This is a genomic window from Modestobacter sp. URMC 112 (assembly GCF_053502575.1).
The window spans coordinates 1,987,386-2,044,340 of the sequence record NZ_CP199957.1 but is presented as its reverse complement, the minus strand read 5'-3'; the positions used below and the strand labels follow the sequence as shown (position 1 = coordinate 2,044,340).

The window sequence follows — 56,955 nt, the reverse complement described above, 5'->3', positions numbered from 1 at the left end:
CCTACGTCAACACCGGGGCGGACTACTCCCGCTACCTGCCGGTGCGCACCTCGGCGCGCACCATCACCGCCGTCACGGCGCTGGGCAGCTTCATCCCGGCCACGGTGATCGGGGGCATCGGCGTGCTCGCGGCGACGGTGACCGACATGACCGACCCGATCGCCGGGCTGCAGAGCATCGTCCCGCAGGCGCTGCTGGTGGTGTACCTCGCCGTCGTGGTGGGCGGCACGGTCACCAACAACTTCCTCAACACCTACTCCTCCGGGATGAGCCTGCTCGCCGTCGGCGTGTCCACCACCCGGACCCGGGCCACCACGCTGAACATCGCCCTCGCCCTGGCGGTGACGGTCTACGTGGTCTTCTTCCGCGACTTCTCCGAGTTCCTGATCGCCTTCCTGACGCTCATGATCGTCTGGAGCTCGGCCTGGTGCGGGGTCTTCCTGGCCGACATGCTGCTCCGCCGCGGCGAGTACGACATCCGGGCCCTGCAGCAGCCCACCGGCGGCCGGTACTGGTACCGCGGCGGCTGGAACGTCGCCGCCGTGGGCTGGTTCCTGGCCGGCGTCCTGGCCTCCGCGCTCTTCGCGACCAGCACCATCTGGACCGGTCCGCTGACCAGCTGGGTGGACGGCGGCGACCTGTCCGTCCCCGCGGGGTTGCTGGTCGCGGGGGTCGGGTACTTCGTGCACGCCCGCGCCACCGGGGTGACCGCGGCGTCGACCCCGTCCGCCGAGGGCGCACCGGCGGCCTCGCCTTCCTGACGAGGAGCCGTCCACCCGATGCCCGTCGAGCAGGTGGTCCAGGTGACCGCCTCGCTGCTGATCCTGATCCCCTTCGTCCTGGTCCAGGCCGGCCGGCTCACCGCCTCCGCCCGGTCCTACCTGGTGTCGAACCTGGTCGGCTCCGCGACGCTAGCCGTCGACGCGGCACTGGGGCGGGACTGGGGCTTCCTGCTCCTGGAGGGCGTGTGGGCCGTGGTCTCCCTCGCCGGGCTGGTCTCGGCCCTGAGACCGCGGCCGGAGCCGCCGGCCTAGGTCGTCACCTCGGCCCCGTCCAGGGCACCGCCCCGAGCGCGCGAGCGGCGGGGTCCTCGATCAGGCGCCGGTGGCCACCGGGCGGGCCGGGTCGGCGGACCACTGGGACCACGAACCGGGCCATAGCGCGGCCTCCACGCCGGCCACGGCCAGGGCGGCGACCTCGTGCGCCGCGGTGATGCCCGACCCGCAGTAGACGCCGACCGCCGTCCCGGGCCGTACGCCCAGCGCGGCGAACCGCTCGGTCAGTACAGCCGCTGTACCGAAGCGGCCGTAGGCGTCCAGGTTGTCCGCGGTCGGCGCGCTGAGCGCGCCCGGCACGTGCCCGGGCCGCGGGTCGACCGGCTCGACCTCGCCGCGGAAGCGCTCGCCGGCGCGCGCGTCCAGCAGCACCCCACCCGCGGCCGGGAGGGCCGCTGCCGCGTCGGCGTCCAGTACCGGCATGCCCCCGCCGGACAGCTCCACGTCCCCGGGCCGGGGCACCACCTCCCCGGTCTCCAGCGGCCCGCCGGCGGCGGTCCAGGCGGCGAGACCGCCGTCGAGCAGGCTGACCTGCTCGACACCGCCCCAGCGGAGCAGCCACCAGGCGCGCGCGGCCGCCAGCCCGCCGGTGTCGTCGTAGACGACCACCCGGCTCCCCGCGGACACGCCCCAGCGGCGCGCCGCCGACTGCAGTGACTGCACCGACGGCAGCGGATGCCGGCCGGCCGCCGCCGACGGTGGGGCGGACAGCTCGGTGGGCAGGTCGACGAAGACCGCGCCGGGCAGGTGCCCGGCCCGGTACCGCTCCCGCCCGCGGTCGTCCCCCAGCGCCCAGCGGACGTCGAGCAGGACGTCCGCGGGCCGGGCCAGCAGGTCCGCGGCGGAGGTCAGCACCGTCACCGGGCGGCCTCGAGCTCGGCGGTGAGCGCGGAGAGCGTCTCGGCCCGGCCGCCGTAGCGGGCGGGGGTGCTCTGCAGGACGGCGATCTTCCACCGGCCGTCCTCCTCGACGGCGACGAGGGAGTGCACCGTGTGCAGCGACGGGTCCAGCGCCTCGGCGCCGGGCGGGACCATGCCGGCCACGGCGTGCAGGACGGCGACGCCCTCGGTGAGCCGGCGCACCGACCGGACGACGCCCACGAAGGTCGGGGTGGCGTACTCGGTGAACATCCGGCGCATGTCGGCCGCGATGGTCAGCCGGCCGCTGCGCAGGGTGCCGTCGAGGTCGATGATCTCCCCGTCGTCGGCGAAGACCGAGGACACCGTGACGCCGCTGCGCTGATTCCAGCCGGCCAGGTACCGCGCGTACAGCGCGCGGATCTGGGTCTCGTGCGGATGGCCTGCGCTCAACGAGTGCTCCTGGCGGTGGTGCGGGAGGGACGCCGCAACGCTAGTGGCACCGGAGCACCGGCCGTCGTGCCGGTGTCCACCAGGCGCCCTCCCCGGAGCCGGCCTCAGAACGCGGCGAGCGCCTCGGCCGAGTACTCGTCGCCGTGCTGGGCGACGTTCCACACCCGGACGTCCTTGCCGCCGATGTGGTCCTTCTCGTGGAACCGCACGACGCCGTCCACCAGGGCGCCGCGGCCGCGGACCAGGTGCGGGTCGCCGCCCAGGTCCACGGTGAACTCCGCGTCCCCGAGGAACAGCTCGAGGCCGGTCGCCCCGCCCACCGGTGGGCGGGTCACGGGGTACGGCTTGCCGGAGATGACGGTCTGCCGGATGTCGCCGGTCATGACGGGGGCCCCTCTTCTCGGGTGGTGCGGTGGGCGGGAGCGGAACAGTGGTCAAGGTGCCATGAGGGCGGTGCTGCGTCCATCGCCGACGGGCCGGACGCGGTCAACCGACCTCGACGGCCCGCCCAGCCTCGTCCACGGTGGCGTCGCCGTCGGTGAACTGGGTGCGGTACAGGTCGGCGTAGGTGCCACCGGCGGCGAGCAGCTCGACGTGCGTGCCGCGCTCGACGATCCGGCCGCCCTCGACGACCAGGATCTGGTCGGCGTTCCGGATGGTGGACAGCCGGTGCGCGATCACCAGGGACGTCCGGCCGGCCAGCGCGGTGTCCAGCGCGTGCTGGACGGCGACCTCGGACTCGCTGTCCAGGTGGGCGGTGGCCTCGTCGAGGATCACGACGCCCGGGCCCTTGAGCAGCACCCGGGCGATCGCCAGCCGCTGCTTCTCCCCGCCGGACATCCGGTAGCCGCGGTCCCCGACGACGGTGTCCAGCCCGTCGGGCAGCGAGGCCACCAGCGCGGCGATCCGGGCACCCGTCAGCGCGGCCCAGAGCTCGTCGTCGGTGGCGTCGGGCCGGGCGTAGCGCAGGTTGGCGCGGATGGTGTCGTGGAAGAGGTGGGCGTCCTGGCTGACCACCCCGATGGCGGCGCGCAGCGAGTCGCTGGTGGCCTGCCGGACGTCGACACCGCCCACCCGGACCGCGCCGCCGGTGACGTCGTACAGCCGCGGGACGAGGTTGGCGATGGTCGACTTCCCGGCGCCGGAGTGGCCGACCAGGGCCACCAGCTCGCCGGGCTCGGCGCGGAAGGTGACGTCGTCCAGCACCGTCGTCGGGGGCCCGCCGTGCTCGGGGAGGGACACGTCCTCCAGCGAGGCCAGCGACACGTCCCTGGCGGCGGGGTAGGCGAAGGACACGTGGTCGAACTCGACCGACCGGTCGTCATCGGGCACGTCGACGGCGTCGGGCGCCTCGGCGATCATCGGCGCCAGGTCGAGCACCTCGAACACCCGGTCGAAGCTGACCATCGCGCTCATCACGTCCACCCGGACGTTGGCCAGCGCGGTCAGCGGCCCGTACAGCCGGGACAGCAGGAGCGCCAGGGCCACGACGTCTCCGGGGCTGAGCTCCCCGGCGAAGGCCAGCGAGCCGCCCAGGCCGTAGACGAGGGCGGTGGCCAGCGCAGCCACCAGGGTCAGCGCGGTGAAGAAGGTGCGCCCGTACATCGCCGACAGCACGCCGATGTCGCGGACCCGGGCGGCCCGGTCCCGGAACGCCGCCGCCTCGGCCTCCGGCCGGCCGAACAGCTTGACCAGCAGCGCGCCGGAGACGTTGAACCGCTCGGTCATCGAGGCGTTCATCGAGGCGTTGAGGCCGTAGGCCTCCCGGGTGATCTCCTGCAGACGCTTGCCGATCCGGCGGGCCGGCAGCACGAACAGCGGCACCAGCACGATCGACAGCAGGGTGATCTGCCAGGACAGCGTGAGCATCACCGTGGCGGTGAGCACCAGGCCGATGACGTTGGAGACCACGCCGGACAGCGTCGAGGTGAACGCCTGCTGCGCCCCGATGACGTCGTTGTTCAGCCGGCTGACCAAGGCACCGGTCTGGGTGCGGGTGAAGAAGGCCACCGGCATCCGCTGCACGTGCTCGAACACCCGGCTGCGCAGGTCGTAGATGACCCCCTCGCCGATCCGCGAGGAGTACCACCGCTGGGTCAGCGAGGCGGCTGCGTCGACCAAGGCCAGGCCGGCGATGAACAGCGCGATCCGCACGATGTCCCCGGCGGTGCCCGACAGCCGGGCGACCCGGTTGACGATGTCGCCGGCGAGCAGCGGGGTGAGCACGCCGATCAGCGCGGAGAGCACGACCAGTGACAGGAACGCGATCAGCTCGCGCCGGTAGGGGCGGGCGACACCGAGGACCCGCCGCACGGTGCCCTTCGGGATCTCCCGGGCGGTCACCGAGGGGTCGCGGCGGAAGGACCGCATCGCGGCCATCGACGTCATGCCTTCCACGGCCGCCTCCTCACCGCTCCGCCGTCACTGCTGCGCAGGCGTCAGGTGAACCCCGCGGAGAGGACGGGTGTTCCGCTCAGCGGGCGACGGCCGCGAGCGCGTGCAGTCGGCGCACCTGGGCGGCGCGCTCGGCGGCGTCCTGGGCGTCGGGCTGGTTGCGGACGGCGGTGCGCAGCAGCGCGAGGGTCTCCCGGCCGGCGCCGGCGTCCACCGCCAGCAGCGCGTCGACCAGGTCGCGGACGGTGCCGGCGAGCTGATCGGCCGGGACGGCGAGGTTCGCCAGCCCGGTGGCGACCGCCTCGACGGCGCCCACCGGCCGCCCGGTCAGGCAGATCTCCACCGCCCGGCTGTAGCCGACCAGCTCGACCAGGGTGCTGGTCCCGGTGAGGTCGGGCACCAGGCCCAGGGTCGCCTCGGGCAGCCGCAGCTGCAGGTCCTCGGCGACCACCCGCAGGTCGCAGGCCAGCGCCAGCTGGGCGCCGGCCCCGATGGCGTGGCCCTGGACGGCGGCGATCGACACGACGCCGGGTGAGCGCAGCCAGCGGAACGCGGCCTGGTAGCCGCGGATCCGCTCCTCGGCCAGGTCCGGCGGGAGGGTGGCCAGCTCGCTGAGCGCGCCGGGGGTCTCCGGCGGGGCGCTGAACAGGCTGCGGTCCAGGCCGGCGGAGAACGAGCGCCCGGCACCCTGGACGAGGACCACCCGCACCTCGTCGTCCAGGCTGTCCCCGACCGCCCGCAGCGCCTCCCAGGTCGCCGGCGTCTGCGCGTTGAGCTGCTCGGGCCGGTCCAGGGTGACGGTCAGGACGGCGCCCTCCCGGGCGGTGCGGACCCAGCCGCGGGGCTCCCCCTGCGGGGAGGTGCTCACCCGGCCTTCTTGGCGTTCCGGTTGGCCCCGCCCCGGCCGCGCAGCGTCGCGCCGGACTCCGACAGCAACCGGTGCACGAAGCCGTAGGACCGGTTCGTCGAGGTGGCGAGGGAGCGGATGCTCTCCCCGCCGTCGTAGCGCTGGCGCAGCTCGTCGGCCAGCGTCGTCCGGTCGCCGCCGGTGATCCGCTTGCCCTTGCCCAGGTCCGCAGTGCTCGAGTCGGCCATGACTCCCCTCCGTACCAACGGGGGCACCGGCTCTCGCCGTCCGCTGCCCGCTGATCGCCGTGCGCCGCCGCCCCGCTGACGTCGGCGTCCCGACGCCATGATCACCCGCCGGTGCGGCTCCGGCCACTTCGAGTTGATCGCGCCGCGGGGTCCGCCCGCTAGGCCAGCGAGACCAGGTCGGCGAAGTCCTCGCTCCAGGTGTCCTCCGTGCCGTCGGGCAGGATGATCACCTTGTCCGGCTGCAGGGCGTGCACGGCACCCTCGTCGTGGGTGACCAGCACGATGGCGCCGGTGTAGGTGCGCAGCGCCTCCAGCACCTGCTCCCGGCTGGCCGGGTCCAGGTTGTTGGTCGGCTCGTCCAGCAGCAGGACGTTGGCCGCCGAGCAGACCAGGGCGGCCATCGCCAGCCGGGTCCGCTCGCCGCCGGACAGCGTGCCGGCCCGCTGGTCGACGGTCTCCCCGGAGAACAGGAAGGCGCCCAGGATCCGGCGCAGCTCGGTGTCGGTCGACTCCGGTGCCGCCGACCGCATCACCTCCAGCAGCGTGCGGTCCATGTCGATCGTCTCGTGCTCCTGGGCGTAGTAGCCGACCCGCAGCCCGTGGCCGGCCTTCACCTCGCCGGTGTCCGGGGTCTCGGTGCCGGCCAGCATCCGCAGCAGCGTCGTCTTGCCCGCGCCGTTGAAGCCGAGCACGACGACCCGGGTGCCCCGGTCGATGGCCAGGTCCACGCCCGTGAAGATCTCGAGCGAGCCGTAGCTCTTGCTCAGGTGCTCGGCGGTGAGCGGCGTCCGGCCGCAGGGCGCCGGGGTCGGGAAGCGCAGCTTGGCGACCTTGTCCTGGACCCGGACGTCCGAGAGCCCCGCGGCCAGCCGCTGGGCGCGCTTGTCCATGCTCTGCGCGGCCTTGGCCTTGGTCGCCTTGGCGCGCATCTTGTCCGCCTGCGCGGTCAGCGCGTCGATCTTCTTCTCCGCGTTGGCGCGCTCGGACCGGCGGCGGCGCTCGTCGGTCTCCCGGGCGTCCAGGTAGCGCTTCCAGCCGAGGTTGTAGACGTCGACGGTGGCCCGGTTGGCGTCCAGGTGCCACACCTTGTTGACGACGGCCTCCAGCAGCTCGACGTCGTGGCTGATGACCACCAGGCCGCTGCGGTGCCCGGCCAGGAAGCCCTTGAGCCAGACGATGGAGTCGGCGTCCAGGTGGTTGGTGGGCTCGTCCAGCAGCAGCGTGTCCGCGTCGGAGAACAGGATGCGGGCGAGCTCCACCCGTCGCCGCTGCCCGCCGGAGAGGGTGCGCAGCGGCTGGGCGAGCACCCGGTCGGGCAGCCCCAGGTTGGAGCAGATCCGGGCCGCGTCGCTCTCCGCGGCGTAGCCGCCCATGGCGGCGAACTGGTCCTCCAGCCGGCCGTAGCGGCGGACCGCCCGGTCGCGCTCGGCGTCGTCGGCCGGCTCGGCCATCGCGACCTGGGCCTTGGTCAGCTGGTGCTTGAGGACGTCGAGGCCCCGGCCGGAGAGCACCCGGTCGCTGGCGGTGGTGTCCAGGTCGCCGCTGCGGGGGTCCTGAGGGAGGTAGCCCAGCTCCCCGCTGACGTCGACGTGACCGGCGTGCGGCACGCGCTCACCGGCCAGCGTGGTCAGCGTGGTGGTCTTGCCCGCGCCGTTGCGCCCGACCAGGCCGATCCGGTCGCCGGGCTGCACCCGCAGGTCCGCGCCGCTGATGAGGATGCGGGAACCGGCACGCAGCTCGAGTCCGGTCGTCGTGATCACTGACCCCAGGGTAGGCGCTCCCGGCCGGGATGCCGACCGGGTTCCGCGGTGATGTGGACGGCACCACCCAGCCGGGGCGGTTTGGGGAAAACCCCGATCCCCCTGTCGGCCGGGGGCGTCACGATCCCCTGCATGTACCCGTTGCCCCTCTGCCCGGTCTGCGGCTCCCCGGTGACCGGCGCCCCCGACGCGGGCTGCCCGACGTGCGGGCTGCCCGCCGCAGGCCGGTCCGCGACCGTGCTGGCCCGGATCGGCGCGGTGCTGGCCGACCTGGCCCGCGACCGCGACGACCTGCTCCTGACGTTGCAGGCGGCGGCCGCCGGTCAGCGGACCGCGGCAGCCGCCGGTCAGCGGACCGCGGCGGCCACCGGCACCGGGCCGACGTCGGCCGCCGGGCACGGTGCCGGCGTGCCGGGCGTCCCCCCGGCGCCGGGGCGTCCCTGGGGTCCGCCGGTGGGCACCCTGCCTGCGCGGCTGCCGTCCCCACCGGGCCCGCCGGAGGGCCTGCCGCAGGGCCCCCCGCCGAACCCGTCGTGGCCGGGCGGGCCGGCCGGGCCACCGCCGCCCCGGCCGCCGCGGCGCCGGCTCAGCCCGCAGCAGGTGCTGCTCGGGCTGGGCGCGCTGCTGGTGGTGGCCGGCGCGCTGGCCTTCGTCGCCGTCGGCTGGACCCGGCTGGGTCTGGTGTTCCAGTCGCTGGTGATGGTGGCGGTCACCGGCGCGGCCTGCGCGGCGTCGGCCTGGGCCGCCCGCCGGGGCCTGCGCGCCACCGAGGAGGCGCTCGCCGCCGCCGGCGCGGCGCTGCTGGCAATCGACCTGGGCGCCGCCCACGCGCGGGGACTGCTCGGGCTCGACTCGGTGCCGCCGCGGGAGTGGACGGCGCTGTCCTGCCTCGTGCTGGTCGGGGCGGCCCTGTGTCTCGGCGGGCTGACCCGCAGCACGACGACGTGGCCGCTGACGGCACTGCTCGCCGCCCAGCCGGTGGCGGTGCTCGCCCTCCCGCCGGAGCTGCTGGACGGCCCGGCGGGCGTGGCCGTCGTCCTGGCGATCGCGGGGGCGGACGTGGCCGCGGCGGCGGCGCTGCGGCGCGGCCTGGTCCCGGTCGCGCTGGCGCTGGCCGGGCTCTGGGCCGCCCTGGGCGTCATGGCCGGTCTGCTGCTGGCCACCGGCGGGGACGGAGCGGACTCGTGGCCCGCCACCGGGGTGCTGACGGCGGCCGGCGCAGTGGCCGTGGCCTCACGCCGCGTCCCCCGGCTGGCCGCCCGGCTGCCCGGCACCGTCGCGCTGACGGCCGGGGCGGCGGGCATCGGGGGCCTGGCCCTCGCCGGGTCGCTGCAGACACTGGGGGCTCCCGGGCCGGTGCTGGCCGCGGCACTGGGGCTGACCGCGCTGACCGGCGCCGCCGCCTCGCTGCTGCCCGCGCGGACCGTGGGCACCGGGCTGCTGCTGGCCGGGACGGCACTCGCCGCGGCCGGCGGCGCGCACCTGGCCGACGCCGAGCGGTGGCGGCCGCTGTCGCTGGTGGTCCTGGCCGCGGCCGTGCCCGCGGCGACGGCGGCGGTCCGGCTGCCCGCCGTCCGCGAGTGGGCCACCGGTGCGGTCGTCCTCGCGCCGGTGGGTGCGGTGCTGCTGGCCCGGGAGGGCGGCTGGCTGCCGGCCGTCGTCGCCGGCCTGCTGCTGGCCCTGGTGGGCGCGTCCGGCTTCGCCCTGGGCGCGGCGCGGGGCGGGCGGCCCGAGGAGTGGGCCGGCCCCGCGGCCGGGTCGCTGGCCGGCCTGGCGGCCGCGGTCACCTCCGCCGACGTGCTGGCCTGGGGCCAGGTGGGCCTGCAGCTGGCGGTCGTCGGCGCCGCCGCCGGCTGCTACGCCCTGGTCAGCGGCCGCCGCTGGGTCGGCGCCGCGGCGGTCGCCGACCTGGTGGGAGCCGGCTGGATCGCGCTGGCCGGCGCGGACGTGCAGACGCCGGAGGCCTACACGCTGCCGGCCGCGGCCGGGCTCCTCGTGGTCGCGCTGCCCCGGCTGCGGTCGGCGGCGCCCTCCTGGGCCGCCGAGGGCGCCGCCACCGCGGTGGCGCTGCTCCCCTCGGCGTTCGTGGTCGTGGCCGAGCCGACCGCCCTGCGTCTGGTGCTGGTGGTCGCCGGTGCCGCCGTCGTCACCGCCGGCGGCGCCGTGCTGCACCGGCAGGCCCCGTTCGTGCTGGGTGCCGCGGCGCTGGCCTTCGTCGTCCTTGCCCGGCTCGGGCCCTACGCGCCGCTGCTCCCCCGCTGGACCGTGCTGGCCGGCGCCGGGCTGCTGCTGCTCGGGGTCGGGGCGACGTACGAGCGGCGCCGGCAGCAGGCCCGGGAGGCCGTCGCGTGGGTGGCCCAGATGGGCTGATCCCGGGCGCGGGAGCCCCGACCGCGCCTAGGGTCGCCGGTGAGGACCGAGAGCGGACGGGGGGTGCGCGATGACCCAGCGGCCGACGACCGGCTACCCCCCGCCGCTGGACCGGCCGGTCCCGCTGCCGCCCGCGCCGCCGGAGGCGGAGACGGGCGCCGGTCGGGTGAGCCCGCAGTCGGTCCTGCTGGGCGCCGGCGCGGTGGCGGTGGTCGCGGCCGGCGGGGCGTCGCTGATCGCCGGCGAGGCGGTCGGGCGCGGCCTGGTCGCGGTGCTCGCCTGCGTCGTGGCCGCCGCCTCGGTGGGCGCCGGCCGCCGCGAGCTGCGCACCACCGAGGAGGTGCTGTCCGGCTCTGCGACGGTGCTGGCCGTCACTGCCGCCCTGGGTCCGGAGCGCGACCTGCAGCCCGCGGTGCTCGCCGTCCTGGCCGCCGTCGTGCTGGCCGTGGGCCGGCTGAGCGGGCTGGGCCGGGAAGGGCCCTCGGCGGCCGCCTGGCCGATCGGTTCGTGGACGACGGCGCAGCTGGCCGTCCTCGGCCTGCTCGGCGACCTCACGCCCTGGCGGCTGCCGCACGTGGCCGCCGTCGCCGGGACCGCCGCGGTCGGGTTGCTCGTCGCCGGGGTGGGACGGCGGACGGTGGCGCTGGTCGCGCTGGCGACCGCGGCCGCGTGGTGGGCAGCCGGGGTGGTCGAGGGGCTGCGCCTGGCGTGGGCGGTGGGACCCGACGCGCACGGCCAGCGGGCCGGTGCCGCGGCGTCGGTGGTGGCGGTCGCCGTGGCCCTGCTTGCCGTGCGGACCCGCCGGCTGCTCCAGCCGCTGCTCGGGCCGCGCCCGGCCGTCCCGGTGCTCTGCGGCGTGGTGGCCGCCGCGGCCGTCGCCGGGGCGCTGTCCTCGGCCGGCCCGGTCGGGGTGCCCGCGACCGGCTACCTCGGTCTCGGGCTCGCCGCGCTGGTCGCCGCGACGGCCTCGCCCGAGCCGACGTCGGTGTTGCGCCCGGCCGGCCTGACCACGGCGAGCACGTTGACCGTGCTGGCCGTCGGGCAGCTGCTGGACGACCGGCGCTGGCCGGCGCTGGCCCTGCTGCTGCTCGCGGCTGCCCTGCCGGCGTTGCTGGTGGCGGCGCGGCAGCCGGTGGACCGGCCGGGCGCGCTGCCGGTCGCGGTGGGCTGCCTCGCAGGCTCCGCGCTGCTCGCCGACGTCGGGGACGTGCTGGGCCCCGGCACGGCCGGGACGCTGCTCCTCGGCCTCGCCGTCGGCGCGCTGGTGCTGGCGACCCTGCTCCGCCGGCACCGCTCGGAGTCCCCCCTGGCCGCGACCGGTGCCGTAGTGGGGCTGGTGGCCCTCGCCGTCCCCGGGCACTGGGAGTCCGCGTCGCCGCAGCTGGCCGTCCTGGGGGTCGCGCTGACCGGCTACGGCACGCTGGCCGCCCGCAACGGCGCCCGAGCCGCCGGCTGCGCCGCCCTGGTGGGGGCGGCGTGGCTGACCGCCGGGGGCGCCGAGGTCGCCGTCCCGGAGGCGTGGACGCTGCCGGCCGCCGCCGGGCTGCTGCTGTACGCCGGTCCGCGGCTGGCCGACGCGCCGTCCTGGTCCAGCTGGGGCCCGGGCCTGCTGACCGCCTTCGGCCCCTCGGTGGCCCTCACGGTGCTCGAGCCCGACGTGCGGCGGGTCCTGCTGGTGGTGGCCGCGGCGACGGTGACGACGGTGCTGGCCACCCGCCGCCAGGTGCAGGCGCCCTTCGTGGTGGGCGCCGGCTCGCTGGCCGTGGTGGCGGTCGGCCGGCTGGTGGAGGCGTTGCCGTGGTCCGGGCTGGCCGCCGTGGTGGGCGCTGGCGCCCTGCTGCTGGCGGTGGGCGCGCGCTACGAGAGCCGACGCCGGCAGGCCGCCAACGCGGTCGCCCGCGTCGCCGACATGCGCTAATGCCCGGTCGCTACAGCGACTGCACCCCTACAGTCACCGGACTTGCTGTGCTCTTTGGCTCACGTACGCGTGCTCGAGCCTGAAAGAGCCCGCGGCCGGGCCCTCCTGCAGGGTCCGGCCGCGAGCTCTGGTGTGGTGAGGGGTTCGGCCCCCTTGCAGGGTCCCGCGCCGAGCTTGCGAGGCGCGGGGGGCAAGGGGGTCCTTCCTCAGACGCGGAAGCCGAGGGCGCGCAGCTGCTCGCGGCCGTCGTCGGTAATCTTGTCCGGGCCCCACGGCGGCATCCAGACCCAGTTGATCCGGATGTCGTCGACCAGGCCGGGGCCGGGGCCGCCGGTGAGGGCCTGGCGGGCCTGGTCCTCGATGACGTCGGTCAGCGGGCAGGCCGCCGAGGTCAGCGTCATGTCGATGATCGCCACGTTGGCCTCGGCGTCGACGTCCAGGCCGTAGACCAGCCCCAGGTCGACGACGTTGACCCCGAGCTCGGGGTCGACGACGTCCCGCATGGCCTCCTCGAGATCCTCCAGCAGCGCGGACTTGCCGCCGACCAGGGCCGGGCCGGCCTCGTCGACAGGGGTGCTCTCGGTCATGACTGTGCTCCTTCTGTCGGGGCGGCCGACATCGCCCGGACGCTCGCGTCCTTGAGGGCCATCCAGCTCATCAGCGCGCACTTGATGCGCGCGGGGTACTTCGAGACGCCGGCGAAGGCGACGGCGTCCTCGAGCTCGTCCTCGAGCTTCTCGGCCACCGAGGCGTCGCCCTTGCTCTGCATCAGCGTCATGAAGTGCTCGCCGGTCGCCAGCGCCTCGGAGACGGACCTGCCGATCACCAGGTCGTACATGGTCGAGACCGACGCCTGGCTGATCGAGCAGCCCATCCCCTCGTAGGAGACGTCGGCGATGGTCTCGCCGTCCAGGTGCACCCGCAGGGTCACCTCGTCGCCGCAAGTCGGGTTGACGTGGTGCACCTCGGCCTCGAACGGCTCCCGGAGCCCGCGGCCGTGCGGGTTCCGGTAGTGGTCCAGGATGATGTCCTGGTACATCGACTGCAGCTGCATCAGCTCACCTCGCCAGGTACAACGCCGAAGAAGCGCTGGGCTTCCCGGACCCCGTCGACGAGGGCGTCGACGTCGTCGTAGCCGGTGTGCACGTAGAAGGTGGCCCGGGTGGTCGCCGGGACGCCGTAGCGCCGGACGACCGGCCACGCGCAGTGGTGCCCGACCCGGACGGCGATGCCCAGGTCGTCGAGCACCTGGCCGACGTCGTGCGGGTGGATGCCCTCGACGGTGAAGCTGATCGCTCCCCCGCGGGCGACGGTGTCCGGCGGGCCGATCACCGTGACGCCCGGGATCGCCTGCAGCTGCTCCAGCGCGTAGGCGGTGAGCGCCTCCTCGTGCGCCAGCACGTTGTCCATGCCCAGCCGCTGCAGGTACTCGACGGCGGCGCCGAGCCCGATCACCTGGGCGGTCATCGGCACGCCGGCCTCGAAGCGCTGCGGCGGGGGCATGAAGGTGCTGCCCTCCATCCGCACGACCTCGATCATCGAGCCGCCGGTGAGGAACGGCGGCAGTGCGTCGAGCACCTCGTAGCGGCCCCACAGCACGCCGACGCCGGTGGGCCCCAGCATCTTGTGGCCGGAGAAGACGAGGAAGTCCGCGCCGAGCTCGGTGACGTCCACCGGCTGGTGCGGCACCGACTGGGCGCCGTCGACCAGCACCAGGGCGCCGACCTCGCGCGCCCGGGCGACGATGTCGCCCAGCGGGTTGATGGTCCCCAGGATGTTGGACTGCTGGGTCACCGCGACGAGCTTGGTGCGCTCGTTGACCACCGAGTGCAGGTCGGACAAGTCCAGCCGGCCGTCGTCGGTGAGGCCGAGCCAGCGCAGGGTCGCGCCGGTCCGCTCGCACAGCTGCTGCCAGGGCACCAGGTTGGCGTGGTGCTCCATCTCGGTGACGACGATCTCGTCGCCCTGGCCGACGGCGTACCGGCGGAACGCCGGCTCCTTGGCCGTCGCCGCGTTGGACAGCGCGTAGGCCACGGTGTTGATCGCGTCGGTGGTGTTGCGGGTGAACACGACCTCGTTCTCCGGCGCGCCGATGAACGCGCCGACCGTGCAGCGGGCCGCCTCGTAGAGGCCGGTGGCCTCCTCGGCGAGCTGGTGCGCGCCGCGGTGCGGGGCGGCGTTGTGGTTCTCGTAGAAGTCGCGCTCGGCGTCCAGGACGCTGCGCGGCTTCTGCGAGGTGGCCCCGGAGTCCAGGTACACCAGGCGGCGCCCGTCCCGGACGGTGCGGCGCAGGATGGGGAAGTCCGCCCGGATCGCCTCGACGTCCAGCGGCAGCGGCGCCCGCCGCGCCTCGTCCGAGGACGCCGCGGGACGGGAGACGGTCTGGGTCATGCGTTCCCCTCCAGGCGGGCCTGCTCGGCGGAGTCCTTCACGTAGGCGGCGTAGCCCTCGTTCTCCAGCTTCTCGGCGAGCTCGGGGCCACCCTCCTCGACGATCCGGCCGGCGACGAAGACGTGCACGAAGTCCGGCTTGATGTAGCGCAGGATCCGCGTGTAGTGGGTGATCAGCAGGACCCCGACCGGGCTGTCGGCCTTGGCCCGGTTGACGCCCTCGGAGACGACCCGCAGCGCGTCGACGTCCAGGCCGGAGTCGGTCTCGTCCAGGACGGCGACCTTCGGCTTGAGCAGCCGCATCTGCAGGATCTCGTGGCGCTTCTTCTCACCGCCGGAGAAGCCCTCGTTGACGTTGCGCTCGGCGAAGGCCGGGTCCATCTCCAGGGCGTCCATCTCGCTCTTGACGTCCTTGACCCAGGTGCGCAGCTTCGGCGCCTGACCGGTGACGGCGGTGGCCGCGGTGCGCAGGAAGTTCGACACCGAGACGCCGGGGACCTCGACCGGGTACTGCATGGCCAGGAACAGGCCGGCCCGGGCGCGCTCGTCGACGGTCATCGCGAGGACGTCCTCGCCGTCGAGGGTCACCGTGCCGCCGGTGATCGTGTACTTGGGGTGGCCGGCGATGGAGTACGCCAGCGTGGACTTGCCCGAGCCGTTGGGGCCCATGATCGCGTGCGTCTCGCCGCCGCGGACGGTCAGGTCGACGCCGCGGAGGATCTCCTTGGCGTCGTCGCCCTCGCCGACGGTGACGTGCAGGTCGCGGATCTCCAGGACGCTGCCGGTCGGGGTGGCGGTGGCGGTCGGGCTGGCGGTGGTGCTGGTCACGGGTTCTCGCTCCTCAGTGGGTGGCCGCGGCGAGGGGGGCGGCGACGTCGACGTAGACGTCGTCGCCCTCCACCCGGACCGGGTAGACGGGGACCGGCTCGGTGGCCGGGAGGTTGGTGGGCTCGCCGGTGCGCAGGTCGAAGCACGACCCGTGCAGCGCGCACTCGATGGTGGGGACGCCGTCGCGGTCCTCGACCTCGCCGTCGCTCAGCGCGACCTCGGCGTGGCTGCAGAGGTCCTCGAGGGCGTGGACCTCGCCGTCGAACCGGACGACGGCGACCTCCAGGCGCGGCAGCTCGATCCGCAGCGCGCCGTCCTCGGGCACGTCGGACAGCGCGCAGAGCCGCTCGAACGCCATGGGTCAGGCCACCTCGACCGGCTGCTCGTCCAGGTCGGGCAGGGCGCCGAGGCGGGCCTCGATGCTGCGCATCAGCCGGTCCTGCAGCGCGGGCAGCCCGATGTGCTGGACGACGTCGGCGAAGAAGCCGCGGACCACCAGGCGGCGCGCGGTCTCGGCGTTGATGCCGCGGGAGCACAGGTAGAACAGCTGCTCGTCGTCGAACCGGCCGGTGGCGCTGGCGTGGCCGGCGCCGACGATCTCGCCGGTCTCGATCTCCAGGTTCGGCACCGAGTCGGCGCGGGCGCCGTCGGTGAGCACCAGGTTCCGGTTCAGCTCGTAGGTGTCGGTTCCGGTGGCGGCCGGGCGGATCCGCACGTCGCCGACCCACACCGTGTGCGCCTGCTCGCCCTGCAGCGCGCCCTTGTAGACGACGTTGCTGCGGCAGTTCGGCGTGCCGTGGTCGACCCAGAGCCGGTGCTCCTGGTGCTGGGTCTCGTCGGCGAAGTAGACGCCGTACAGGTCGGCCGACCCGCCGGCGCCGGTGTACTGCACGTTGCTGACCAGCCGGACCAGGTCGCCGCCCAGGGTGACCACGACCTGCTTGAGGCTGGCGTCCCGGCCGACGACGGCGTCGTACTGGCCGCCGTGCACCGAGCCGGGCGCCCACTCCTGCACGGAGACGACGGTGAGCTGGGCACCGTCACCGAGCAGGAAGGCCACGCCACCGGAGTAGCGGGCCAGGCCGCTGTGGTCCAGGACGACGGTGGCCTGCGCGAACTGGCCGACCTCGACGACGAGCTGGTCCCAGACGACGTCCTCGCTGCCGGTGCCGGCCAGGCCCAGGGTGACCGGGCGGTCGAGCACGGCCTCCTTGGCGATCCGGACGACGGCGGCGCCGCCGCTGCGCTGCCGGGTGAGCGCGGCGAGCCGGTCGACCGGCTCGGGCAGGCTCTTGAGCAGCGGGTCGCCGGCCTCGACGGAGGTCAGCTCGGCGCCCTCGGGCAGGTCGGTCTCCCACTGCAGGTGCGCGTCGGACGGCGCGCCGTCCAGCAGCGCGCGGACGCGGCGCATCGGGGTGAAGCGCCACTCCTCCTCGCGGCCGGTGGGCGCGCCGAAGGCGTCCGGGTCGGTGGAGGTGAACCGCTCGGCGGGCGAGCCGGTCGGCGTCGGGCCGCCGTGCGAGTGCGCCCCGGGGGGCGTGTCGCCGGCGGTCCCGGTGCCCGACGCGGGGGTGGTGGGCGGCCCGGCCTGGGCGCCGACGCCGGGGGCGAACAGCTCCCCGGCGAGGACGGCGGAGTCGGTGGTCAGGGTGGTCTGGTCGTCAGTGGCCGACATCAGCCGACGGCACCTTCCATCTGCAGCTCGATCAGGCGGTTGAGCTCGAGGGCGTACTCCATCGGCAGCTCCCGGGCGATCGGCTCGACGAAGCCGCGCACGACCATCGCCATCGCCTCGTCCTCGGACATGCCGCGGCTCATCAGGTAGAAGAGCTGGTCCTCGCTGACCCGCGACACGGTCGCCTCGTGGCCCATGGACACGTCGTCCTCGCGGACGTCGACGTAGGGGTAGGTGTCCGAGCGGCTGATGGTGTCCACCAGCAGCGCGTCGCACTTCACCGTGGACCTCGAGCCGTGGGCGCCCTCGTCGATCTGCACCAGCCCGCGGTAGGAGGTGCGGCCACCGCCGCGCGCCACCGACTTGCTGATGATGTTCGAGGAGGTGTGCGGCGCGGCGTGCACCATCTTGGCGCCGGCGTCCTGGTGCTGGCCCTCGCCGGCGAAGGCGATGGACAGCACCTCGCCCTTGGCGTGCTCACCGGTCATCCACACGGCCGGGTACTTCATCGTCACCTTGGAGCCGATGTTGCCGTCGACCCACTCCATGGTCGCGCCCTCGTGGGCCACGGCCCGCTTGGTGACCAGGTTGTAGACGTTGTTCGACCAGTTCTGGATGGTCGTGTACCGGCAGCGGGCGTTCTTCTTGACGATGATCTCGACGACCGCGGAGTGCAGCGAGTCGGACTTGTAGATCGGCGCGGTGCAGCCCTCGACGTAGTGCACGTAGGCGCCCTCGTCGATGATCATGAGGGTCCGCTCGAACTGGCCCATGTTCTCGGTGTTGATCCGGAAGTAGGCCTGCAGCGGGATCTCCACGTGCACGCCCTTCGGCACGTAGATGAACGAGCCGCCGGACCACACCGCGGTGTTGAGCGCGGCGAACTTGTTGTCCCCGGAGGGGATGACCGAGCCGAAGTACTCCCGGAACAGGTCCTCGTGCTCGCGCAGCGCGGTGTCGGTGTCGAGGAAGAGGACGCCCTGCTCCTCGAGGTCCTCACGGATCTTGTGGTAGACGACCTCGGACTCGTACTGGGCCGCGACACCGGAGACAAGGCGCTGCTTCTCCGCCTCGGGGATGCCGAGCTTGTCGTAGGTGTTCTTGATGTCCGCGGGGAGGTCGTCCCACGTGGCGGCCTGTGCCTCGGTCGACTTCACGAAGTACTTGATGTTCTGGAAGTCGATCCCGGACAGGTCCGAACCCCAGTCGGGCATCGGCTTCTTGCCGAAGAGCTTGAGGGCCTTGAGGCGGCGCTCGAGCATCCACTCCGGCTCGCCCTTGCGCGCGGAGATGTCCCGGACGACGTCCTCGTCGATCCCGCGGCGGGCAGAGGCGCCGGCGACGTCGGCGTCCGCCCAGCCGTACTTGTAGCGGCCGAGCGCGTCGATCTGCTCGTCCTGCGTCATCGGCGTGCTGGCCACCGGCTGCTGGGTGCTGGTCATGCGGGGGTCCTCTCCCGGTCGATCGAGGGGGTCGCTGCAGTGCTGGCGCCGGCGTGCCCCCGCGAGGGGCGATGTGCGGCGCGACCAGCAGGTACAGGGCGTGCGGGGGCGGCTTTGTTCCCTCCGCGGAGGGTGAGCTGCCCCGGTATGTGGGTGGTGCAGATGCCGTCGCCGTGGGCGATGGTCGCCAGGCGCTGGACGTGGGTGCCGACCAGGCGGCCGATGACGGCGGTCTCAGCCTCGCACAGCTGCGGGAACTCGGCCGCGACGTGGGCGACCGGGCAGTGCAGCTGGCAGAGCTGGCCGCCGCTGGAGATCGCCGACGCGCTGGCGGCGTAGCCCTCGGCGCTCAGCGCGACGGCCAGCACCTGCGCCCGGTCGACCGGCTCCCCGCCCTCGGTGGCGGCCTGGGCGTCCGCCACCGCGGCGGAGCAGCGCTCCTCCAGCCCGGCGAGCTGCTGCTCGGCGACCCGGCGGACGGCGTCGGGCCCGCCGGCGGCGGCGACGTACCGCAGGGCGGTGAGCGCCAGGTCGTCGTAGGCGTGCGGGAAGGCCTCGCGCCCGCTGTCGGTGAGGGTGAACCGCCGGGCCGGGCGGCCCCGGCCGCGGTGCCCGGCGCCGGCCGGCAGCGAGCCCTCGGCCACCCGGCCCGCGGCCAGCAGGGCGTCCAGGTGCCGGCGGACCGCCGCCGGGGACACCCCCAGCCGGGCGGCCAGCTCGGCTGCGGTCTGCGGTCCGTGCTCGAGGAGCAGGGCGCTCACCCGGTCGCGGGTGCGCCCGTCGTCGCCCGGAGCAGGGCTCCGGACGTCGGCTGCAGCGGTTTCCACAACACGAGTGTGTGCTATTTCCGGGAGCCCGCAAGCAAGGTCGCCCTTACCTGCGCGCGGCCCGAGACAGCGGTCACACCGGAGGCGCGGGCACCTGCGGTCAGTAGCATCGGGAGCGTGTCGGTCCTCCCCGCGACGGTGCGCGACTCCACGGTGTCCCGCCTCGCACTGGCCAGCGCGGTCGCCAACGGCCTGGTCGTGCTGACCGGCGGCATCGTCCGGCTCACCGGCTCCGGGCTGGGGTGCCCCACCTGGCCGCGGTGCACCGAGGAGAGCTTCGTGAGCACCCCGGAGCTCGCCGTCCACGGGGTGATCGAGTTCGGCAACCGATTGCTCACCTTCGTGCTGGTCGCCGTGGCCGCGGCCACCCTGGTGGCGGTGTTCCGGTCCGCCCGGAACGACCTCCGCCGGCTGGCCGTGCTGGCGTTCCTCGGCATCCCGGCGCAGGGGGTCGTGGGCGGGATCACGGTGCTCACCGGGCTGAACCCCTACACCGTGGCGGCGCACTTCCTGGTGTCGATCGTCCTGGTGGCCCTCACGACCACCATGTGGCTGCGCTCGCGGGAGCCCGGGGTCGGGCAGTTCGTCGTCCGCCGTCCGCTGGCCCGGCTGGCCCAGGGGGTCGCCGCCACCACCGCGCTGGTGCTGGTGCTCGGCACGCTGGTGACAGGGAGCGGGCCGCACAGCGGCGACCCGGACGCCGGGCGGACCGGCTGGGACCCGGAGCTGGTCAGCCAGCTGCACGCCGACGCCGTCTTCCTGCTCGTCGGCCTGACCGTCGCGCTGCTGGTGGCGCTGCACGCCACCGACGCCCCCGCCCGGGTCCGCCGGGCGGCGCGGGACCTGCTGGTCGTGGAACTGGCCCAGGGCGTCGTCGGCTACGTGCAGTACTTCACTCAGCTGCCCGTCGTGCTGGTGCTGGTGCACATGGCCGGCGCGGTGCTCATCACCGGCTTCGCCGCGCGGCTGCTCTGGGCGGTGCGCGGCCCGGCGTCCGAGCTGCCGGTCGACGTCGCCGCGCCGCTCACCTCCGCCACCCGCTGAGGAAGGACCCCGCTGCCCCCCACCGCTCGCGGGCTCGCGGCGGAACCCTGCAGCGGGGCCGTCCTGGGACCCTGAACGGGGCCGACGAGCTAGACCAGGACGTCGGCCACGATCGCCAGTGACAGCAGCGTCATGTACGTGATCGACACGTGGAACAACTTCATCGGCCGCTCGTCGCCACCGGCCCGGATGCGGGCCAGCCACTGGTGGGCCTCCCACACGAACCACGCGCCCAGCGCCGCGGCCGGCGCCGTGTAGACCCAGCCCATCCCGGGCGTCACCGGCGCCAGGAGCAGCGAGACGGCCAGCGTCCCCCAGGCCCACGCCACCGACTGGCGGCCGACCGCGGCCGGGCTCGCCACCACCGACAGCATGGGCACCCCGGCCCGGAAGTAGTCGTAGCGGAAGCGGCTGGCCAGGGCCCAGAAGTGCGGCATCTGCCAACAGAAGACGATGCCGAAGAAGACGAGCGCCGGCCAGTCCAGCGACCCGGTGACCGCGGCCCAGCCGATCAGCACCGGAGCGGCGCCCGGCAGCCCGCCGAAGACGGTGTTGTGCCGGGTCCGGCGCTTGAGCACCATCGTGTAGACGACCGAGTAGGCCAGCACCGCGGCCGCCGCGAGGAACGTGGCCAGCGGCGTGGTGAACAGCCCGAGCAGGACCAGCGAGGCCCACGCCAGGAGCACGCCGAAGAGCAGCGCGGCCCGGGGCTCGATCACCCCGCTGGGGATCGGCCGGTCCCGGGTGCGGTCCATCAGCCGGTCGATGTCCCGGTCGTACCAGCAGTTGATCGTGTTGGCCGCCCCCGCCGCGAGCGTCCCACCGACCAGGGTGGCCACGACCAGGCCCGTCCCGGGCCAGCCCCCCGCGGCGATCATCATCGCCGGCAGGGTGGTGACCAGCAGCAGCTCGACCAGCTTGGGCTTGGTCAGCGAGACGTAGGCGGCGACCGTCGTCCGGGCCGGCGAGTGCGGCCGGGCGACGGGGCGCTCGGCGATCGCCGTCACCGGGTCCCCGGGAGGCCGGCGTCGCGCGGGCAGCAGGGCACCACGAGGTCCTTCTCTGCCGGAGGTGGGTTGCCCACCCACTCTAGCCCCGGCCTCCCGTCGGGAACCTGCGGGCATGACTAGGGTCGGTCACGTTGATGCTGCGCGCGCAGCGGGTAGGACGGTCGTCGATGGCGACGACGAGTCCTGCGCCACCGGACCGGAACCGACCCGGCCGGTCGGCCGTGGCGCGCACCGTCGTCCGCCCGGGGTGGGTGGAGCTCCGCGCCCCCCGGGCGGTCCGACACCGACCGACCCCAGAGGGAGCACCGAGCGCCACATGACCGCTGACAGTGGGACCAAGAGCACCGAGGCCGAGGCCCCGGCGGAGGCCGCCAGCGACAGCCCCACCGGCTCGCCCCGGCAGCCCCGGCCGACGCTGCCCGAGGGCTTCGGTGAGCTGGACCGCAGGGCCGTCGACACCGCCCGGGTGCTGGCGATGGACGCCGTCCAGAAGGTCGGCAACGGCCACCCCGGCACCGCGATGAGCATGGCGCCGGTCGCGTACCTGCTGTTCCAGAAGTGGCTCAGGCACGACCCCAGCGACCCGAACTGGCCGGCCCGCGACCGGTTCGTGCTGTCCATGGGCCACTCCAGCCTCACGCTGTACGTGCAGCTCTACCTCGCCGGCTACGGCCTGGAGCTGGAGGACCTGCAGGCACTGCGCACCTGGGGCTCGAGGACGCCGGGTCACCCCGAGGTCGGCCACACCAAGGGCGTGGAGACCACCACCGGGCCGCTCGGTCAGGGCGTCGGCAACGCGGTCGGCATGGCCATGGCCGCCCGCCGCGAGCGCGGCCTGCTCGACCCGGACGCCCCCCAGGGCGAGGGCCTGTTCGACCACACCATCTGGGCCTTCGCCTCAGACGGCGACCTGGAGGAGGGCGTCAGCGGCGAGGCCTCCTCGCTGGCCGGCACCCAGGAGCTCGGCAACCTGGTGCTCGTCTACGACGACAACAGGATCTCCATCGAGGACGACACCACCGTCGCATTCACCGAGGACGTCGGCAAGCGCTACGAGGCCTACGGCTGGCACGTGCAGCACGTGGACGACGGCGAGGACCTCGCCGCCGTCGACGCCGCGTTCGCCGCCGCGAAGGCCGAGACCACCCGCCCGTCGATCATCGTGCTCCGCACGGTGATCGGCTGGCCGTCGCCGAACAAGCAGAACACCGGCGCCGTGCACGGCTCGGCCCTCGGGGACGACGAGGTGAAGGCGACCAAGGGGGTCCTGGGCTTCGACCCGGAGAAGACCTTCGACATCGCCCCCGAGGTCATCGAGCACACCCGCCGGGCCCTGACCCGAGGCCAGGAGGCGCAGGCGGCCTGGCAGACGGACTTCGACGCCTGGCGGCAGGCCAATCCCGAGGGCGCCGCCCTGCTGGAGCGGATGACCAGCCGGACCCTGCCCGAGGGCTGGGCGGCGGCCCTGCCGACCTGGGACGCCGACCCCAAGGGCGTGGCCACCCGCAAGGCCTCCGGCGAGGTGCTCGCCGCCCTCTACCCCGAGCTCCCCGAGCTGTGGGGCGGGTCGGCCGACCTGGCCGAGAGCAACAACACCGCGGTCAAGGGCGAGCCGTCGTTCCTGCCGGCCAGCCGCCAGACCAAGATGTGGTCCGGTGGGCCCTACGGCCGCACGCTGCACTTCGGCGTCCGCGAGCACGCCATGGGCGCGATCATGAACGGGATCGCGCTGCACGGCGGCACCCGCGTCTACGGCGGCACGTTCCTCACCTTCTCCGACTACATGCGCGGGGCGGTGCGGCTGGCCGCCCTCATGCAGCTGCCGGTGACCTACGTGTGGACCCACGACTCGATCGGCCTGGGCGAGGACGGCCCGACCCACCAGCCCATCGAGCACTACGCGGCGCTGCGCGCGATCCCCGGCCTGGACTTCGTCCGCCCGGCCGACGCCAACGAGACCGCCGTCGCGTGGCGCACGATCCTCGAGCACAACGACCGGCCCGCCGGTCTGGCGCTGTCCCGGCAGAACCTGCCGGTCTTCGACCGGACGGAGTTCGCCTCGGCGGAGGGCGTGGCCCGGGGCGGCTACGTGCTGGCCGAGGCCTCGAACGGGACCCCGGAGGTGGTGCTGATGGGCACCGGCTCCGAGGTGCAGATCGCCGTCGCCGCCCGCGAGCAGCTCGAGGCCGCGGGCGTGCCGACCCGGGTGGTGTCGCTCCCCTGCTGGGAGTGGTTCGCCGAGCAGGACGAGGCCTACCGGCTCGAGGTGCTGCCGCCGTCGGTCCGGGCGCGGGTCAGCGTCGAGGCCGGCGTGCCGATGGGCTGGCGCGAGTTCGTCGGCGACGCCGGCCGGATCGTCGGCCTGGACCACTACGGCGCCAGCGCCTCCTACTCGAAGCTCTACGAGGAGTTCGGGCTGACCGCGGAGGCCGTCGTGGCCGCCGCCAGGGAGAGCATCGAGGCCGCGGCCAACGGCGCCACTCCCCCCTCGGGCGCCGGCGTCTCGCGCGGCGGCGTCTTCACCTCCACCGCGACCGGCGACCTCTGAGTAAGGACCTCCCTTCCCCCCTCGCCTCGCAGGCTCGGCGCGGGACCCTGAAGGGAGGCCACACCCCACGAAGGGAACTTGAGATGACCCAGAACGAGAACATGGCGCAGCTGTCCAAGGCGGGGGTCGCCGTCTGGCTGGACGACTTGTCGCGGGACCGCATCCGCAGCGGGAACCTGCAGTCGCTGGTCGACGAGCGCAGCGTCGTCGGGGTCACCACGAACCCGTCGATCTTCGCCGCGGCGATCAGCGGCTCGGAGTCCTACGACGACCAGCTGCACGCGATGGCGGTCCGGAAGGTCAGCGTCGAGGAGGCGCTGCGGACCATCACCGCCGCCGACGTCCGGGACGCCTGCGACCTGCTGTCCCCCGTCGCGGCCCGCACCGGCCGGGACGGCCGGGTGTCCCTGGAGGTGGCTCCCGGGCTGGCCCGGGACACCGACGCCACGGCCGCCGAGGCCGCCCACCTGTGGTGGCTGGTCGACCGGCCGAACCTGTTCATCAAGATCCCGGCCACGGTGGAGGGGCTGCCGGCGATCAGCACCTCGATCGCCAAGGGGATCAGCGTCAACGTCACGCTGATCTTCAGCCCGGACCGCTACCGCCAGGTGATGGACGCCTACCTCTCCGGCCTCGAGCAGCGGCTGGCCGACGACGCGGACGCGTCCTTCGAGGGCATCGAGTCCGTGGCGTCGTTCTTCGTGTCCCGGGTGGACACCGAGATCGACAAGCGGCTGGACGACGCCGGTGCGGACGCCTCGCTCAAGGGCAGGGCGGGCGTGGCCAACGCGGTGCTGGCCTACCGGGCCTACGAGGAGGTGTTCTCCTCCGACCGCTGGAAGGCGCTGGAGTCCCACGGTGCCCGGCCGCAGCGCCCGCTCTGGGCCTCCACCGGGGTCAAGAACCCCGACTACTCCGACACGCTCTACATCTCCGAGCTCATCGCCCCGGACACGGTCAACACCATGCCGGAGAAGACCCTGCAGGCCTACGCCGACCACGGCACCCCGGGCGTCCCGGTCCAGGAGGCCTACGCGGACGCCGAGAAGGTGATGCAGGCCGTCGTCGACGCCGGGATCGACCTCGACGACGTCTTCCGGGTGCTCGAGGAGGAGGCCGTGCAGAAGTTCGTCGACGCCTGGGACGACCTGACCGCGTCGGTGAAGGAGCAACTGGAGGACAAGGCCTGAGACAGACGACCCCTGCCCCGGCCCCGTCCCGAGGCTCGTCCCGAGCCTGCGAGGGATGAGGAGGACGCGGTCCTCCCACTCGCGGCGGGACCCTCCAGGGGGGCCTCACCCGCCGCCCGGCGTAGCGCAGCACCCGGGCGGCGGGTGGCCGCACCACACCCCGATCACCCTCCGGCGACACCGAGGACGGACACCATGACCACCAACCCGCTGCGCGATCCGCGGGACCGGCGGCTCCCACGCGTTCCCGAGCCCTGCGCCCTGGTGGTCTTCGGGATCACCGGGGACCTCGCGCGCAAGAAGCTGCTGCCCGCCGTCTACGACCTGGCCAACCGGGGCCTGCTGCCCACCAACTTCGCGCTGCTCGGCTTCGCCCGCCGCGACTGGGGTGACACCGAGTTCGCCGAGCTGGCCCGTGCCGCCGCCCGGGAGCACGCCCGCACGGCCTGGCGCGAGGAGGTCTGGGAGCGGCTGGCCAACAGCGTCCGCTTCGTCCAGGGCTCCTTCGACGACGACAACGCCTTCGACGAGCTGGCCGGCGCCCTGGCCGAGCTGGAGGGCAGCCACGGCATCGGCGGCAACGCCGCGTTCTACCTGTCCATCCCGCCGGCGATGTTCCCGACGGTCCTCAAGCAGATGCAGCGCACCGGGATGGCCGACAGCACCCCGGAGCGGTGGCGGCGGGTGGTCGTGGAGAAGCCGTTCGGCACCGACCTGGCCTCCAGCCGCGAGCTCAACGAGCTGGTCGACTCGGTGTTCAGCGCCGAGGACGTCTTCCGGATCGACCACTACCTGGGCAAGGAGACCGTCCAGAACCTGCTGGCGCTGCGGTTCGCCAACTCCCTGTTCGAGCCGGTCTGGAACGGCCACCACGTCGACTCGGTGCAGATCACCATGGCCGAGGACGTCGGCATCGGCGGCCGGGCCGGCTTCTACGAGAAGACCGGCGCCGCCCGTGACGTGCTGCAGAACCACCTACTGCAGCTGCTGGCGCTGACCGCCATGGAGGAGCCGGTCGAGTTCTCCGCCGAGGAGATCCGCACCGAGAAGCTCAAGGTGCTGCGCGCGGTGTCGGTGCCCACCGACATGGCCACCTTCGCCGTGCGGGGGCAGTACGAGCAGGGCTGGCTCGCCGGCCAGCGGGCCCGGGGGTACCGGCAGGAGGACGGCGTCGACGAGGAGTCGACCACCGAGACCTTCGCCGCCGTGCGGTTCGGCGTGGAGACCCGCCGCTGGGCCGGGGTGCCGTTCTACCTGCGGACCGGCAAGCGGCTGCCGCGCCGGGTCACCGAGATCGCGCTGGTCTTCAAGCGGGCACCCCACCTGCCCTTCGCGCCCACCGACACCGAGGAGCTGGGCCACAACCAGCTGGTGGTCCGGGTGCAGCCCGACGAGGGGGTGACCCTCAAGTTCGGCTCCAAGGTCCCCGGCAGCGTGATGGAGGTCCGCGACGTCGCGATGGACTTCCTCTACGGCGAGCAGTTCACCGAGGCGAGCCCCGAGGCCTACGAGCGGCTGCTGCTCGACGTGCTGCTGGGCGACGCCACGCTGTTCCCGCGCAACGCCGAGGTCGAGGCGTCCTGGGCGGTCATCGACCCGCTGGAGAAGTTCTGGGCGGGCACCGAGCCGCACCCGTACCGCGCCGGTGAGTGGGGTCCGCGGGCGGCCGAGGAGATGCTCGCCGCCGAGGGCCGCCGGTGGCGTCGGCCGTGACCGCGCACCCGACCACCACCGTCCGCACCCCGATCGGAGAGACCTCGTGACGACCTTGTGGGACACCACCGGCTCGGCCGTGGTCAAGGAGCTCGCCGCCCAGCGGCGCACCGGTGGCGCGGTGATGAGCGGGGTCGCCCTCACCCTGGTCGTCGTGGCCGACGAGAGCCGCGTCGCCGAGGCCGAGGAGGCCGCTACCGCCGCCGCCGAGGTGCACCCGTGCCGGCTGCTCATCGTGGTGCGCCGGCAGATCGACGCCCCGGTGCCGCGGCTGGACGCCGAGGTGCTGATCGGCGGGCGACTGGGCCCCGGTGAGGCCGTCGTGATGCGGATGTACGGCCGGCTCGGGCTGCACGCCGAGTCCGTCGTGCTGCCGCTGCTGGCCGCGGACGCCCCGGTGGTGACGTGGTGGCACGAGCGGCCGCCGACCCGGATCGCCACCGACGCCCTCGGCGTCATCGCCTCCCGCCGGATCACCGACGCCTCGATGGCCGAGGACCCGCTGGAGGCGCTGCGCGTGCGCGCCGAGGACTTCGCCCCGGGCGACACCGACCTGGCCTGGACCCGGAGCACCCCGTGGCGGGCCACCCTGGCGTCCACCCTGGACTCCGTGGCCGGCCGGCGTGGTGAGGCGGTGCGGGTGGTCGGCGGCACGGTCGAGGGCGACCCGGCCAACGCCACCGCCCAACTGCTCGCCGGCTGGCTGTCCTCCCGCTGCGGGTGCCAGGTGTCGGTCGTGCCGGCCGCCCGGGCGCCGGGCAGCTCCGGCGTGGACGGCGTGGTGCTGCAACTCGACCAGGACGAGGAACTGCGGCTGCAGGACGGCCGCAAGGGGAACGCGATCATCACCCAGCCGTACCGGCCGGACGCGATCGTGGCCCTCCCGGACCGGTCCCTGGGCGACCTGATCGGCGAGGAGCTGCGCCGGCTGGACTCCGACGAGCCGTACAGCGAGGCGCTCGAGGCGGCGACGGGGATGTCCGGCCTGGCCGGCCGGCCGGCGGACCGGGAGTACGTCTGGCACGACCCGATGCGCCCGTCCGCCCAGCCGGCCGACCCGGGGACGCCGGCACCCACGGTGCCCGACGACTCCGCGGACACCGACGACGTGGCCGTGGACGGGGAGCACGACGCGGACGAGCCCGCTCCCGAGGTGGCAGCGGCCGACCGGGCGGTGGCGGGGTGAAGAAGGACCCTCCTGCCCCCCTAGAAGGACCCCGTCCCCCCCATCCTTCGCAAGCTCAGGGCGGTGCCCTGGACGGGGCCATCCGCGCTCGCGGCGGGCCCCTGCAGAAGGGCCACACGCCGGACGTGGTGGTCGAGCCGGACGCCGACCGGCTCGCCCGGTCCGTCGCCTCGGCGCTGGTCGCCCGGCTGGCGGCCGCCCAGGCGGTGCACGGGACGGCGTCCGTGGTGCTCACCGGCGGCGGGATCGGCACGGCCGTGCTCGAGCGCGTCGCCGACCTGGCCGCCGAGCCGGAGCACGCCGTCGTCGACTGGCGGCTCGTGGACGTCTGGTGGGGCGACGAGCGGTTCGTGCCGGTGGACGACCCGGAGCGCAACGAGCTCGGCGCCCAGCGGGCGCTGCTCGACCGGGTGGTGGTCGACCCCGAGCGGGTCCACCCGATGCCGTCCTCGGACGCCGGCTTCGACGAGCCGGAGGAGGCCGCGGCCTGGTACGCCGAGCAGCTCGCGGCCGCGGCCGGCGACGGCGCCGCCGTCCCCCGGATCGACGTGCTGCTGCTCGGGATGGGGCCGGAGGGGCACGTCGCCTCGATCTTCCCGGACTCCCCGGCCGTGGACGACGAGCGGCCGGTGACCGCCGTCCGGGACTGTCCCAAGCCGCCGCCGACCCGGGTGAGCCTGACCTTCCCGGCGATCTGCTCGGCGGAGGAGGTCTGGCTGCTGGTGACCGGTGAGGCCAAGGCCCCTGCCGTCGCCGACGCCCTGGCCGGAGCCGACCGGCGACAGCTGCCGGCGGCCGGGGCCCACGGCACGCGGGCCACCCGCTGGATCCTCGACGCGGCGGCCGCGAGCCGGTTGCCCAGCACCGACCCGGCCGCAGACAGCAGCTGACCCGGCACCGCGGAGCGGTGCCGGGTCAGTGGCCCCGCTGCAGGGGCCCGCCGCGAGCCTGCGAGTGGCGGGGGCCAGCGGGGTCCTTACGCCCCGCGGCGGGCGCGCAGCCGGGTCAGCGCCTCCTCGAGGAGTGCGTCCCCGTCGGCGTCGCTGCGCCGCTCGCGGACGTAGGCCAGGTGGGTCTTGTACGGCTCCGTCCGCGGTGCCGGCGGCGGGTGCTGCTGGTCGGTGCCGGCCGGCAGCCCGCACCGCGGGCAGTCCCAGCTGTCGGGCACCTCCACCTCGGCCGCGAATGCGATGCGGGACTCGTGCCCGTTCGCGCACCAGAAGCCCACCCGCCGTCGTGGCGCGGACTCACCCCGTTCTGCTTCGCCCATCGGACCCGCACCGACCCGGCTCCCCCGGATCGCGTTGCCACCAGCCACGATCACTCCCCTGACGGCCGCGTGCTACGGCCACGTCCTGCGGCACCGGAGTGGATCACCGCTCGGGCAGTCTAGGGGCAATCGGGGCGAGCTCAGGTCACGATGCGGACACCCTGGGTACCGGCTCGCTACGGACCGGCCGATCTCGTCTCGGAAGAGGGGTCAGCTCGCCTTGATGAGGATGCCCAGGGCGACGATGCAGACGGTCCAGACCATCCCGGCGAAGATCGTCAGCCGGTTCAGGTTCTTCTCCACGACCGACGAGCCGGACAGCTGCGAGGCGACCGCGCCGCCGAACATCGACGACAGACCCCCGCCCTTGCCGCGGTGCAGCAGGATCAGCACGATCAGCAGCACGCTGGTCAGCACCAGCAGGACGTTGAGCACCAGCTCGATCATCGGTCTTCGGATCTCCTGTCCCGTGGACCACGGGGGTGTGGGCGCGCACCCGGACGGTCGCGGGCTCTCGACAGACCAGCGTAACGGACGCGGTTCCTCGTCCTTGCCTGACGGACCCGGCCGGCCGACCTGGTCGAGCGGGGCTGTCAGCCGACGCCGGCGGTGGCGACGTCGTAGCTGCCGTAGGGCTGCATGACGACCCCGTTGCGGAGCCGCTGCCCGGCGAGGAGCTGCAGCCGGCTCTCCACCAGCGGCACGTAGGCAGCGCTGGCCGTCGCGGCGGCGGCGACCTGCCGCCAGCCGTCGACGGCGGCGGCCGGGTCGGTCGCCGTGCGGGCCGTGTCGACCAGGGCGTTGACCGCCGGGTCGGCCAGCCGCGCGTAGTTGGTGTTGCCGACCTGCGGGATGGACCGGCCGTCGACCAGCGGCACCAGGAAGGACGCCGCGGTCGGGAAGTCCGCCTTCCAGGAGGCCAGCACCAGGCCGTACCCGGACGCCGTCACCGTGTCCGGGTTGCCGATGCCGGTCGCGTAGTAGGTGGCCGGGTCCAGCGGGCTGACCTGGACCTCGATGCCGACCTCGGCCAGGTCCTCGGCGACCCTCTTCGCCACCTCGACACTGCCCGTGGTCTCGGCGACCGCGAGCACGGTGCTGAAGCCCTCGGGCCGGCCGCACGCGGCCAGCGAGGCGCGCGCCGCCTCGAGGTCCGGCCGGGGGTCCGGGTCCTCCGGGCGTCCGGCCACCGCGTGCGGCCACAGCAGCGACGTGCGGACCGTGCTGCCGTCCCGCACGAGGGCGTCCTGGACGGCGGTCCGGTCGACGACGGCGGCCACCGCGGACCGGCAGTCGGCGTTGTCCATGGGCGGAACGGTGGTGGGCAGCGCCAGCAGCCGGATGGACCCGCTGGGCACGTCGTCGATCCGCGCGGCCAGGTCGGGGTCCTCGAGCCGGCTGGTCGTGGCGTGGTGCACCCCGCTGCCGGACAGGTCCAGGTCGGCGGACCCGGCGAGCAGCGCCTGGTCCCGGGCCACGGCGCCCAGCCCGGTGCGGACCAGCACCTCGTCGGGCAGCGCGGTGCGGACGTCGTCGGTCGCGGGGTCCCACTCCGGGTTGCGCTCGAGCCGGATGCCGGCCTGGGCGTCCACCGAGGTGATCGCGTACGGGCCGGTCGAGACCGGGTCGCGGCCGTAGTCGCCGGCGGTGTCCAGGTCGACGGGCACCGGGCTGGAGGACGGCAGTGCCATGACGGAGGGGAAGTCCGGGGTGGGCGTGCGGAGGGTGAAGACGACGGTCCGGTCGTCGGGCGTGGCGATGGAGGGCAGGCCGAGCCGGCCCGGCGTCCCGTCCTGATAGGGACCGGCGTACGGGTCGGCGGGGTCGTCGAGCAGGTCGACCACGTAGGTGGGCCCGCCGACGACCACGTCGGAGGCGAAGGACCGCTCGATGCCGTACTTGACGTCACGGGAGGTGATCGGCCGGCCGTCCTCGAACCGCACCCCCTCGCGGAGCACGAACGTCCAGGTCCGGCCCCCGTCGGGGGTGGTGCCCAGGTCGGTGGCGAGGTCGGGCACCAGCTCGTCGGTGCGGCCGGGCTCGGTCGACCAGGTGACCAGGGTGCGGACGTAGAGCCGCATCAGGTTCCAGACCCCGGGCAGGTAGGACCGCTGCGGGTCCAGGCTGTCCAGCGGGCCGGTCACCAGCCGCAGCGTGCCGCCGGCCCGGTCGGAGGGGGCGCGGACGCCGTGCACCCCGGCGTCCGGCTCGCCGGTCTGCGTGGGGACGCCGGCCGCGCCGGTGTTGCCGCCGCCGCAGCCGGCCACCAGCAGCAGGCACGCCACGAGGGCTGCGCACCGGCGCACCGCCCGGACGGTGCGGGAGGGCGCCGGCGCGCGCTGGATCGAGCTGGTCACCTGGGTGCTGCTCCGCCCCGGTCAGGGCCGGCGGCAGCTCTCAGCTGCCGTCGGCGGCGGTCCGACAGATGGACGCGAACTCGTCGGCGTCCAGGCTGGCCCCGCCGACGAGGGCCCCGTCGACGTCCGGCCCGGCGAGGATCCCGGCGGTGTTGCCGGCCTTCACCGACCCGCCGTAGAGGATACGGACCACCGCGGCCGTCTCCGGGCCGAAACGCTCGGCGAGCCGCGCCCGCAGCGCCCCACAGACCTCCTGCGCATCATCGGGGGTGGCCACCTCGCCGGTGCCGATCGCCCACACCGGCTCGTAGGCGACGACGAGCTCCTGGAGCTGCTCGGCGGTGAGCCCGGCCAGCGCCGCGTCGAGCTGGTCGTTGCAGTGCGGCACGTGCGTGCCGGCGCGCCGGACGTCGAGCCCCTCCCCCACGCAGAGGACCGGGACCAGGCCGTGCCGCAGCGCGGCCTGCACCTTCGCGGCGACGACCGCGTCGTCCTCACCGTGCAGCGTGCGCCGCTCGGAGTGGCCGACCAGGACGTACCGGCAGGCCAGCGCGGCCAGCATCCCGCCGCTGATCTCGCCGGTGTACGCGCCCGAGTCGGCCGCGGACAGGTCCTGGGCGCCGTAGCCGATCTCCAGCTTGTCCCCGGCGACCAGCGTCTGCACGCTGCGCAGCGCCGTGAACGGCGGGACGACGACCACCTCGGCCGCCTCCAGCTGGGGCTCGGTGAGGGAGAACGCCAGCTTCTGCACCAGGCCGATGGCCTCGAGGTGCGTCATGTGCATCTTCCAGTTACCGGCGATGAGGGGCCGGCGCCCCTCCCGCGGCGGGCGGGCCCGCTTCGACGTCCGTGCCATGTGCCGCCTCCTCAGTCCGCCAGCACCGTGAGGCCCGGGAGCTCCCGGCCCTCGAGGTGCTCCAGCGACGCGCCGCCACCGGTGCTGATGTGGCCGTAGGCGTCCTCATCGAGCCCGAGCTGCCGCACCGCCGCCGCCGAGTCCCCGCCGCCGACGACGGAGAGCCCGTCGACGTCCGCGACCGCCTGGGCCACGCCGCGGGTCCCGTGCACGAAGGGCGCCAGCTCGAACACGCCCATCGGGCCGTTCCAGAAGACCGTGCGCGCCCCGGCGAGCCGCGAGGCGAACAGCTCGACCGTGCGCGGCCCGACGTCCAGCCCCTTGAGCGACCCGGGGATGGCGTCCACCGGCGCCACCGTGACCTGGGCGTCGGCGACGAGCGCCTCGGCGCAGACCACGTCGACCGGCAGCACGATCCGGTCCCCGGCCTCCTCGAGCAGCCGGCGGCAGGTGTCGACCTGGTCGGCCTCCAGCAGCGAGCCGCCCACCCCGTGCCCCTGGGCGGCGAGGAACGTGAAGCACATCCCCCCGCCGACCAGCAGCGTGTCGACCTTGGGGAGCAGCGCCTCGATGACGGCCAGCTTGTCGCTGACCTTCGAGCCGCCGAGGACGACGACGTAGGGCCGCTGCGGGTCCTGGGTCAGCCGGTCGAGCACCTCGAGCTCGCGGGCCACCAGCCGGCCGGCCGCGTGCGGCAGCCGGGTGGCGACGTCGTAGACCGAGGCGTGCTTGCGGTGCACCGCGCCGAACGCGTCGTCGACGTAGAGGTCGGCCAGGGCGGCGAGCCGGTCGGCCAGCGCCCCCCGGGCGTCGTCGTCCTTGCTGGTCTCCGCCGGCTCGAAGCGGACGTTCTCCAGCAGCACGACGCCGCCGTCGGCGAGGGCCTCGACCCGCGCCCGGGCGTCCGGGCCGGCCACGTCCGCGGCCAGCGGCACCGGCGCGCCCAGCAGCTCGGCGAGCCGGTCGGCCACCGGGGCCAGGGAGTACCGCGGGTCGGGCGCACCCTTCGGCCGGCCCAGGTGGGCGGCGACGACCACCCGGGCACCGGCGGCCCGCAGCGCCTGCAGCGTGGGGAGGCTGGCCCGGATGCGGCCGTCGTCGGTGATGACCGGCGTCCCCGTGCTGTCGTCGAGCGGGACGTTGAGGTCCGCGCGGAGCAGGACCCGGCGGCCGGCGACGCCCTCGGCGATGAGCTCGTCGACGGTGCGCATCTGGCCCATCAGAGCGAGGAGCCGACCAGGGCGACGGAGTCGACCAGGCGGTTGGAGTAGCCCCACTCGTTGTCGTACCAGCCGACGACCTTGACCTGGTTGCCGAAGACCTTGGTCAGGCCGGCGTCGTAGATGCACGACGCCGGGTCGGTGACGATGTCGGAGGAGACGATCGGGGCGTCCGTGTAGACGAGGTAGGGCGCCAGCGGGCCGGCGGCGGCCTCCCGGTAGGCGGCGTCGACCTCCTCGAGGGTCACGTCGCGGGACAGCGTGACGGTGAGGTCGGTGGCCGACCCGGTCGGCACCGGGACCCGCAGGGCGTAGCCGTCGAGCTTGCCCTTGAGCTCGGGCAGCACCAGGCCGATGGCCTTGGCCGCGCCGGTGCTGGTGGGGACGATGTTCAGTGCGGCGGCGCGGGCGCGGCGCAGGTCCTTGTGCGGGCCGTCCTGGAGGTTCTGGTCGGCGGTGTAGGCGTGGATGGTGGTCATCAGGCCTCGCTCGATGCCGAAGGCGTCGTTGAGCACCTTGGCCAGCGGCGCCAGGCAGTTGGTCGTGCAGGACGCGTTGCTGATGATCGTCTGGGAGCCGTCGTACTGCTCGTGGTTGACGCCCATGACGATGGTCAGGTCGTCACCGGTGGCCGGCGCGGAGATGATGACCTTCTTGGCGCCGCCGGCGTCGACGTGCTTGCGGGCGTCGTCGGCCTTGGTGAAGAAGCCGGTCGACTCGACGACGACGTCCACCCCCAGGTCGCCCCAGGGCAGGTTGCCCGGGTCGCGCTCGGCGAGGACCTTGAGGGTGGCGCCCCCGACCTTGATGCCGTCACCGACGACGGAGACCTCCTCGGGGAACTTCCCGAGGATGCTGTCGTACTTGAGCAGGTGGGCCAGCGCGTCCGGGGTGGTCAGGTCGTTGACCGCGACGACCTCGATGTCCTGCCCGCTGGCGGCGACCGCCCGGTAGAAGTTGCGCCCGATCCGACCGAACCCGTTGATCCCGACCCGTACCGTCACTGCCGACCTCCAGAAGCCCACCTGCGCACCGGTGGCCGTGCGTGCGCGCGGCCACATGTCGGTGGCAGCCTATCGGCCCCGGCGGAGGGAGGCCGGGCCCGCTCGGGGGCCCGGCCCCCCTCCACGGGCCCGGCGAGGTCCTGGAACGGCCACCCTTCAGGGGCCCGTGCCGAGCCGGGTGACGTGCTGGAGCGGCCCCCTCGCAGGCGCCCGGCCCGAGCGGAGCGAAGGCCGGGGGGCGAGGGGTCCTCTTCTTACTGGGCGAGCATGTCGTCGGTCACCACGGACTCGGTGTCCGGGATGCCGAGGTCCTTGGCCCGCTTGTCGGCCATCGCCAGCAGCCGGCGGATCCGGCCCGCGACGGCGTCCTTGGTCATCGGCGGGTCGGCCCGCTGGCCGAGCTCCTCCAGCGACGCCTGACCGAACTCCAGGCGCAGCCGGCCGGCGACCAGGAGGTGCTCGGGGGCGTCCTCACCGAGGATCTCCAGGGCCCGCTCGACCCGGGCGCTGGCCGCCACCGCAGCCCGCGCGGAGCGGCGCAGGTTCGCGTCGTCGAAGTTGGCCAGCCGGTTCGCCGTCGCCCGGACCTCGCGGCGCATCCGCCGCTCCTCCCAGGCCATGACGGCGTCGTGGGCGCCCATCCGGGTCAGCAGCGCGCCGATGGCGTCGCCGTCCCGGACGACGACCCGGTCGGTGCCGCGCACCTCGCGGGCCTTGGCCGCGATGCCGAGCCGCCGGGCGGCCCCCACCAGGGCCATGGCCGCCTCCGGGCCGGGGCAGGTGACCTCCAGCGAGGAGGAGCGGCCGGGCTCGGTCAGCGAGCCGTGGGCCAGGAACGCCCCGCGCCAGGCCGCCTCGGCGTCGCCGAGCCCACCGGACACGACCGCCGGCGGCAGGCCGCGGACGGGGCGGCCCCGCTGGTCGACCAGGCCGGTCTGGCGGGCCAGCCCCTCGCCGTGCTTGGCGATCCGGACCAGGTAGCGCACGCCGCGGCGGATGTTGCCGCCGGCCAGCACGCTGACGCCGCTGGTGTAGCCGTAGACCTCGCTGATGTCGCGCCGCAGCCGGCGGGCCACCGAGCCGGTGTCCAGCTCTGCCTCGATCACCACCCGGCCACCCACGATGTGCAGGCCGCCGGAGAAGCGCAGCAGCGCTGTCACCTCGGCCTTGCGCTCGGAGGTCTTGGTGCACTCCACCCGGGAGAGCTCGTCCTTGACCATCGCCGTCATCGCCATGTCGGGCACCCTCCTGTCCGATCGGAGCGACCCGATCGCGCGTTCTGTGTCCCCATGAGCGGTCCCCCTTCCCCCTGAGTGCTCGGCACGGACCTGTCCCTCCGCCTCACCGGGCGCCCACCACGGAGGCGAGCGCGGCCGCGAGCCGGACGGGATCGTGCCGCGGCGCACCGTCCGGCGCAGCCACCGGTGCCAGCACGAGTTCCGCTCCACATCCCTGCACAGCAGACAGGAGACCACGCCGGTCAACAACCGCTGACGCATCGGCGATCACCGTGTGCAGCGACACGCCTCTCAAGTGTCCCAGGAGGACGTCCAGGTGCTCCTCCGGGGAGAACCCGTCCGTCTCACCCGCCTGCGGTTCCAGGTTGAGCACGACGACCACCCGGGCGCTCGTCGCGGCCAGCGCGTCGCGCAGCCGCGGCACCAGGAGGTGCGGCAGCACCGAGGTGTACCAGGACCCCGGGCCGAGGCTGACCACGTCGGCGGCGGCGATGGCGTCGAGGACGGCGGCCGGCACGGGCGGGTCGGCCGGCGCGACGTGGATCCGCTGCACCCGGCCCGGCGTGGACGCGATGGCCACCTGGCCGCGGATCCGGCGGGACCGGGCCGGGTCGTCGGGGTCGACGCTGGCCACCGTGGCGACCAGGTCGAGCGGGACGTCGGCCATCGGCAGCACCCGGCCGCGGGCGCCGAGCAGCTCGCCGAGCATGTCGAGCGCGCGCACCGCGTCGCCGGCGTACATCTCGGTGAGCCCGGTCAGCACGAGGTTGCCCACCGGGTGGCCGGCGAGCGCGCCGCTGCCGCCCAGCCGGTGCTGCAGCAGCGCCGCCACCTCCTGCGTGCGCGGCTGGTCGCCGGCGAGGGCGGCCAGCGCCATCCGCAGGTCCCCGGGGGGCAGCACCGGCATCTCGCGGCGGATGCGCCCGGAGGAGCCGCCGTCGTCGGCGACGGTCACCACGGCGGTCAACTGCCCGGTGAGCGTGCGCCAGGCGGCCAGGGACGCGGCGAGGCCGTGTCCGCCGCCCAGTGCCACCACGCGCAGGTCGTCCACTACTCCCGGCCCAGGTCGCGGTGGCGGGCGGTGGCCGGGACGCCCTCGGCCGTGAGCCGCCGGGCGAACTCCTCGGCGATGGCCACGCTGCGATGCTTGCCGCCGGTGCAGCCCACGGCGAGGGTCAGGTACCGCTTCCCCTCCCGCTGGTAGCCGGGGACCAGCAGCCGCAGCACCTCGGTGTAGCGGTCGAGGAAGGCCCCGGCGTCGTCCTGGCCGAGGACGTAGTCGCGCACCTGCGGGTCGCGGCCGGTCATCGGCCGCAGCTCCGGCACCCAGTGCGGGTTGGGCAGGAAACGCGCGTCGACAACCAGGTCGGCGTCCAGGGGCAGGCCGTACTTGAAGCCGAAGCTCAGCACGGTGGCGACCACCTGCGGTGGGGCGCCGTCCTCCACGAACGCCGCCTCCAGCGTGGCCCGCAGCTGGTGGACGTTGAGGTCGCTGGTGTCCACCCACAGGTCCGCCTCGCCGGCGATGCCGGTCAGCAGCGCGCGCTCGGCGTCTATGCCGTCGATGAGGCGGCCGTTGCCCTGCAGCGGGTGCTCGCGCCGGACGGACTCGTACCGGCGGATGAGCACCTCGTTGCGGGCGTGGACGTACACCACCCGCGGCCGGTGCCCGACCTCGGCAAGCTGCCGGATCGACTCCTGCAGGTCGGAGGAGAAGGCCCGGCTGCGGACGTCGACCACGGCGGCGAACCGGCGGACGTCGCCGCGGGCGCCCAGCTCCACCATGGGCTGCAGCAGCGCGGGCGGCAGGTTGTCCACGACGAAGAAGCCGAGGTCCTCCAGCACCCGACCGGCGCTGTTCTTGCCGGCACCGGACAGCCCGGTCACCACGACGACGTCGAGGGGCGGGACCTCGGTGGTGGTCCCGTCGGCCGACGGCGGCACGTCGCGCTGCGGGCCGGCTCCTGCTCCGTCGCTCACGCGCTGGCCCCGGCGGTCGGCAGGACCCGGCCGATCTCGGCGGTCTCTCCCGCGTCGGCGCCGCGGACGTCCGCGTCGGCGGGCAGCCGGTCTGCAGGCTCACGGTCGGCGGGGGCCCCGTCGGCGAGGGTCTCGTCGGCACCGTCCCCGTCCGGGGAGGCCGGCTCGGCAACGGCGGCGAGCACGGCCTCCGCCGTCCGGCGGCCGATGCCGGGCACCGCGGTGAGCTCCTCGACGGTGGCGGCACGCAACCGCTTGAGGGAGCCGAACTGCTTCATGAGTGCCTTCCGCCGTGTCTCGCCCAGCCCGGGCACGTCGTCCAGGAGCGACACCAGCATGGTGCTGGAGCGCTTCTGGCGGTGGTAGGTGATCGCGAACCGGTGCGCCTCGTCACGGATGCGCTGCAGCAGGTACAGCGCCTCGGAGGTGCGCGGCAGGATCACCGGGTCGGGGTCGTCGGGCAGCCACACCTCCTCCATCCGCTTGGCCAGCCCGCAGACCGCGACGTCCACGATGCCCAGCTCGTCGAGGGACCGGCTGGCGGCGGCGACCTGCGGCGCGCCGCCGTCCACGACCAGGAGGTTCGGCGGGTAGGCGAAGCGGCGCGGCCGGCCCTCCTCCGCCGCCACCCCCTGCTCGTCGCGCCGGTCCTGCTCCTCCTTGAGGTGCCGGGCGAAGCGGCGGCGGACCACCTCGGCCATCGCGGCGGTGTCGTCGGTGCCCTGGGCGACGGCGAACCGGCGGTAGTCGGACTTCTTCGCCATGCCGTCCTCGAAGACGACCATGCTGGCCACCACGTTGGTGCCCTGGACGTGCGAGATGTCGATGCACTCGATGCGCAGCGGGGCGTCGGGGAGGTCGAGGGCCTCCTGGATCTCGGACAGGGCCAGCGAGCGGGCGGTGAGGTCGCTGGCGCGCTTCACCCGGTGCCGGGCGAAGGCCTCCTGGGCGTTGCGCTGGACGGTCTCCATCAGGTTGCGCTTGTCGCCGCGCTGCGGGACGCGGAGCGACACCCGGGAGCCGCGCAGCTCGCCGAGCAGCTCGGCGTAGACGTCGGCGTCGTCGGGCAGCTCGGGGACGAGCACCTCGCGGGGCACGGACTCCCCCGCCTCGCCGACGCCGGTCTGCTCGTCGACGCCGCCGTAGACCTGGAGCAGGAACTGCTCGACCAGCTGGCCGGTCGTGACGTCCTCGACCTTGTCGATGATCCAGCCGCGCTGGCCGCGCACCCGGCCGCCCCGGACGTGGAAGACCTGGACGGCGGCCTCCAGCTCGTCCTGCGCGAAGGCGACGACGTCGGCGTCGGTGCCGTCCCCGAGGACGACGGCCTGCTTCTCCAGCGCCCGCCGCAGCGCGCCGAGGTCGTCGCGGAGACGGGCGGCCTTCTCGTACTCCATGCCTTCCGCGGCGTCGGCCATCTGCCGTTCCAGCCGGCGGACGATCTGGTCGGTGCGACCGCCCAGGAAGTCGCAGAAGTCCTCGACGATGCCGCGGTGCTCCTCCGCCGTGACGCGGCCGACGCACGGCGCGGCGCACTTGCCGATGTAGCCGAGCAGGCACGGCCGGCCGATCTGCGCGGCGCGCTTGAAGACCCCGGCCGAGCAGGTACGGGCCGGGAACACCCGGGTGAGGGTGTCCAGGGTCTCCCGGATGGCCCAGGCGTGCGCGTAGGGCCCGAAGTAGCGGACGCCCTTCCGCTTGGGGCCGCGCATGACCTGCAGCCGGGGGAACTCCTCGTTCAGGGTGACCGCGAGGCTGGGGTAGCTCTTGTCGTCCCGGTAGCGGACGTTGAACCGGGGGTCGAACTCCTTGATCCAGTTGTATTCGAGCTGGAGCGCCTCGACCTCGGTGCCCACGACGGTCCACTCCACGCTGCCGGCGGTGGTGACCATCTGGCGGGTGCGCGGGTGCAGTCCGGAGACGTCGGCGAAGTAGCTGTTCAGCCGCTGGCGGAGGCTCTTGGCCTTGCCGACGTAGATGACCCGGCCGCCCGGGTCGCGGAACTTGTAGACCCCCGGGGACTCGGGGATGCTGCCGACCGCTGGGCGGTACGTGGACGGGTCGGGCATGGCTCCAGGTTAGGTCGGGGCACCGACGGTCCGACGGGCCGTCCCGGCCCTCGGGTGGCTCCGGCCGGGCGCAGCGCGCTGACCTGCGGCTGCCTGTGGACGACGCCCGCGGGAGGTCCCGGCGGAGCCGCGCACCACGTGCTGGCGGCGGTGGGCGCGGGCGCGCTGCCGGCTCCGCCGGGGGCGGTGCTGAGGGCCGTGCGCGACCCGCGCCCCCCGGGCGTCAGCTGGCCTTCTTGCGGACCCGCTTCTTCGGGGCGGTCGCCGCGGTGACGGCGGCCGGGTCGAGGATCTGGGCGAGGAACCTGCCGGTGTGGCTCTCCGGCACGGACGCCACGAGCTCCGGGGACCCCTCCGCGACGACCGACCCGCCGCGGAAGCCGCCCTCGGGTCCCATGTCGATCAGCCAGTCGGCGCTCTTGATCACGTCGAGGTTGTGCTCGATGACGATGACCGAGTTGCCCTTGTCGACCAGGCCCTGCAGCACCAGCAGCAGCTTGCGGATGTCCTCGAAGTGCAGGCCGGTGGTCGGCTCGTCGAGGACGTAGATGGTCCGGCCGTTGGACCGCTTCTGCAGCTCGCTGGCCAGCTTGACCCGCTGCGCCTCACCGCCGGACAGCGTCGTCGCCGGCTGACCGAGCCGGACGTAGCCCAGGCCGACGTCGGTGAGCGTCCGCAGGTGCCGGGAGATCGCCGGGATCGCCTCGAAGAACTCCGCGGCCTCCTCGATGGGCATGTCGAGGACCTCGGCGACGGTCTTGCCCTTGTAGTGCACCTCGAGGGTCTCCCGGTTGAACCGGGCGCCCTTGCAGACCTCGCAGGGGACGTAGACGTCGGGCAGGAAGTTCATCTCGATCTTCAGCGTGCCGTCGCCCGAGCAGGCCTCGCAGCGGCCGCCCTTGACGTTGAAGGAGAACCGGCCCGGCTGGTAACCCCGCATCTTCGCCTCGGTGGTGCTGGCGAACAGCTTGCGGACGTGGTCCCAGACGCCGGTGTAGGTCGCCGGGTTGGACCGCGGCGTGCGGCCGATCGGCGACTGGTCGACGCCCACCACCTTGTCCAGCTGGTCCAGGCCGGTGATGGTGCGGTGCCGGCCGGGGACCAGTCGGGCACGGTTGAGCTCGTTGGCCAGCGTCGTGTACAGGATGTCGTTGACCAGGCTGGACTTGCCGGAGCCGGAGACGCCGGTGACCGCGACCAGGCAGCCGAGCGGGAACGCCACGTCGATGCCGCGGAGGGTGTTCTCCCGGGCGCCCTTGACCACCAGCTCGCGGCCGGGGGTGGGCTCGCGGCGGATCGTCGGGATCGCGATCTCCCGCCGTCCCGACAGGTACTGGCCGGTCAGCGACCGCTCGCTGGTCAGCAGGTCCTGGAGGGTGCCGCTGACCACGACCTCGCCGCCGTGCTCGCCGGCGCCGGGGCCGATGTCGACGATCCAGTCGGCCTGCTTGATGGTGTCCTCGTCGTGCTCGACGACGATGAGCGTGTTGCCCATGTCGCGCAGCCGGACCAGCGTCTCGATCAGCCGGATGTTGTCGCGCTGGTGCAGCCCGATGGAGGGCTCGTCCAGCACGTACAGGACGCCGACCAGCCCGGAGCCGATCTGGGTGGCCAGCCGGATGCGCTGCGCCTCGCCGCCGGCGAGGGTGGCCGCGGGACGGTCGAGGGACAGGTAGTCCAGGCCGACGTCGACGAGGAAGGACAACCGGGCCTGGATCTCCCGGAGGACCCGGTCGGCGATGGCCTTCTCCCGCTCCCCCAGCTCCAGCGCGCCCAGCCACTCGGACGCGTCGCCGATGGACAGGCTGGTCACCTCGGCGATGGACCGGCCGTTCATCTTGACGGCGAGGATCTCCGGCTTGAGCCGGGTGCCGTGGCAGACGGGGCACGGGACGTCGCGCATGTAGCCCTCGTACTTGTCCCGCATGAACTCGCTGTCGGTGTCCTCGTGGCGGCGCTCGAGGAAGGGCAGCACGCCCTCGAAGGCGGCGTAGTAGCTGCGCTCGCGGCCGTAGCGGTTCTTGTAGCGGACGTGCACCTGGTCCGGCGAGCCGTGCAGAACGGCCTTCTGGACCTTGGCCGGGAGCTCCTCCCACGGGGTCTGCATCGAGAAGCCGAGCATGTCCGCGAGCCCGCCGAGCAGCCGGGTGAAGTACTCGTTGCTCATCGAGCCGGCCCACGGCGCCACGGCGCCGTCCCCGAGGCTCTTCGTGGCGTCGGGGATGACGAGGTCGGGGTCGACCTCCTTGCGGGTGCCGATGCCGGTGCACTCCGGGCAGGCGCCGAACGGGGAGTTGAAGGAGAACGACCGGGGCTCGAGCGCCTCGAAGGACAGGCCGTCGTCGATGCAGGCGAGGTGCTCGGAGAAGGTGCGCTCGCGGTGGACGTCGTCCTCGGGCAGGTCGACGAAGTCGAGCACCACCAGGCCGCCGGCCAGGCCGAGGGCTGTCTCCACGGAGTCGGTGAGCCGCCGCTTGGAGCTCTCCTTGACCGTCAGGCGGTCGACGATCACCTCGATGGTGTGCTTCTCCTGCTTCTTGAGCTTCGGCGGCTCGGTGAGCGGGTGCACGGTGCCGTCGACCCGCACGCGGGAGAAGCCCTGGGTCTGCAGCGAGCTGAACAGGTCGACGTACTCGCCCTTGCGCTCGCGGACGACCGGGGCGAGCACCTGGAACCGGGTGCCCTCCTCCATGGCGAGGACCTGGTCGACGATCTGCTGCGGCGTCTGCCGGGAGATCGGCTTCCCGCAGTTCGGGCAGTGCGGCTGGCCGGCGCGCGCGTAGAGCAGCCGCAGGTAGTCGTAGACCTCGGTGATGGTGCCGACGGTGCTCCGCGGGTTGCGGTTGGTCGACTTCTGGTCGATGGAGACCGCCGGGGACAGGCCCTCGATGAAGTCGACGTCCGGCTTGTCCATCTGGCCGAGGAACTGGCGGGCGTAGGCCGACAGCGACTCGACGTAGCGGCGCTGCCCCTCGGCGAAGATCGTGTCGAAGGCCAGGCTGGACTTGCCCGAGCCGGAGAGCCCCGTGAACACGATCATCGCGTCGCGGGGCAGGTCGATGTGGACGTCCTTGAGGTTGTGCTCGCGGGCGCCGCGGACGACGAGCCGGTCCATGTGATCCCTGTCGGTCGCAGTCGGTCGTTGCTGGGTGGAACGGGAGCCCGGGAGGGACGCTTCCCTGCTGTGCCTGGTGCCACGACACCCGCGCGCAGGTGCCCGGTCAGACGGCCGTGCTCCCGGCGGGGACGAGGAGGCCGGAGACGGGCGCGTGCCGTCGCCAGGGCAGCCGGCGCTCGAGCTCTCCGGCTCGCCAGGGTAGTCGCGTCCCGGCCCCTGCCGGTCCCCCTGACCGGACCAGTCCGGCGCCGGCGGCGGACGCCGCCGTTGCGGTGCTGCTCGGGCCGGCGACTGCACTAGCGTCCATGCGGGGAACCTATCCGGGGGTGCCGACGGTTATCGGATCGGAGCGGGATGAGCGCAGGGAGCTACACCGGCGACGTCGAGGTGGGTGGGCCGGCGGACACCCGGGACCTGCCGGGGCTGACGATCACCAAGCTCGCGGTGAGCGAGATGGCGAACAACGCATATCTGCTCACGGCCACCGGGAGCGGAGAGGCGCTGCTGATCGACGCGGCGGCGGACGCGCCGGCGCTGCTCCGGCTCATCGGGGACGCGGACGTGCGGACCGTGGTCACCACGCACGGGCACTGGGACCACCACCGGGCGCTGCCGGAGGTGGTGTCCGCGACCGGCGCGGCGACGGTGGCGCACCCGGCGGACGCGGCGGACCTGCCGGTGCCGGTGGACCGGCCGGTCGAGCACGGCGGGACCGTGGCGGTCGGCGACCAGACGCTGGAGGTCGTGCACCTGCGGGGGCACACCCCCGGCAGCATCGCGCTGGTCTGGCGCGGCCCGGAGGGCGCGGGCACGCACGTGTTCACCGGCGACAGCCTCTTCCCCGGCGGGGTGGGGAACACCGACCGGGACGCCGAGCGGTTCGCCAGCCTCATCGACGACGTGGAGGCCCGGCTCTTCGGGACGCTGCCCGATGAGACGTGGGTCTACCCGGGGCACGGCAAGGACACCACCATCGGCGCCGAGCGCCCGCACCTCGCCGCGTGGCGCGAACGCGGCTGGTGACCCGGAGGCCGCTCACCCGACCCGGGCCGGAGGCGCACAGACGTCCAGCACCCCGCGGACGAAGGCGGCCTTGCGGCGGGCGTGGCCGGCCAACCCGACCTCGTCCCGGTCGCCGTCGAGTTCGACGGCACCTACTTCTGGCGATCCGTCATCGCCACGGGGTCGCCGGGACAGGTGCGAACCCGAGTCGCTACCCCGGTCGGTCCTGACCGACCTGCGTATCGAGCTCTCGTCCGCGGATGCCCCCAGCAGAGGCCAGGGCCACCAGGCCGAGCATCAGGGTGAACAGGGTCGCGCCCACCGCCCACCACCAGAAGAAGGGGAACACGGACGCGAACAGGAGTCCCAGACCGAGTCCCGCTGCGAAGAGCGCCGCCGACGCTGACCACGGCCTCGCCCGGATGGTGCGTTCGAGGGTCGAACGCCGTTTCACGAGGGACATCGCCAGGGCGACCACGGCGGCCATCAGGGGCACGACCGCCGCCATGTCCACGAGGGACAGCCCGTGGCCAGGACTGATGGGTACGAGGACCGGCCCCTCGAGTCGGGAGGGGACCGCAAAGAGGATCAGTGCGATCAGTGGCAACGACAGGAGGACGATCGACTGCCTCATCGAGTCGCTCTTCCGGTGGTCCGATTCGTGGGTGCGGCGGCCGAGCCGGACGACGCTAGCAGCACGGCGCTGTGCCGTGACACAGGTCCCCGAGCGCGGTCGGCAGCGGACCAGCCTGCGTGGACGCGCCGTCGGCTTCCCACATGTCCCTCGGGAGTCGGTTCCTGAGTTGCTCCCACCCCGGCCGGGGTCAGTCCGCCTGCTCGTCCTCGTCGTCGTCCTCGAACATCGAGATCAGCTCCTCGGCCGTCCCGGCGACGTGGAGCGGCACCACGGCCACCGTCCACGCCGGCCGCCGGTCATCCAGCTCGACGGCGAGCTCCCACGCTGCGCGGGCGCTCAGCGGGCCGAAGCACGCGTCGTCTCCGTCGTCGTCGGCCTGGACCTCGACCAGCCACGTGTCAGACAGATCGGCGACGAGTTCGTCGAACTCGGGCTCCGACCCGTCCTCCGCCTCGGGAGCGTCGGCCCGCACGGGGTAGATGAGCGCCATGCGTGCACGCTAGGGCCCCGCGCCGGCATTCGGCGACCGATTCAGCCACGATCAGCCGCCGTGTCAGTGCCGCCCTCAGGACAGTGGCTGCCTGAGTCGTCGAGGTCGCTACGACCCACGTCGGCCGGACGGACTCCGCAGCCTCCAGACGACGTGGAGGCCCGGCTCTTCGGGACGCTGCCCGACGAGACGTGGGTCCACCCGGGGCACGGCAAGGACACCACCATCGGCGCCGAGCGCCCGCACCTCGCCGAGTGGCGCGAACGCGGCTGGCGACCCCGGAGGCCGCTCACCGCACCGGTGCCCGAGGAGTGCAGGCGTCGAGCACCCCGCGGACGAAGGCGGCCTTGCGGCGGGCGTGGCCGGGGAGGTCGTCGGGCCCCGGCTGACCGCCCAGAGCCTCGTTCAGGGGCAGCGACGTGAGCGGGTAGCGCAGCAGGGCGCAGGTGCGCACCACCCGGTCCACCGCTCCCGCCGGCTGCGGCAGGCCGTCCAGCGCCAGCCCCTCCTCGAACGCGGGGACCGCGACGGCGAGCCGGTCGCCGAGGTCGTCGGGCGGTGCGGTGCCGTTCTCCGCCGGCCCGAAGACCAGAGGCACGAGGTCCCACCCCACGGGCCCGGGTGAGGCGGTGCCCCAGTCGATGAGCACGAAGGTCCCGGGATCGTCGCGCGGACGGAGCAGGTTCATCGGTGTCGGGTCGCCGTGCGTGTCCAGCCACCCAGCGACGTCCAGGGAGTCGAGCATCCCCTCGACCTGGTCGGCGAGGCCGAGCAGCTCGTCGCGGAGCGCGGCCACCTCCCGCTGGGCGAAGGCGGGGTGCGCCCAGAGGTGCTCGTCGCGCAGCGCCGGGACCGCCCAGGAGCGGAGCCCGTTCCGCACGAAGTGCTCCAGGAAGGTCAGGCCGGCCGGGACGGCGGCGAGCCGCTGGTCGGCACGGCGCGCTGTCAACCGGCCCAGCCCGGTGGCCGCACGGACCAGGTCAGCACTGCTCCACGGTCCCTCGGTCGGGTCGACGTCCTCCAGCCAGAGGTCGATCTGGTCGTCGGGCCGCTCGAGGGCCGCGTAGAGCCGGGGCAGCCGCAGGCCTGGGGGCATGCGCTGCGCGGTGCCCCCGGTGTAGACCTCGGCCTCGAGCCGCCAGGGGATCGCGGCGTCGATCACCTCCCGGGCCTCGAGCGGTATGTGCGCCGGGAGGCCGCGCATGGCCCGCTGCAGGACCTTGACGACGAGCCGCACCTCGACCGGGGCGCTGTCGTGCGCGCTCACGTGCACCCGGTCCAGGGATCCGGTGGTCGGCGCGGTGATCCGGTGCGCGATCGGCGTTCGGACGACGTCGTCGACGACGAGCCCCGGCCGCCCCAGGGCCCGGCGCAGGACGTCCTCCAGTTCGGTCACCGTCGTGCAGCCGGGTAGGTCCTCCGGGGTGGTGACGGCCATGGCGCCGTGTCCTCTCGACCTTCTGCCGACCCACTACAGTCAAGCAGGTTGACGATGATGGGAATGGTGAAGCACCTTGACCGATGCTGTCAACGGGCGGTCCGTGGTCCTGCCGACGTTGTTCGAGGTGGCGCTCCGCTCGCTGCGCGAGGGGCTCTTGGAGCTCAGCGCCACCCGCTTCCCGGGGCTGCGCACCCGGCACTACCGCCTGCTGGGGTTCATCCCCGACGGCGGGATCCGGCCGGCCCGGATGGTGGAGCTCAGCGGGCTGAGCAAGCAGGCTCTGTTCCAGGCCCTGGCTCCGCTGGAGGCCGGCCGCTACGTCGTCGTCGCTCCCGATCCCGACGACCGCCGGGCGCGTGTCGTGCGGCTCAGCGACCGCGGGCACGAGGTGATCGCGGCACTGCTGGAGATGCAGGCCCGCTACGAGCGGGAATGGGCGGCCGAGGTCGGGGCCGAGCGGTGGGCCGCGACCCGGGACGTGCTCGTCCAGCTCTTCGCCGACTGATCAGCACGCCGCGGGGTCCGGGGCCACGGCGTGGCCGCGGTCCCGTGCAGCGGGTCGGCATGGTCGGTACGGGTCCGTTCTTGTGCATCACCCCGCACGCCTCTCGGAGGGACGAGACGGACGGTCCACGTCGGCTCCGCGAGCGGAGCCGACCACCTCGGTTGACTGCTCTGAACCGACGACGTCCGCTGTCCGCGGCGCCGTCCGCGCCTGCCTGATCGTGCGGTCAGGCGACAGGTCGCTCGAAGGTCACCAGCACGCCTTCCACGCCACCTGGTCCGATCCGGCCCTTCACCTCGACGGAGGTGATCGCCTTGAGCTGCCATCCCTCACGCGCATGCGAGTTGAGCACCTTCTCGAGCTTGTCGCCGGACATCTTGCCGCCGATCATGCCCTCGCGGATCTCCTCGACCTTGTACTCGTAACGCCCAGCCATCGACTGCTCCTCTCGTCGGTTCCTCGAGGAGCCAGCCTGTCGGGCCGGACGACCGGTGTCCACGTCGGTCGACGTCAGAGCAGCCCTGCTCCGCACGCGGGGCCGACGACCTGGGTGGTCGCGTCGACCGCCTCGCCGACCGATCACTCGGGCTCGGCGACGTACATCGTGTTCCCGTCGAGGTCCCAGAACTCGAACATCAACGGTGCCGTGGGCCAGTCGAGGAGGTCACCGACCCGCAGTCCGAGGTCGACGAGGCGGGCGCGGGCGGCGCGGGCATCAGGGGTGACGAAGCGGATGCCGGTGTCGATGCCGGTGGGCAGTGCGTCGGTGGTGGCGATCACGCTGAGCGTGGCGCCTCCACCGGGTGGGGCCATGTCGATCCAGCGGAAGTCGACGGCGACGTCGGCGTCGAATGTCGTCTCGAGTCCGAGTGCCTCGAAGAGCCGCTTGGTGGCGTCCTGGTCAGACACGGGGACGGCGACGGTCGAGATCCCGGTGAGCGTGGCTTCCTGTGTGGTCATGACAGATGGACCACCGGGACGCCCGGGACTCATCGGCACCTGGCAAGGGACCGCCGCTAGAACGGCGGCGGGTCGTCGGGGTCCGGCGGGGAGCCGGCGCCGGTGATGGCCGGCAGGCGTGTCCCCGGCGGCCGGGTGGTCCGGGTGACTCCCGACGGCGTGGTCACCGTCAGGGTGCCGTCGCCGGACATGGTGAACCGCCAGCCGGGAGCGTGGGTCTTCAGCCGATGGTGCCGGCGGCAGAGGCAGCAGAGGTTGGCGCAGTCGGTGCGGCCCCCGTCGCGGTGGGCGGTGACGTGGTCGGCGTCGGTCCGCGCGGCGGGGCGGCGGCAGCCGGGATGCCGGCAGGTCCGGTCCCGGGCCCGGATGAACCGGCGCTGGGCGGGCGTGGGGACGTAGCGGTCCACCGGTGCAGGCCGGTCCAGCACCGCGCAGCCGCAGGACCCGGCGGGATGGCCGGGGCAGCCCCGGCGGGCCAGCCTGGCCAGCTCCCGGGGGGAGACGGTGGCCCGCAGGGCGCCGGTGGCCGGGTCGGTCAGGGCGACGTCCAGGCTGCCGCCGGCCGGTGCCTGCAGCCCACCCGGGCAGACCGCCTGCAGCTGGGCGAGCAGGTCCCGCAGCTGCCCGGCGGTGATCGGAGCCCCGTCGACCGTGGCCGCATCGGCGTCGGTCGGCCTGCCGGCCGCTTCCGGAGCAGGCCGGCCCGGCGTCGGCAGCGGGGCCAGCACGGTCAGGTGCGCTGTGACCGGCGGTCGGCTGGTGTCCCAGGGGCGCAGCACCAGGTCGGCGAGCACCAGTGACCGCAGCTGCCCGATCGGCCGGACGTCACCGTCGGCCTTCAGCAGCCGGGCGTAGCCGTCCACGGCGTCCCGGCACGCCGCCGCCACCGGCGAGGACAGATCCGTGACCAGCTGCGCCATGCCGTCCGCGGCGGCCCGCACCGTCACGTCCGCGCACCGCTCGGCCCGCTTGCGCCGGCGGTCGGCCGCCGCCTCGTCCAGCGCGATCAGCGCCGCCGCGGTCCGCTCCCGCAGGCGCACCGGCGGCTCCCCTGCCACCGCCCAGCCGATCGCCTGCGCCTCCACCGCGGTCACCACAGCCGGGTCCACCGGCCCGCCCGCCGACGTGGACTGCCCGGCCAGCGCGCGCACGATCGCGGTGGCCCGCGCTGGGTCGACCAGCCCGTCAGCCAGCGCACCCCACGTCGCGGGGAGCTCCCGGACCAGTGCCAGTGACCGCTCCGCCAGACCCACCGCCGCCGCCTGCGAGGTCCGCATGACCGTCGCCAGCTCGTCGGCGAAGAACTCGCTCACCCCGGCCGCCCGCACCCCGTCGGGCACCCAGCCGTCCACCCCGTGCCCCGGCCGGTCGGCGGTCAGGTCCGTCTCCGCCGGCCGGCGGGCCGCCAGCTCGGCCACCACGCCGGCCTCGTAGGCCGCCAGCTGCGCCCGCAGGTCCGCGATCGAACCCAGCTCGCGCACCAGGCCCCGGTCGGATGCCCTCGCCGGGTCGAGCACCTCCACCAGTCGCGACCGCCGACGCACCACGCCCGCCGGAACGGGGTCCCAGTCGTCGGGGAGGGCCGACACCACAGGTGACACCGTCACCGCCACCCGGTACCCGTCGGCCTCGAACACACCCTCAAGCTAGCCGGGGGGTACGACAGTTCCCGCTGGTCAGCCGGGGGTCTTCCGCGCCGTTCGGGGTTCGCGGTACGCGCTCGTCACCGGCACCCCGCGGTTGCCCAGCGGTTGGTCGGCGGCTGGTCAGCCGGGGGTCAGGTGCTCAGAGCTGCACGCCGCGGGTGAGGGCGCCGTCCACCACGAGGTTGGTGCCGGTGGTGAAGCTGGACACCGGGCTGGACAGGAACACCACGGCCCGGGCCATCTCCTCCGCCGTCCCCATCCGTCCGGTCGGGTTGAGGCCGAGCGCCATGGAGAACAGCTCCGGGTTGCCCTGCTCGATGCCCTCCCAGAAGCCGCCCGGGAAGTACGTGTTGCCCGGCGACACGACGTTCGCCCGCACCCCGCGGCCGGCCAGCTGCAGCGCCAGTCCGGACACGTAGCCGACGAGGGCCGTCTTCATGGTCCCGTAGGGCCCCGCCGCGAAGTCCGCCTCCCGACCGGAGACGCTGGAGACCGCCACGATCGACCCGTTGTCGCTGGCCTCCAGGTGCGGCAGCGCGGCGGTCACCATCCGCACCGCCCCCATCAGGTCGACCTCGAAGGAGGCGTACCAGTCGGCCTCGGTCTGCCCGGTCGCCAGCGCACTGACGTTGGAGACGACGGCGTCGATGCCGCCCAGCCGCTCCCCCGCCTCCCCGACCCAGGCGATCAGCCCCGGGCCGTCCGCCACGTCGACGACCGACCCGTGCACGGCACCCGGCCCCGAGGACAGCGCCTGCTCGGTCTCGGCGATCTCGTCGGGCTTGCGCGCGCAGAACTCCACGTGCGCGCCCTCGGCGGCGAACGCCTCGACGATCGCCCGGCCGATGCCGCGCGTCCCCCCGGTCACGAGCACGCGGGAGCCGGTCAGCTGCAGGTCCACGGTGGTTCCTTCCGGTCAGGGGTCCAGTCAGGGGTCAGCGGAGGGTCGCGGCCCGGCGCCGCAGGTCGTCGTGCAGTCCGCCGTACGCCGACGCGGCCGGCAGCAGCGCCTTGCGGGCCTTGAGGACGGCGGAGTAGTTGGCGTCGACCACGTTCGCGATCGGCGCCTCGGAGATCTGGGACAGCAGCTGGTAGGCGTCCATCGCGTGCAGCCCGTACAGCTCCTGGAACCAGCGCACCAGCTGGGTCTGGCCGATCCGCCAGGCGTCCTCCAGCGGCCGGCTGGACCCGACGGTCATCCAGTGCGTGTCGTCCTCGATCCGGGGCCAGGCCGGCCCGCCGGCGGACTCCGCGCCCTTGACCAGCTCCACGATGACCGTCGTCGTCATGGCGCCCTCGACCGCCGTCCCGCAGGCCTCCCCCTCGCCCTGCCGGTAGTGGCCGTCACCGAGGGAGAACAGCGCACCCTCGACGTTGACCCGCAGGTAGCAGGTGGACCCGGGCCGCATCTGCGGGGTGTCCATGTTGCCGCCGAAGGCGTCGGGCACCAGGGAGCTGCGCACCTCGTTGCCGGCCGGGGCGACGCCGACCGTGCCGAGCATCGGCTCGACCGGCAGCTCGACGCTCAGCTCGCTGTGCCGGGCGACGAAGGTGACGGTGTTGGCGGAACGGTCCAGCTCGTAGATCCACGTGGTGTCCGGCAGCGGCTCCTGCAGCGTCGACGTCCGCTCGGTGCTGGTCAGCCCGCCGAAGAACGGGATCACCGCCGACGCCCCCCAGTCGCGGGCCGGCTCCATCGCCACAAAGTGCAGGGCCAGCGTGTCGCCCGGTTCGGCGCCCTCGACGTAGAAGGGCCCGGTCTGCGGGTTGACGTACCGCAGGTCGACCTTCTCGCTGGACAGGTCGGTCGCCGAGCGCAGCGCGCCGGAGAACGCGTCGTCGGACCAGAGCCGCAACGCGGTCCCCGGGCTGACCTTGCGCAACGGGGCGACACCGCCGAACGTGAACGCGTACTGCTCGAAGCTCGGCGTGATCTCGACGACGTCCATGGCCGCACCCTAGGGCCGGACGCACGGGACGATCCAGGTCAGGAACGCAGCCGGACCCGGTCCGGGGTCAGCTCGGCCACCGAGGGGACGCCGAGCAGCTGCAGGGTGCGCGCCACCTCGCCGGTCAGCAGGTCGACGGCGCGCTGGACGCCGCGCTCCCCGCCGGCCATCAGGCCGTAGAGGTACGCCCGGCCGACCAGCACCGCCTGCGCCCCGGCGGCCACGGCGGCCACCACGTCGGCGCCGTTGAGCACGCCGCCGTCCAGGTACACCTCGGCGCGCCCGTCCACCGCCCGGACGACGTGCGGCAGCTCCTCCAGCGGGGTCGGCGCCCGGTCCAGCTGGCGGCCGCCGTGGTTGGAGACGACGACGGCGTCCACGCCCTCGTCGACCACCGCGCGGGCGTCGTCCGCGGTCTGCACGCCCTTCACCACGAGCTTGCCGGGCCAGGCAGCGCGCAGGTCCCGCAGGTCGCTGAGCGTGGCGGCGGGCTCGAAGACCCGGTCCGCCAGCTCGGCCACGGTGCCGCCCCAGGAGTGCAGCGAGGCGAACGTCAGCGGCTCGGTGGTGAGCAGGTCGATCCACCAGCGCGGGTGCACCGCGGCGTTGGCCATCGTCCGCAGCGACAGCGCGGGCGGGATGGTGAGGCCGTTGTGCACGTCCCGCAGCCGGGGACCGGCCACCGGGGTGTCCACGGTCAGCACCAGCGCCTCGTAGCCGGCGGCCTCGGCCCGCCGGACCAGGTCCTTGCTGGCCTGCCGGTCCCGCCACAGGTACAGCTGAAACCACCGGCGGACGTCGGGCGCCGCCGCGGCCAGGTCCTCCAGCGACGTCGTCCCCATGGTCGACAGCCCGTACGGCAGACCGGCCCGCTGGGCGACCCGGGCGACCGCCGGCTCCCCGGCGGTGTGCATCAGCCGGGTGAAGCCGGTCGGCGCGAGCACGAACGGGACGGCGGACCGGGCGCCCAGCACGGTGGTCGAGGTGTCCACGACGGAGACGTCCCGCAGCACGCTGGGCCGGAACTCGACCCGCTCGAACGCCTCCCGGGACCGGCGGAGGCTGATCTCCGCGCCGGCCGCGCCGTCGGTGTAGTCGAACACCGCCCGCGGCACCGTGCGGCGGGCCAGCTCGCGGAGGTCGGCGATGGTGGCCGCCCGGGCCAGCCGCCGGTCGGTCGCATCGCCCGGCAGCAACCGGGGGCGGACCACCTGGGACACCTCGGACCAGCGCGGTACCCGTCGCGTGACCACGCGGCTCCTTCCGTCGAGAGACCGTCGACTCACCCTGCCATGCGGGCCGGCCGGCGGCTCAGTACCCGGGGTCGAGGTACAGCAGCGCGTAGGCGGCCAGCCAGTGTTCGACCATGTAGTCGCTGCCGCTCACGTGCGGCAGCGCGGCCGCGGCGTGCTCGGCCGCGGCGGCGTGCAGCCCCGGCCCGCGGGGATCGCCGGCGGGCAGCACGCCGGCCAGCCGGCGCATCGCCCACGCCCGGCTCAGGTTGAGCCCGTGCAGGTGGGCGGTCTGCCCGTCGCTCGGGTCGCTGACCTGCGCCGGGGTGAACAGCGGCCCGGCCCCGGGGAGGAACGCCGACAGCCACGGCCCGAACTCCGCCGGGGGCAGCACCTCGGCCATCAGCAGCGCCTCGGTGAGCACCGGGGACAGGAAGTCCGACCCGGACGGCTCCCAGCGGACCGGGGCGTCGGCGTCGTCAGCGAACCAGCGCAGCGCGGCTCCGGTCAGCGCCTGCAGCGCGGCCGGGTCGGCCGCGCGCCGGGCCGCGGGCAGCGACATCAGCAGCCCGAAGGCGCTGTTGGGGTGCAGCCCGGACCGCACCGGGTAGGTCGCCCGCGGCAGCCAGCCGACCAGCGCGTCCAGGAAGTGCTCCGCCAGCGGGCGCAACGCGGCGGCCCACCGGCCGGCGTCCGGGTCGCCGTCGGCGGCCCAGGACCCGGCCTCCTCGGCCAGGGTCAGCGCCCAGGCCCAGCCGTAGGGCCGTTCCCATCCCGGTGCCGAGCGCGCGAAGGCCACCTCGGCCGCGATCGCCGGCGGGGTCAGGTGCTCGTCGAGCACCGTCCGGACGGCGTCGGCCGGCACCGCCCCCGGAGCCACCCGCAGCAGCCGGAGCAGCACCCAGTGCATCTCGACCGCCGAGTGCCAGTCGTAGCTGCCGTAGAAGGCCGGGTGCCGGTCGCGGGGACGGTGCGGCGCGTCGCCGGGCCGGGTGTACTCGACCCGCAGCCCGTTGGGGAACTCCTCCCGCACCGTCCGCAGCGCGGTCGCGGCCAGCTCGGGAGCGGCGGCGAGCAGGTCCGGCGCCGGGGTCACAGCCGGGTGGCCGGCACGGTCAGCACCTCCGGGCGCCGTCCCGACGCCTCGCCGTCCACGGCCGCCCCGGGGACCTGCGCCGACGCGCCGTCCTCCCCGGCCGCCGGTCCGGCGGTCAGCTGGGCCGGCTCCGAGCCGGTCGGCAGCCACCGGGCCCACCAGCGCAGCACGTGCTCCAGCCGGGCCAGCCGGTGCTTCGGCCGGCCGGAGCGGGACAGCTCGTGGCCCTCGCCGGGGAACAGCAGCAGCTCGGTCGGGACCCCGCGGCGCTTGAGCTCCACGTACAGCCGGGTGCCCTGCTCGAGCGGGCAGCGCCAGTCCTCCTCCGAGTGGACGACGAACGTCGGGGTCGTGATCCGGTGCGCCCCGGCCAGCGCCGACTGGGCCGCGACCCGCTCCGGGTCGGTGCCCAGGTACTGGTCGGGGAAGAAGAACCCGATGTCGGAGGAGCCGACGAAGCTGACCGGGTCGTTGAAGGCGCGCTCGCTGATCGCGGCGGTGAACCGGTCGGTGCGGCCGATCAGCAGGGTGGTCATGTAGCCGCCGTAGGAGCCGCCCATCAGGCCGACGCGGGAGGCGTCCAGGGCGGGGTCGGTGAGCGCGTCGTCCAGGAAGGCCAGGACGTCGTCGGCGTCGACCGTGCCCATCCGCTCCTTGATGACCCGCCCGTGGGCCTGCCCGTAGCCCGAGGAGCCGCGCGGGTTGCACTGCAGCACCGCGTAGCCCGCCCCGACGTAGGCCTGGGTCTCGTCGAACAGCGTCCAGCCGTACTGGGCGAACGGCCCGCCGTGCACGGTGAGCAGCACCGGGTGCGGACCGGGGCCGGGCGGCGTGGTCAGCCAGCCGTGCACCGGGTAGCCGTCCGGGGCGGTCGCCGTCCGCTCCCGCATCCGGTGCAGCCGGCCGGTGGCCTGCAGGGGGGCGCCGAACCCGGTGAGCAGCCGGCGGCGGCCGGGGGTGATCGCGATCAGCTCGCCGGCGGAGCGGTCGTGCGCAACGGTGGCCACGACGACGCCGCCGCCGACGCCGATGCCGCGCACGGTGAACGGCCCCTCGACCAGCGCCTCGGGGTCGCCGCCGTCCAGCGGCACCCGGAGCAGCTCCACCGCGCCGCGCCGCTGGATGCCGAGGAACGCCGCCCCGTCGGCGAGGACGGTCCCCGGGGTCTCGTCGCCCCGGTCGTGCTCCTCGGGGTCGAGCAGCGGCTCGGGGTCGCCGCCGGACACCGGCACCCGGCACAGCGTGGAGTTGCGGGCGACGAAGTCCAGGCCGTCCGGGCCGAGGTCCGGCTGGGCGGTGAGGTAGAGCGTCGCCCCGTCCGGCGCGTACGCCGGCTGCGCGCAGCCGGACCGGCCCGAGGTCACCCGGCGCAGCCCGGAGCCGTCGGCGCGGACCACGTAGACGTCGCTGACCAGGTCGGCGTCGGCCTGCGCGTGCCGGGCGGAGACGAACGCCAGCTCGGACCCGTCCGGGCTCCAGGTGACGTCGGTGTCGTCGACGTCCCCGTCGGTGACCTGCACCGGCTCGGGCAGCGGGACGGCGTCGTCCGCGGTCTCCGCGGGCAGGTCGACGACGAAGACGTGGCCGCGCCGGTCGGTGCTGAACCCCAGGTCGTCGGCCCGGTACTTCAGCGTGGTGATCAGCCGGGGCGGCTCCGCGGCGGGCGGGACGTCCTCGTCGGTGCCGTAGCGGCCGGGCTCGGGCACCCGGGCGGTGTAGGCCAGCCGGCGGGAGTCCGGCGACCACACCGGCGCGCCGGCGCCCAGGTGGTGGTCGGTCAGCCGGCGCGGCTGCCCGCCCCCGACCGCCAGCACGTGCACCTGCGGGCGGCCCTTGGGCTCGGCGGACAGGTAGGCCAGCCAGCGGCCGTCCGGGGAGAAGGCGGGCGCGCTGTCGGCGTGCCCGTGGGTCAGCGGGGCCGCCGGCGCCGAGGCGTCGGTGGGCACCGTCCACAGCTGGCTGCGGTACTCGTCGGCGGTCAGGTCCAGCCGGGTGACGGCGACGACGGCGGTGCGCCCGTCCGGGGACACCGCCGGCACACCGGGGACGCGCAGCAGGGACAGGTCGGTCGGCCGCATGTGCGCACGTTAACGGGTGGCCGACTCCCGGCGGATCGCACGCAGCAGCCCCAGCGACCCGGCCAGCGGCAGCAGCGCCAGCAGCAGCAGGCTGCGGTCCAGCCCCAGCAGCTCCCCCGCGCCGCCGACGACGGCCGACCCCACGCCGCCGCCGACCATGAAGACAAGCGTGGCGATGCCCAGCGCGACGCCGCGGACGTCGGCCGGGACGGCTCCGCCGACCGCCGCCATCAGGGCCGGCTGCCCCAGGCCGAAGGCCAGCGTCACGAGCACGACGGCGCCCACGAGCAGCGGCGCCGACCCGGTGGCGGCGCCGCCGCCGGCGACCAGCAGGGCCACCGCGGCGGTCGCTCCCGAGCCGACGAGCGACCGGTCCGGGCCCAGCCGGGCGAGCAGCGGACCGGCCAGCCGCGGCGCGAGGAACCCGGTGACGGCGCTGGGCACCAGCGCGAAGCCGATGTGCAGCGGCGTCCAGCCCCCGGCGGCGAGCACCGCGGGGACGGCGATGAGCAGCGCGAACCACGCCGCCGGCACGGCCGAGGCGGCCAGTGCGCTGCGGACGACGACCGGCTCGCGGACGACGGCCCGCGGCAGGAAGCCCTCGGGACGCCGGCGCACCCGGGCGGCGACCGCCGGCACGCCCAGCCCCAGCAGGGCGGCGCCCACGGTGGCGATGACCACGCCCGACGCAGGGGACTGCACGAGCAGCACCAGCCCGGCGGCGGTGCCGGCGACGAGGACCGCGCCGAGCACGTCCAGCCGGGCGCCGGTGCCCTCGTTCGGGATCGCCCGCCAGAGCACCGGGACCATCAGCAGGCCCAGCGCCGGCAGCGCGATCACCGCCCGCCAGCCGGCCAGGTCCTCGACCACGCCGCCGGCCAGCGGCCCGAGCGCGCTCACCGCGGCCGCGGTGCCGGCGACCCGGCCGAGGGCGGCCGCCCGCACCTCGCCGTCGTACTTGGCGCTGACGATCGCCATGCCCAGCACCGGGACGGCGGCGGCGCCCAGGCCCTGCAGCAGGCGGGCGCCGAGCAGCACCGGGTAGCCGGGGG

General features: G+C 74.4%; 51 protein-coding genes (2 of these 51 running past the window's edge). 12 read left to right on the top strand and 39 right to left on the bottom strand.

Features of this window, described 5'->3' with window-relative positions; translation table 11 throughout:
- Positions 1–761, top strand: the 3' portion of a protein-coding gene (locus ACWIX6_RS09555) for a purine-cytosine permease family protein (protein WP_448616607.1). It extends 679 nt beyond the left edge of the window; 761 of the gene's 1,440 nt are visible here — the last part of the coding sequence; the start codon falls outside the window, past its left edge; the stop codon is at positions 759–761.
- A gap of 18 nt (positions 762–779) precedes the next feature.
- Positions 780–1,034, top strand: a complete 255-nt coding sequence (locus tag ACWIX6_RS09550; protein WP_448616606.1) for a CBU_0592 family membrane protein — start codon at positions 780–782, stop codon at positions 1,032–1,034.
- A 60-nt stretch (positions 1,035–1,094) separates the two neighbouring features.
- Here ACWIX6_RS09550 and ACWIX6_RS09545 read toward each other — a convergent pair whose 3' ends face one another.
- From ACWIX6_RS09545 to ACWIX6_RS09515, 7 genes are all read right to left on the bottom strand, one after another.
- Positions 1,095–1,916, bottom strand: coding sequence for a sulfurtransferase (locus ACWIX6_RS09545; protein WP_448616605.1), 822 nt, complete (start codon positions 1,914–1,916; stop codon positions 1,095–1,097).
- Positions 1,913–2,365 carry an SgcJ/EcaC family oxidoreductase gene (locus tag ACWIX6_RS09540; RefSeq protein WP_448616604.1) on the bottom strand — a complete coding sequence of 151 codons (453 nt, stop codon included), beginning with the start codon at positions 2,363–2,365 and terminating at the stop codon, positions 1,913–1,915. The genes ACWIX6_RS09545 and ACWIX6_RS09540 overlap by 4 nt, the downstream gene beginning before the upstream one ends.
- Before the next feature lie 104 nt (positions 2,366–2,469).
- On the bottom strand, positions 2,470–2,748 hold the full coding sequence (locus tag ACWIX6_RS09535; protein ID WP_448616603.1) for a hypothetical protein: 279 nt from the start codon (positions 2,746–2,748) through the stop codon (positions 2,470–2,472).
- A 103-nt stretch (positions 2,749–2,851) separates the two neighbouring features.
- On the bottom strand, positions 2,852–4,753 hold the full coding sequence (locus ACWIX6_RS09530; RefSeq protein ID WP_448616991.1) for an ABC transporter ATP-binding protein: 1,902 nt from the start codon (positions 4,751–4,753) through the stop codon (positions 2,852–2,854).
- 85 nt (positions 4,754–4,838) lie between these two features.
- A complete protein-coding gene (locus ACWIX6_RS09525) occupies positions 4,839–5,627 on the bottom strand; it encodes an enoyl-CoA hydratase/isomerase family protein (protein ID WP_448616602.1) in 789 nt (262 codons plus the stop codon).
- Positions 5,624–5,854, bottom strand: a complete 231-nt coding sequence (locus tag ACWIX6_RS09520; RefSeq protein WP_222046609.1) for a helix-turn-helix domain-containing protein — start codon at positions 5,852–5,854, stop codon at positions 5,624–5,626. Before ACWIX6_RS09520 ends, ACWIX6_RS09525 begins: the two co-directional genes overlap by 4 nt.
- Positions 5,855–6,012: 158 nt before the next feature.
- Positions 6,013–7,614, bottom strand: a complete 1,602-nt coding sequence (locus ACWIX6_RS09515; protein ID WP_448616601.1) for an ABC-F family ATP-binding cassette domain-containing protein — start codon at positions 7,612–7,614, stop codon at positions 6,013–6,015.
- 132 nt (positions 7,615–7,746) lie between these two features.
- On the opposite strand from ACWIX6_RS09515, the gene ACWIX6_RS09510 reads away from it, so the two are divergent.
- The gene (locus tag ACWIX6_RS09510; RefSeq protein ID WP_448616600.1) at positions 7,747–9,984 is read left to right on the top strand and encodes a DUF2157 domain-containing protein; all 2,238 of its coding nucleotides are present in this window, start codon (positions 7,747–7,749) and stop codon (positions 9,982–9,984) included.
- A 70-nt stretch (positions 9,985–10,054) separates the two neighbouring features.
- A complete protein-coding gene (locus ACWIX6_RS09505; RefSeq protein ID WP_448616599.1) occupies positions 10,055–11,902 on the top strand; it encodes an SCO7613 C-terminal domain-containing membrane protein in 1,848 nt (615 codons plus the stop codon).
- A 206-nt stretch (positions 11,903–12,108) separates the two neighbouring features.
- On the opposite strand, the gene ACWIX6_RS09500 is transcribed toward ACWIX6_RS09505, so the two are convergent.
- Genes ACWIX6_RS09500 through ACWIX6_RS09465 form a run of 8 tightly spaced genes read right to left on the bottom strand, consistent with a single transcriptional unit; the run spans position 12,109 to position 19,064 of the window.
- Positions 12,109–12,489: a metal-sulfur cluster assembly factor gene (locus tag ACWIX6_RS09500; RefSeq protein ID WP_448616598.1), complete on the bottom strand. Its 381-nt coding sequence runs from the start codon at positions 12,487–12,489 to the stop codon at positions 12,109–12,111.
- The gene (sufU, locus tag ACWIX6_RS09495) at positions 12,486–12,956 is read right to left on the bottom strand and encodes a Fe-S cluster assembly sulfur transfer protein SufU (RefSeq protein ID WP_448616597.1); all 471 of its coding nucleotides are present in this window, start codon (positions 12,954–12,956) and stop codon (positions 12,486–12,488) included. Before sufU ends, ACWIX6_RS09500 begins: the two co-directional genes overlap by 4 nt.
- On the bottom strand, positions 12,956–14,293 hold the full coding sequence (locus ACWIX6_RS09490; RefSeq protein WP_448616596.1) for a cysteine desulfurase: 1,338 nt from the start codon (positions 14,291–14,293) through the stop codon (positions 12,956–12,958). Before ACWIX6_RS09490 ends, sufU begins: the two co-directional genes overlap by 1 nt.
- Complete coding sequence (sufC, locus tag ACWIX6_RS09485) at positions 14,290–15,120, bottom strand: Fe-S cluster assembly ATPase SufC (RefSeq protein ID WP_448616595.1); 831 nt, start codon at positions 15,118–15,120, stop codon at positions 14,290–14,292. The genes ACWIX6_RS09490 and sufC overlap by 4 nt, the downstream gene beginning before the upstream one ends.
- A 13-nt stretch (positions 15,121–15,133) precedes the next feature.
- Entirely contained in the window at positions 15,134–15,478 is a 345-nt protein-coding gene (locus ACWIX6_RS09480) for a non-heme iron oxygenase ferredoxin subunit (protein ID WP_448616594.1), read from the bottom strand.
- 3 nt (positions 15,479–15,481) lie between these two features.
- Positions 15,482–16,795, bottom strand: a complete 1,314-nt coding sequence (sufD, locus tag ACWIX6_RS09475) for a Fe-S cluster assembly protein SufD (protein ID WP_448616593.1) — start codon at positions 16,793–16,795, stop codon at positions 15,482–15,484.
- Entirely contained in the window at positions 16,795–18,201 is a 1,407-nt protein-coding gene (sufB, locus tag ACWIX6_RS09470; protein ID WP_448616990.1) for a Fe-S cluster assembly protein SufB, read from the bottom strand. Before sufB ends, sufD begins: the two co-directional genes overlap by 1 nt.
- Positions 18,202–18,233: 32 nt before the next feature.
- On the bottom strand, positions 18,234–19,064 hold the full coding sequence (locus ACWIX6_RS09465) for a helix-turn-helix transcriptional regulator (RefSeq protein ID WP_448616592.1): 831 nt from the start codon (positions 19,062–19,064) through the stop codon (positions 18,234–18,236).
- Positions 19,065–19,181: 117 nt separating this feature from the next.
- Between ACWIX6_RS09465 and ACWIX6_RS09460 the strand changes: the two genes are divergently transcribed.
- The gene (locus tag ACWIX6_RS09460) at positions 19,182–20,108 is read left to right on the top strand and encodes a COX15/CtaA family protein (protein ID WP_448616591.1); all 927 of its coding nucleotides are present in this window, start codon (positions 19,182–19,184) and stop codon (positions 20,106–20,108) included.
- An 89-nt stretch (positions 20,109–20,197) separates the two neighbouring features.
- Here the strand turns inward: ACWIX6_RS09460 and ACWIX6_RS09455 are convergent, their stop codons facing one another.
- Positions 20,198–21,115, bottom strand: a complete 918-nt coding sequence (locus tag ACWIX6_RS09455) for a heme o synthase (RefSeq protein ID WP_448616590.1) — start codon at positions 21,113–21,115, stop codon at positions 20,198–20,200.
- Between the two features lie 319 nt (positions 21,116–21,434).
- On the opposite strand from ACWIX6_RS09455, the gene tkt reads away from it, so the two are divergent.
- The 5 genes from tkt to pgl all read left to right on the top strand — a co-directional run bounded on the left by tkt (position 21,435) and on the right by pgl (position 28,645).
- Positions 21,435–23,666 (top strand): transketolase, encoded by a 2,232-nt coding sequence (gene tkt / locus ACWIX6_RS09450; RefSeq protein WP_448616589.1) that lies wholly within the window; start codon positions 21,435–21,437, stop codon positions 23,664–23,666.
- Positions 23,667–23,749: 83 nt separating this feature from the next.
- A complete protein-coding gene (tal, locus tag ACWIX6_RS09445) occupies positions 23,750–24,856 on the top strand; it encodes a transaldolase (RefSeq protein ID WP_448616588.1) in 1,107 nt (368 codons plus the stop codon).
- Between the two features lie 195 nt (positions 24,857–25,051).
- Positions 25,052–26,569: a glucose-6-phosphate dehydrogenase gene (zwf, locus tag ACWIX6_RS09440; protein WP_448616587.1), complete on the top strand. Its 1,518-nt coding sequence runs from the start codon at positions 25,052–25,054 to the stop codon at positions 26,567–26,569.
- Positions 26,570–26,615: 46 nt separating this feature from the next.
- Complete coding sequence (locus ACWIX6_RS09435; protein ID WP_448616586.1) at positions 26,616–27,755, top strand: glucose-6-phosphate dehydrogenase assembly protein OpcA; 1,140 nt, start codon at positions 26,616–26,618, stop codon at positions 27,753–27,755.
- A 125-nt stretch (positions 27,756–27,880) separates the two neighbouring features.
- Positions 27,881–28,645 (top strand): 6-phosphogluconolactonase, encoded by a 765-nt coding sequence (pgl, locus tag ACWIX6_RS09430; protein ID WP_448616585.1) that lies wholly within the window; start codon positions 27,881–27,883, stop codon positions 28,643–28,645.
- Between the two features lie 86 nt (positions 28,646–28,731).
- Here pgl and ACWIX6_RS09425 read toward each other — a convergent pair whose 3' ends face one another.
- The 11 genes from ACWIX6_RS09425 to uvrA form a co-directional block, all read right to left on the bottom strand.
- Entirely contained in the window at positions 28,732–29,073 is a 342-nt protein-coding gene (locus tag ACWIX6_RS09425; protein ID WP_448616584.1) for an RNA polymerase-binding protein RbpA, read from the bottom strand.
- Positions 29,074–29,235: 162 nt separating this feature from the next.
- Positions 29,236–29,472 carry a preprotein translocase subunit SecG gene (gene secG, locus ACWIX6_RS09420; RefSeq protein ID WP_448616583.1) on the bottom strand — a complete coding sequence of 79 codons (237 nt, stop codon included), beginning with the start codon at positions 29,470–29,472 and terminating at the stop codon, positions 29,236–29,238.
- Positions 29,473–29,618: 146 nt separating this feature from the next.
- Positions 29,619–31,382, bottom strand: a complete 1,764-nt coding sequence (locus ACWIX6_RS09415) for an ABC transporter substrate-binding protein (protein ID WP_448616582.1) — start codon at positions 31,380–31,382, stop codon at positions 29,619–29,621.
- Positions 31,383–31,422: 40 nt separating this feature from the next.
- Complete coding sequence (gene tpiA / locus ACWIX6_RS09410; RefSeq protein ID WP_448616581.1) at positions 31,423–32,238, bottom strand: triose-phosphate isomerase; 816 nt, start codon at positions 32,236–32,238, stop codon at positions 31,423–31,425.
- 11 nt (positions 32,239–32,249) lie between these two features.
- Positions 32,250–33,449, bottom strand: a complete 1,200-nt coding sequence (locus ACWIX6_RS09405) for a phosphoglycerate kinase (RefSeq protein WP_448616580.1) — start codon at positions 33,447–33,449, stop codon at positions 32,250–32,252.
- Between the two features lie 8 nt (positions 33,450–33,457).
- On the bottom strand, positions 33,458–34,462 hold the full coding sequence (gene gap / locus ACWIX6_RS09400; RefSeq protein ID WP_448616579.1) for a type I glyceraldehyde-3-phosphate dehydrogenase: 1,005 nt from the start codon (positions 34,460–34,462) through the stop codon (positions 33,458–33,460).
- A 254-nt stretch (positions 34,463–34,716) separates the two neighbouring features.
- Positions 34,717–35,697, bottom strand: coding sequence for a DNA-binding protein WhiA (whiA, locus tag ACWIX6_RS09395; RefSeq protein ID WP_448616578.1), 981 nt, complete (start codon positions 35,695–35,697; stop codon positions 34,717–34,719).
- Positions 35,698–35,803: 106 nt separating this feature from the next.
- A complete protein-coding gene (locus ACWIX6_RS09390) occupies positions 35,804–36,751 on the bottom strand; it encodes a gluconeogenesis factor YvcK family protein (RefSeq protein ID WP_448616577.1) in 948 nt (315 codons plus the stop codon).
- Entirely contained in the window at positions 36,751–37,680 is a 930-nt protein-coding gene (gene rapZ, locus ACWIX6_RS09385) for an RNase adapter RapZ (protein ID WP_448616576.1), read from the bottom strand. Before rapZ ends, ACWIX6_RS09390 begins: the two co-directional genes overlap by 1 nt.
- Positions 37,677–39,749 (bottom strand): excinuclease ABC subunit UvrC, encoded by a 2,073-nt coding sequence (uvrC, locus tag ACWIX6_RS09380; protein WP_448616575.1) that lies wholly within the window; start codon positions 39,747–39,749, stop codon positions 37,677–37,679. Before uvrC ends, rapZ begins: the two co-directional genes overlap by 4 nt.
- 223 nt (positions 39,750–39,972) lie before the next feature.
- Entirely contained in the window at positions 39,973–42,864 is a 2,892-nt protein-coding gene (gene uvrA / locus ACWIX6_RS09375; protein ID WP_448616574.1) for an excinuclease ABC subunit UvrA, read from the bottom strand.
- Between the two features lie 357 nt (positions 42,865–43,221).
- Between uvrA and ACWIX6_RS09370 the strand changes: the two genes are divergently transcribed.
- Entirely contained in the window at positions 43,222–43,890 is a 669-nt protein-coding gene (locus ACWIX6_RS09370) for an MBL fold metallo-hydrolase (protein WP_448616573.1), read from the top strand.
- A 190-nt stretch (positions 43,891–44,080) separates the two neighbouring features.
- On the opposite strand, the gene ACWIX6_RS09365 is transcribed toward ACWIX6_RS09370, so the two are convergent.
- From ACWIX6_RS09365 to ACWIX6_RS09355, 3 genes are all read right to left on the bottom strand, one after another.
- Positions 44,081–44,503 carry a hypothetical protein gene (locus tag ACWIX6_RS09365; RefSeq protein ID WP_448616572.1) on the bottom strand — a complete coding sequence of 141 codons (423 nt, stop codon included), beginning with the start codon at positions 44,501–44,503 and terminating at the stop codon, positions 44,081–44,083.
- Between the two features lie 190 nt (positions 44,504–44,693).
- On the bottom strand, positions 44,694–44,996 hold the full coding sequence (locus ACWIX6_RS09360) for a hypothetical protein (protein WP_448616571.1): 303 nt from the start codon (positions 44,994–44,996) through the stop codon (positions 44,694–44,696).
- Between the two features lie 289 nt (positions 44,997–45,285).
- Positions 45,286–46,434 (bottom strand): phosphotransferase, encoded by a 1,149-nt coding sequence (locus ACWIX6_RS09355; RefSeq protein WP_448616570.1) that lies wholly within the window; start codon positions 46,432–46,434, stop codon positions 45,286–45,288.
- Between the two features lie 76 nt (positions 46,435–46,510).
- Between ACWIX6_RS09355 and ACWIX6_RS09350 the strand changes: the two genes are divergently transcribed.
- Positions 46,511–46,942 (top strand): MarR family winged helix-turn-helix transcriptional regulator, encoded by a 432-nt coding sequence (locus tag ACWIX6_RS09350; RefSeq protein WP_448616569.1) that lies wholly within the window; start codon positions 46,511–46,513, stop codon positions 46,940–46,942.
- Between the two features lie 226 nt (positions 46,943–47,168).
- On the opposite strand, the gene ACWIX6_RS09345 is transcribed toward ACWIX6_RS09350, so the two are convergent.
- From ACWIX6_RS09345 to ACWIX6_RS09305, 9 genes are all read right to left on the bottom strand, one after another.
- Positions 47,169–47,378, bottom strand: coding sequence for a DUF4177 domain-containing protein (locus ACWIX6_RS09345; protein WP_448616568.1), 210 nt, complete (start codon positions 47,376–47,378; stop codon positions 47,169–47,171).
- A gap of 143 nt (positions 47,379–47,521) precedes the next feature.
- Entirely contained in the window at positions 47,522–47,902 is a 381-nt protein-coding gene (locus ACWIX6_RS09340; RefSeq protein ID WP_448616567.1) for a VOC family protein, read from the bottom strand.
- A gap of 56 nt (positions 47,903–47,958) precedes the next feature.
- Positions 47,959–49,539, bottom strand: coding sequence for an HNH endonuclease signature motif containing protein (locus ACWIX6_RS09335; protein WP_448616566.1), 1,581 nt, complete (start codon positions 49,537–49,539; stop codon positions 47,959–47,961).
- A gap of 148 nt (positions 49,540–49,687) precedes the next feature.
- Positions 49,688–50,449, bottom strand: coding sequence for an SDR family NAD(P)-dependent oxidoreductase (locus ACWIX6_RS09330; RefSeq protein ID WP_448616565.1), 762 nt, complete (start codon positions 50,447–50,449; stop codon positions 49,688–49,690).
- A gap of 34 nt (positions 50,450–50,483) precedes the next feature.
- Positions 50,484–51,497 (bottom strand): acetamidase/formamidase family protein, encoded by a 1,014-nt coding sequence (locus ACWIX6_RS09325; RefSeq protein WP_448616564.1) that lies wholly within the window; start codon positions 51,495–51,497, stop codon positions 50,484–50,486.
- A 38-nt stretch (positions 51,498–51,535) separates the two neighbouring features.
- On the bottom strand, positions 51,536–52,750 hold the full coding sequence (locus tag ACWIX6_RS09320; RefSeq protein WP_448616563.1) for an alpha-hydroxy acid oxidase: 1,215 nt from the start codon (positions 52,748–52,750) through the stop codon (positions 51,536–51,538).
- Between the two features lie 58 nt (positions 52,751–52,808).
- A complete protein-coding gene (locus ACWIX6_RS09315) occupies positions 52,809–53,825 on the bottom strand; it encodes a DUF2891 domain-containing protein (protein WP_448616562.1) in 1,017 nt (338 codons plus the stop codon).
- Positions 53,822–55,903: a prolyl oligopeptidase family serine peptidase gene (locus ACWIX6_RS09310; RefSeq protein WP_448616561.1), complete on the bottom strand. Its 2,082-nt coding sequence runs from the start codon at positions 55,901–55,903 to the stop codon at positions 53,822–53,824. The genes ACWIX6_RS09315 and ACWIX6_RS09310 overlap by 4 nt, the downstream gene beginning before the upstream one ends.
- A 9-nt stretch (positions 55,904–55,912) precedes the next feature.
- Positions 55,913–56,955: the 3' portion of an MFS transporter gene (locus ACWIX6_RS09305; protein WP_448616560.1), read on the bottom strand. Its footprint extends 280 nt past the window's final position; only the last 1,043 of its 1,323 coding nucleotides appear in the window; its start codon lies beyond the right edge, outside the window — the gene reads right to left on this strand; the stop codon is at positions 55,913–55,915.

What these genes read in the sequence shown, in the direction of transcription:
- tpiA (WP_448616581.1), bottom strand. Translation starts at nt 32,238, where the DNA reads ATGGCACGGACGTCGAAGCGGGCCCGCCCGCCGCGGGAGGGGCGCCGG.
- secG (WP_448616583.1), bottom strand. Translation starts at nt 29,472, where the DNA reads ATGATCGAGCTGGTGCTCAACGTCCTGCTGGTGCTGACCAGCGTGCTG.
- ACWIX6_RS09510 (WP_448616600.1), top strand. Translation starts at nt 7,747, where the DNA reads ATGTACCCGTTGCCCCTCTGCCCGGTCTGCGGCTCCCCGGTGACCGGC.
- whiA (WP_448616578.1), bottom strand. Translation starts at nt 35,697, where the DNA reads ATGGCGATGACGGCGATGGTCAAGGACGAGCTCTCCCGGGTGGAGTGC.
- uvrC (WP_448616575.1), bottom strand. Translation starts at nt 39,749, where the DNA reads ATGCCCGACCCGTCCACGTACCGCCCAGCGGTCGGCAGCATCCCCGAG.
- ACWIX6_RS09345 (WP_448616568.1), bottom strand. Translation starts at nt 47,378, where the DNA reads ATGGCTGGGCGTTACGAGTACAAGGTCGAGGAGATCCGCGAGGGCATG.
- ACWIX6_RS09405 (WP_448616580.1), bottom strand. Translation starts at nt 33,449, where the DNA reads ATGCGCACCGTCGACGAGCTCATCGCCGAGGGCGTCGCCGGCCGCCGG.
- sufU (WP_448616597.1), bottom strand. Translation starts at nt 12,956, where the DNA reads ATGCAGCTGCAGTCGATGTACCAGGACATCATCCTGGACCACTACCGG.
- ACWIX6_RS09360 (WP_448616571.1), bottom strand. Translation starts at nt 44,996, where the DNA reads ATGGCGCTCATCTACCCCGTGCGGGCCGACGCTCCCGAGGCGGAGGAC.
- tal (WP_448616588.1), top strand. Translation starts at nt 23,750, where the DNA reads ATGACCCAGAACGAGAACATGGCGCAGCTGTCCAAGGCGGGGGTCGCC.
- sufD (WP_448616593.1), bottom strand. Translation starts at nt 16,795, where the DNA reads ATGTCGGCCACTGACGACCAGACCACCCTGACCACCGACTCCGCCGTC.
- ACWIX6_RS09370 (WP_448616573.1), top strand. Translation starts at nt 43,222, where the DNA reads ATGAGCGCAGGGAGCTACACCGGCGACGTCGAGGTGGGTGGGCCGGCG.
- ACWIX6_RS09535 (WP_448616603.1), bottom strand. Translation starts at nt 2,748, where the DNA reads ATGACCGGCGACATCCGGCAGACCGTCATCTCCGGCAAGCCGTACCCC.
- ACWIX6_RS09505 (WP_448616599.1), top strand. Translation starts at nt 10,055, where the DNA reads ATGACCCAGCGGCCGACGACCGGCTACCCCCCGCCGCTGGACCGGCCG.
- uvrA (WP_448616574.1), bottom strand. Translation starts at nt 42,864, where the DNA reads ATGGACCGGCTCGTCGTCCGCGGCGCCCGCGAGCACAACCTCAAGGAC.
- ACWIX6_RS09365 (WP_448616572.1), bottom strand. Translation starts at nt 44,503, where the DNA reads ATGAGGCAGTCGATCGTCCTCCTGTCGTTGCCACTGATCGCACTGATC.
- ACWIX6_RS09340 (WP_448616567.1), bottom strand. Translation starts at nt 47,902, where the DNA reads ATGACCACACAGGAAGCCACGCTCACCGGGATCTCGACCGTCGCCGTC.
- ACWIX6_RS09530 (WP_448616991.1), bottom strand. Translation starts at nt 4,753, where the DNA reads ATGACGTCGATGGCCGCGATGCGGTCCTTCCGCCGCGACCCCTCGGTG.
- ACWIX6_RS09325 (WP_448616564.1), bottom strand. Translation starts at nt 51,497, where the DNA reads ATGGACGTCGTCGAGATCACGCCGAGCTTCGAGCAGTACGCGTTCACG.
- ACWIX6_RS09550 (WP_448616606.1), top strand. Translation starts at nt 780, where the DNA reads ATGCCCGTCGAGCAGGTGGTCCAGGTGACCGCCTCGCTGCTGATCCTG.
- ACWIX6_RS09355 (WP_448616570.1), bottom strand. Translation starts at nt 46,434, where the DNA reads ATGGCCGTCACCACCCCGGAGGACCTACCCGGCTGCACGACGGTGACC.
- ACWIX6_RS09500 (WP_448616598.1), bottom strand. Translation starts at nt 12,489, where the DNA reads ATGACCGAGAGCACCCCTGTCGACGAGGCCGGCCCGGCCCTGGTCGGC.
- tkt (WP_448616589.1), top strand. Translation starts at nt 21,435, where the DNA reads ATGACCGCTGACAGTGGGACCAAGAGCACCGAGGCCGAGGCCCCGGCG.
- ACWIX6_RS09490 (WP_448616596.1), bottom strand. Translation starts at nt 14,293, where the DNA reads ATGACCCAGACCGTCTCCCGTCCCGCGGCGTCCTCGGACGAGGCGCGG.
- zwf (WP_448616587.1), top strand. Translation starts at nt 25,052, where the DNA reads ATGACCACCAACCCGCTGCGCGATCCGCGGGACCGGCGGCTCCCACGC.
- sufB (WP_448616990.1), bottom strand. Translation starts at nt 18,201, where the DNA reads ATGACGCAGGACGAGCAGATCGACGCGCTCGGCCGCTACAAGTACGGC.
- ACWIX6_RS09520 (WP_222046609.1), bottom strand. Translation starts at nt 5,854, where the DNA reads ATGGCCGACTCGAGCACTGCGGACCTGGGCAAGGGCAAGCGGATCACC.
- ACWIX6_RS09480 (WP_448616594.1), bottom strand. Translation starts at nt 15,478, where the DNA reads ATGGCGTTCGAGCGGCTCTGCGCGCTGTCCGACGTGCCCGAGGACGGC.
- ACWIX6_RS09310 (WP_448616561.1), bottom strand. Translation starts at nt 55,903, where the DNA reads ATGCGGCCGACCGACCTGTCCCTGCTGCGCGTCCCCGGTGTGCCGGCG.